The 43,442-nt window shown below is 39.7% G+C and carries 51 protein-coding genes and 1 pseudogene; 38 read left to right on the forward strand and 14 right to left on the reverse strand.

Going from position 1 to position 43,442, the window contains the following annotated elements; all coding sequences use genetic code 11:
• The first annotated feature begins 160 nt into the window (after positions 1–160).
• The 17 genes from Ga0466249_RS22335 to Ga0466249_RS22415 all read left to right on the forward strand — a co-directional run bounded on the left by Ga0466249_RS22335 (position 161) and on the right by Ga0466249_RS22415 (position 17,900).
• Positions 161–940, forward strand: a complete 780-nt coding sequence (locus tag Ga0466249_RS22335; RefSeq protein WP_215831713.1) for an ABC transporter ATP-binding protein — start codon at positions 161–163, stop codon at positions 938–940.
• Positions 937–3,342, forward strand: coding sequence for an ABC transporter permease (locus Ga0466249_RS22340; RefSeq protein ID WP_215831714.1), 2,406 nt, complete (start codon positions 937–939; stop codon positions 3,340–3,342). Before Ga0466249_RS22335 ends, Ga0466249_RS22340 begins: the two co-directional genes overlap by 4 nt.
• On the forward strand, positions 3,335–4,420 hold the full coding sequence (locus Ga0466249_RS22345) for an HlyD family secretion protein (RefSeq protein WP_215831715.1): 1,086 nt from the start codon (positions 3,335–3,337) through the stop codon (positions 4,418–4,420). The genes Ga0466249_RS22340 and Ga0466249_RS22345 overlap by 8 nt, the downstream gene beginning before the upstream one ends.
• 886 nt (positions 4,421–5,306) lie before the next feature.
• Positions 5,307–6,413 carry an ABC transporter substrate-binding protein gene (locus Ga0466249_RS22350; protein WP_215831716.1) on the forward strand — a complete coding sequence of 369 codons (1,107 nt, stop codon included), beginning with the start codon at positions 5,307–5,309 and terminating at the stop codon, positions 6,411–6,413.
• Positions 6,414–6,489: 76 nt separating this feature from the next.
• Entirely contained in the window at positions 6,490–7,494 is a 1,005-nt protein-coding gene (locus Ga0466249_RS27595; protein WP_215831717.1) for a methyltransferase, read from the forward strand.
• A 35-nt stretch (positions 7,495–7,529) separates the two neighbouring features.
• Positions 7,530–8,546: a FecCD family ABC transporter permease gene (locus Ga0466249_RS22360; protein WP_215831718.1), complete on the forward strand. Its 1,017-nt coding sequence runs from the start codon at positions 7,530–7,532 to the stop codon at positions 8,544–8,546.
• A 28-nt stretch (positions 8,547–8,574) separates the two neighbouring features.
• Positions 8,575–9,414, forward strand: coding sequence for an ABC transporter ATP-binding protein (locus tag Ga0466249_RS22365; RefSeq protein ID WP_215831719.1), 840 nt, complete (start codon positions 8,575–8,577; stop codon positions 9,412–9,414).
• Positions 9,415–9,454: 40 nt separating this feature from the next.
• Entirely contained in the window at positions 9,455–10,057 is a 603-nt protein-coding gene (locus tag Ga0466249_RS22370; protein ID WP_215831720.1) for a TonB-dependent receptor plug domain-containing protein, read from the forward strand.
• Between the two features lie 222 nt (positions 10,058–10,279).
• A complete protein-coding gene (locus tag Ga0466249_RS22375; protein WP_215831721.1) occupies positions 10,280–10,915 on the forward strand; it encodes a MotA/TolQ/ExbB proton channel family protein in 636 nt (211 codons plus the stop codon).
• The gene (locus tag Ga0466249_RS22380; RefSeq protein WP_215831722.1) at positions 10,902–11,312 is read left to right on the forward strand and encodes an ExbD/TolR family protein; all 411 of its coding nucleotides are present in this window, start codon (positions 10,902–10,904) and stop codon (positions 11,310–11,312) included. The genes Ga0466249_RS22375 and Ga0466249_RS22380 overlap by 14 nt, the downstream gene beginning before the upstream one ends.
• Positions 11,313–11,317: 5 nt before the next feature.
• The gene (locus Ga0466249_RS22385) at positions 11,318–12,040 is read left to right on the forward strand and encodes an energy transducer TonB (protein ID WP_215831723.1); all 723 of its coding nucleotides are present in this window, start codon (positions 11,318–11,320) and stop codon (positions 12,038–12,040) included.
• A 106-nt stretch (positions 12,041–12,146) separates the two neighbouring features.
• Complete coding sequence (locus Ga0466249_RS22390; RefSeq protein ID WP_215831724.1) at positions 12,147–12,656, forward strand: substrate-binding domain-containing protein; 510 nt, start codon at positions 12,147–12,149, stop codon at positions 12,654–12,656.
• 3 nt (positions 12,657–12,659) lie between these two features.
• Positions 12,660–14,672: a TonB-dependent receptor plug domain-containing protein gene (locus tag Ga0466249_RS22395; protein ID WP_215831725.1), complete on the forward strand. Its 2,013-nt coding sequence runs from the start codon at positions 12,660–12,662 to the stop codon at positions 14,670–14,672.
• A gap of 120 nt (positions 14,673–14,792) precedes the next feature.
• Positions 14,793–15,485, forward strand: a complete 693-nt coding sequence (locus Ga0466249_RS22400) for a GTP-binding protein (protein ID WP_215831726.1) — start codon at positions 14,793–14,795, stop codon at positions 15,483–15,485.
• Complete coding sequence (locus Ga0466249_RS22405) at positions 15,482–16,504, forward strand: ATP-binding cassette domain-containing protein (protein ID WP_246588969.1); 1,023 nt, start codon at positions 15,482–15,484, stop codon at positions 16,502–16,504. The genes Ga0466249_RS22400 and Ga0466249_RS22405 overlap by 4 nt, the downstream gene beginning before the upstream one ends.
• Before the next feature lie 15 nt (positions 16,505–16,519).
• Complete coding sequence (locus Ga0466249_RS22410; RefSeq protein WP_215831727.1) at positions 16,520–17,275, forward strand: DUF364 domain-containing protein; 756 nt, start codon at positions 16,520–16,522, stop codon at positions 17,273–17,275.
• A 58-nt stretch (positions 17,276–17,333) separates the two neighbouring features.
• Positions 17,334–17,900, forward strand: a complete 567-nt coding sequence (locus Ga0466249_RS22415) for a nucleoside-triphosphatase (RefSeq protein WP_215831728.1) — start codon at positions 17,334–17,336, stop codon at positions 17,898–17,900.
• Positions 17,901–18,164: 264 nt separating this feature from the next.
• Here the strand turns inward: Ga0466249_RS22415 and Ga0466249_RS22420 are convergent, their stop codons facing one another.
• Together Ga0466249_RS22420 and Ga0466249_RS22425 are read right to left on the reverse strand one after the other, a co-directional pair.
• The gene (locus Ga0466249_RS22420; protein WP_215831729.1) at positions 18,165–19,457 is read right to left on the reverse strand and encodes an MFS transporter; all 1,293 of its coding nucleotides are present in this window, start codon (positions 19,455–19,457) and stop codon (positions 18,165–18,167) included.
• A gap of 352 nt (positions 19,458–19,809) precedes the next feature.
• Positions 19,810–20,703, reverse strand: a complete 894-nt coding sequence (locus Ga0466249_RS22425) for a LysR family transcriptional regulator (protein ID WP_215831730.1) — start codon at positions 20,701–20,703, stop codon at positions 19,810–19,812.
• Positions 20,704–20,953: 250 nt separating this feature from the next.
• Here Ga0466249_RS22425 and Ga0466249_RS22430 point away from each other — a divergent pair, with 250 nt between their 5' ends.
• Together Ga0466249_RS22430 and Ga0466249_RS22435 are read left to right on the forward strand one after the other, a co-directional pair.
• Positions 20,954–21,532: a DJ-1/PfpI family protein gene (locus tag Ga0466249_RS22430; RefSeq protein ID WP_246588970.1), complete on the forward strand. Its 579-nt coding sequence runs from the start codon at positions 20,954–20,956 to the stop codon at positions 21,530–21,532.
• A 309-nt stretch (positions 21,533–21,841) separates the two neighbouring features.
• Positions 21,842–22,672, forward strand: a complete 831-nt coding sequence (locus tag Ga0466249_RS22435) for a helix-turn-helix domain-containing protein (protein ID WP_215831732.1) — start codon at positions 21,842–21,844, stop codon at positions 22,670–22,672.
• Between the two features lie 428 nt (positions 22,673–23,100).
• On the opposite strand, the gene Ga0466249_RS22440 is transcribed toward Ga0466249_RS22435, so the two are convergent.
• A complete protein-coding gene (locus Ga0466249_RS22440) occupies positions 23,101–24,618 on the reverse strand; it encodes a tetratricopeptide repeat protein (RefSeq protein WP_215831733.1) in 1,518 nt (505 codons plus the stop codon).
• A gap of 461 nt (positions 24,619–25,079) precedes the next feature.
• Between Ga0466249_RS22440 and Ga0466249_RS22445 the strand changes: the two genes are divergently transcribed.
• The 3 genes from Ga0466249_RS22445 to Ga0466249_RS26780 are packed head-to-tail and all read left to right on the forward strand — an operon-like array spanning position 25,080 to position 26,643.
• On the forward strand, positions 25,080–26,081 hold the full coding sequence (locus Ga0466249_RS22445) for an N-acyl homoserine lactonase family protein (RefSeq protein ID WP_215831734.1): 1,002 nt from the start codon (positions 25,080–25,082) through the stop codon (positions 26,079–26,081).
• 50 nt (positions 26,082–26,131) lie between these two features.
• Positions 26,132–26,395, forward strand: coding sequence for a class I SAM-dependent methyltransferase (locus Ga0466249_RS26775; protein WP_246588971.1), 264 nt, complete (start codon positions 26,132–26,134; stop codon positions 26,393–26,395).
• A gap of 47 nt (positions 26,396–26,442) precedes the next feature.
• Positions 26,443–26,643, forward strand: coding sequence for a hypothetical protein (locus tag Ga0466249_RS26780; protein WP_246588972.1), 201 nt, complete (start codon positions 26,443–26,445; stop codon positions 26,641–26,643).
• Positions 26,644–26,706: 63 nt separating this feature from the next.
• Here the strand turns inward: Ga0466249_RS26780 and Ga0466249_RS22455 are convergent, their stop codons facing one another.
• On the reverse strand, positions 26,707–27,294 hold the full coding sequence (locus tag Ga0466249_RS22455; RefSeq protein WP_215831735.1) for a hydrolase: 588 nt from the start codon (positions 27,292–27,294) through the stop codon (positions 26,707–26,709).
• Between the two features lie 407 nt (positions 27,295–27,701).
• Between Ga0466249_RS22455 and Ga0466249_RS27875 the strand changes: the two genes are divergently transcribed.
• The 3 genes from Ga0466249_RS27875 to Ga0466249_RS22470 all read left to right on the forward strand — a co-directional run bounded on the left by Ga0466249_RS27875 (position 27,702) and on the right by Ga0466249_RS22470 (position 29,265).
• On the forward strand, positions 27,702–28,001 hold the full coding sequence (locus Ga0466249_RS27875; RefSeq protein ID WP_215831736.1) for a GNAT family N-acetyltransferase: 300 nt from the start codon (positions 27,702–27,704) through the stop codon (positions 27,999–28,001).
• An 89-nt stretch (positions 28,002–28,090) separates the two neighbouring features.
• Positions 28,091–28,576: a GNAT family N-acetyltransferase gene (locus tag Ga0466249_RS22465; RefSeq protein ID WP_215831737.1), complete on the forward strand. Its 486-nt coding sequence runs from the start codon at positions 28,091–28,093 to the stop codon at positions 28,574–28,576.
• Positions 28,577–28,698: 122 nt separating this feature from the next.
• Positions 28,699–29,265 carry a GNAT family N-acetyltransferase gene (locus tag Ga0466249_RS22470; protein WP_215831738.1) on the forward strand — a complete coding sequence of 189 codons (567 nt, stop codon included), beginning with the start codon at positions 28,699–28,701 and terminating at the stop codon, positions 29,263–29,265.
• A 303-nt stretch (positions 29,266–29,568) separates the two neighbouring features.
• Here the strand turns inward: Ga0466249_RS22470 and Ga0466249_RS27880 are convergent, their stop codons facing one another.
• Positions 29,569–29,775, reverse strand: coding sequence for a PaaX family transcriptional regulator C-terminal domain-containing protein (locus Ga0466249_RS27880; protein WP_215831739.1), 207 nt, complete (start codon positions 29,773–29,775; stop codon positions 29,569–29,571).
• A 37-nt stretch (positions 29,776–29,812) separates the two neighbouring features.
• On the opposite strand from Ga0466249_RS27880, the gene Ga0466249_RS22480 reads away from it, so the two are divergent.
• The 6 genes from Ga0466249_RS22480 to Ga0466249_RS22505 all read left to right on the forward strand — a co-directional run bounded on the left by Ga0466249_RS22480 (position 29,813) and on the right by Ga0466249_RS22505 (position 33,840).
• Entirely contained in the window at positions 29,813–29,962 is a 150-nt protein-coding gene (locus Ga0466249_RS22480; protein WP_215831740.1) for a hypothetical protein, read from the forward strand.
• Between the two features lie 144 nt (positions 29,963–30,106).
• On the forward strand, positions 30,107–30,781 hold the full coding sequence (locus tag Ga0466249_RS27600; protein ID WP_312889821.1) for a helix-turn-helix transcriptional regulator: 675 nt from the start codon (positions 30,107–30,109) through the stop codon (positions 30,779–30,781).
• Positions 30,756–31,139, forward strand: a complete 384-nt coding sequence (locus tag Ga0466249_RS22490; RefSeq protein WP_215831741.1) for a RidA family protein — start codon at positions 30,756–30,758, stop codon at positions 31,137–31,139. The genes Ga0466249_RS27600 and Ga0466249_RS22490 overlap by 26 nt, the downstream gene beginning before the upstream one ends.
• On the forward strand, positions 31,136–32,230 hold the full coding sequence (locus tag Ga0466249_RS22495; protein ID WP_215831742.1) for a threonine synthase: 1,095 nt from the start codon (positions 31,136–31,138) through the stop codon (positions 32,228–32,230). The genes Ga0466249_RS22490 and Ga0466249_RS22495 overlap by 4 nt, the downstream gene beginning before the upstream one ends.
• A 45-nt stretch (positions 32,231–32,275) precedes the next feature.
• Positions 32,276–32,698 carry a GNAT family N-acetyltransferase gene (locus tag Ga0466249_RS22500; RefSeq protein ID WP_215831743.1) on the forward strand — a complete coding sequence of 141 codons (423 nt, stop codon included), beginning with the start codon at positions 32,276–32,278 and terminating at the stop codon, positions 32,696–32,698.
• Positions 32,699–33,261: 563 nt separating this feature from the next.
• The gene (locus tag Ga0466249_RS22505) at positions 33,262–33,840 is read left to right on the forward strand and encodes a flavodoxin family protein (RefSeq protein ID WP_215831744.1); all 579 of its coding nucleotides are present in this window, start codon (positions 33,262–33,264) and stop codon (positions 33,838–33,840) included.
• Between the two features lie 238 nt (positions 33,841–34,078).
• On the opposite strand, the pseudogene ribH reads toward Ga0466249_RS22505, so the two are convergent.
• From ribH to Ga0466249_RS22535, 6 genes and pseudogenes are all read right to left on the reverse strand, one after another.
• Positions 34,079–34,380 (reverse strand): annotated as a pseudogene (gene ribH, locus Ga0466249_RS27890) (6,7-dimethyl-8-ribityllumazine synthase).
• A gap of 168 nt (positions 34,381–34,548) precedes the next feature.
• On the reverse strand, positions 34,549–35,040 hold the full coding sequence (locus Ga0466249_RS27605) for a DUF362 domain-containing protein (RefSeq protein ID WP_312889822.1): 492 nt from the start codon (positions 35,038–35,040) through the stop codon (positions 34,549–34,551).
• Positions 34,943–35,491, reverse strand: a complete 549-nt coding sequence (locus Ga0466249_RS22520) for a MarR family winged helix-turn-helix transcriptional regulator (RefSeq protein ID WP_215831746.1) — start codon at positions 35,489–35,491, stop codon at positions 34,943–34,945. Before Ga0466249_RS22520 ends, Ga0466249_RS27605 begins: the two co-directional genes overlap by 98 nt.
• Positions 35,492–35,967: 476 nt before the next feature.
• Positions 35,968–36,849, reverse strand: a complete 882-nt coding sequence (locus Ga0466249_RS22525) for a cation diffusion facilitator family transporter (protein WP_215831747.1) — start codon at positions 36,847–36,849, stop codon at positions 35,968–35,970.
• Between the two features lie 37 nt (positions 36,850–36,886).
• Positions 36,887–37,324 (reverse strand): Fur family transcriptional regulator, encoded by a 438-nt coding sequence (locus Ga0466249_RS22530; protein ID WP_246588975.1) that lies wholly within the window; start codon positions 37,322–37,324, stop codon positions 36,887–36,889.
• A gap of 492 nt (positions 37,325–37,816) precedes the next feature.
• On the reverse strand, positions 37,817–38,368 hold the full coding sequence (locus tag Ga0466249_RS22535) for an IS30 family transposase (RefSeq protein WP_215831749.1): 552 nt from the start codon (positions 38,366–38,368) through the stop codon (positions 37,817–37,819).
• Between the two features lie 173 nt (positions 38,369–38,541).
• Here Ga0466249_RS22535 and Ga0466249_RS22540 point away from each other — a divergent pair, with 173 nt between their 5' ends.
• Positions 38,542–38,784, forward strand: a complete 243-nt coding sequence (locus tag Ga0466249_RS22540; protein ID WP_215831750.1) for a hypothetical protein — start codon at positions 38,542–38,544, stop codon at positions 38,782–38,784.
• Between the two features lie 383 nt (positions 38,785–39,167).
• Here the strand turns inward: Ga0466249_RS22540 and Ga0466249_RS22545 are convergent, their stop codons facing one another.
• A complete protein-coding gene (locus Ga0466249_RS22545) occupies positions 39,168–39,533 on the reverse strand; it encodes a winged helix-turn-helix transcriptional regulator (protein WP_215831751.1) in 366 nt (121 codons plus the stop codon).
• Positions 39,534–39,650: 117 nt separating this feature from the next.
• Positions 39,651–39,845, reverse strand: a complete 195-nt coding sequence (dmpI, locus tag Ga0466249_RS22550) for a 4-oxalocrotonate tautomerase DmpI (RefSeq protein WP_215831752.1) — start codon at positions 39,843–39,845, stop codon at positions 39,651–39,653.
• Between the two features lie 204 nt (positions 39,846–40,049).
• Between dmpI and Ga0466249_RS22555 the strand changes: the two genes are divergently transcribed.
• The 5 genes from Ga0466249_RS22555 (at position 40,050) to Ga0466249_RS26800 (ending at position 42,423) form a co-directional block, all read left to right on the forward strand.
• Positions 40,050–40,208, forward strand: a complete 159-nt coding sequence (locus tag Ga0466249_RS22555; RefSeq protein ID WP_215831753.1) for a hypothetical protein — start codon at positions 40,050–40,052, stop codon at positions 40,206–40,208.
• 239 nt (positions 40,209–40,447) lie between these two features.
• Positions 40,448–40,879, forward strand: coding sequence for an Lrp/AsnC family transcriptional regulator (locus Ga0466249_RS22560; protein WP_215831754.1), 432 nt, complete (start codon positions 40,448–40,450; stop codon positions 40,877–40,879).
• A 42-nt stretch (positions 40,880–40,921) separates the two neighbouring features.
• Positions 40,922–41,227, forward strand: a complete 306-nt coding sequence (locus Ga0466249_RS22565) for an NIPSNAP family protein (protein ID WP_215831755.1) — start codon at positions 40,922–40,924, stop codon at positions 41,225–41,227.
• A gap of 23 nt (positions 41,228–41,250) precedes the next feature.
• Positions 41,251–41,676, forward strand: coding sequence for a C-GCAxxG-C-C family protein (locus tag Ga0466249_RS22570; RefSeq protein ID WP_215831756.1), 426 nt, complete (start codon positions 41,251–41,253; stop codon positions 41,674–41,676).
• A 615-nt stretch (positions 41,677–42,291) separates the two neighbouring features.
• Positions 42,292–42,423 (forward strand): DUF255 domain-containing protein, encoded by a 132-nt coding sequence (locus Ga0466249_RS26800; protein WP_246588976.1) that lies wholly within the window; start codon positions 42,292–42,294, stop codon positions 42,421–42,423.
• Positions 42,424–42,528: 105 nt separating this feature from the next.
• On the opposite strand, the gene Ga0466249_RS26805 is transcribed toward Ga0466249_RS26800, so the two are convergent.
• Positions 42,529–43,086, reverse strand: coding sequence for a hypothetical protein (locus Ga0466249_RS26805; RefSeq protein ID WP_312889824.1), 558 nt, complete (start codon positions 43,084–43,086; stop codon positions 42,529–42,531).
• A 92-nt stretch (positions 43,087–43,178) separates the two neighbouring features.
• On the opposite strand from Ga0466249_RS26805, the gene Ga0466249_RS27895 reads away from it, so the two are divergent.
• Complete coding sequence (locus Ga0466249_RS27895; protein ID WP_376769320.1) at positions 43,179–43,283, forward strand: DUF255 domain-containing protein; 105 nt, start codon at positions 43,179–43,181, stop codon at positions 43,281–43,283.
• Positions 43,284–43,442 lie beyond the last annotated feature (159 nt).

The raw sequence follows: 43,442 nt of genomic DNA on the forward strand, positions 1-43,442 counted from the left end.
GAAAATGCACCTCGTTGTTCATAGTGACATTTTCTCACGATAGTCTACATAGTGACATTATCACAAGTTAAACACATTAGAAATGGATATGTTTTCAATTTGAAAAACTTTTGTGTTATAATATGGAATAAAATATAATTTTCAGGAAAATGAGGTTTTTATGTATAAAAAGTTTCTTAGCTTTTTTTATAAAACTAATAAAACGGCAAAGGAGAGCAAACTTCTAAGTCATGACAGGCAGAATAAACATCTAATTGAATTGTGTCAGATAGAGAAGATTTATCATACAGATGCAGGGGATTTTACGGCGCTGCGGGGTGTGGATTTACAGGTGAATGCAGGAGAATTTTTGGCTATTATTGGTAAGTCGGGCAGCGGAAAATCCACAATCTTAAATATGATTACAGGCGTTGATCGTCCCACATCTGGTGAAGTAATGATAAATGGTACGGCGGTACATGCCATGAAAGAAAACCAGCTGGCAGTGTGGCGTGGGCGCAATATTGGTATTGTATTTCAATTCTTTCAATTACTCCCCACTTTGTCTGTATTAGAGAATATCATGTTGCCGATGGATTTTTGCAATATGTATAGACCTATTGAACGTCAGGAACGGGCGATGTCGTTATTAGAAATGGTCGAAATGACTGCAAAGGCAAATAAACTGCCGACAGAGCTTTCTGGCGGTCAGCAGCAAAGGGTGGCGATTGTACGTGCGCTGGCTAATGATCCGCCGATTATTGTAGCCGATGAGCCAACGGGAAATCTCGACTCTAAAACGGCGGATGCCATTTTTAATTTGTTTGATGAGTTGGTTAGCCGTGGCAAGACTATTTTAATGGTTACACATGATAGTGATATACAGAGACGTGTCAGGCGGACGATTACAGTGGCAGATGGTGAAATCGTGCATCAAACTGCAGGCGGAAGCCCATTATGATGATTGGCGTGCGGTGGCGCAAAGTTCTGAGGGACCTGTCAACGAATAAGATTCGCACGATGTTGGTAGTGCTATCCATAGCAGTCGGTGTTTTTGCCATAGGAATGGTGGCAGGTACCTATGAGATTATATCGCGGGATTTGAGCAGTAGTTACAAAGCCGTGAATCCGGCTATGGCAACCATTTATTCCAGTACATTTAAGGAAGAATTTGTAGAAACCATACGTAAAATCAAAGGTGTGACAGGGGCTGAAGGACGGCGCACTCTATCCATGCGCGTAAAGGTGGCGCCTGATAAATGGCAAAAGCTAGAATTGTCTGTAATTCCCGATTATAAGGATATTCATATCAATAAACTCAAATTGATTAGCGGTTCGTGGCCACCGCCAGAACGACAAATGCTGATTGAACGCAGCGGATTGGATGATCTAAAGGTAGGTGTGGGTGAAAACGTAGAAGTTGAAAGTCCGGATGGCAAAAAACGCAGTCTGCGTATTGCGGGAGTTGTTCATGATATTAATCAGAGCCCTACTGCTTTTTCGGGCAGAATCTATGGATATATCACTCTTGATACATTAGATGCATTAGGGCTGACAAGGGATTTAGATACGGTTAACATTACGGTTGAAGGGAATCCGCCTTCGGAAGAATATATCGCTCAAGTTGGGCAGACGGTATGGGATAAGATTGAAAAAAGTGGACGTAAAGTTTTCTGGATGTACAAAAATAAACCGGGTGAGCATCCGGCCCAATCCACGATAGATGCTTTATTGATGACTCTCGGTGGTATGGGGATATTGTCTTTGGTATTAAGCGGATTTTTGCTTGTGAATACCATTTCTTCTCTCTTGACTCAGCAGGTCAGGCAAATTGGTGTGATGAAGGCGATTGGTGCTTCGACCAATCAGATTATCAGAATGTATATTATGTATGTAATTATTTATAGCCTGTTAGCATTGGTGATAGCCGTGCCCCTCGGTATTTTGGCAGCCGGAACAGTATCGAAATTTATCGCTAGTTATATAAATTTTGATGTTACAGGCCTAGCCATTTCGTATCCGGTATTACTTGCCGAAGTAACCGCAGGTGTGCTGATTCCAGTACTGGCAGCATTATACCCGGTCATCAGTGGGGCGAGGATTACGGTACGGGAAGCAATCAATTCTTATGGAGTAGGCAGTGCAGGCGGTATAGGTAGCGGGATGATTGATCATATTACAAGACGGATCAAGGGCGTGTCTCGTCCAACTCTTTTATCCTTTAGAAATACGTTTCGTCGTAAAGGGCGTTTGGCACTCACTTTGATTACTCTAACTGCCAGTGGGGTTATTTTTATCTCTATATTCAGCGTAAGGGAATCCATGATGCTAACATTAGATGATGCGCTGGATTACTTCAAATATGATATAGAAATGGATGTTAAGAATTGGTCTAGAGTAGAACAGCTTGAACAAGTAGCTATGGATGTACCAGGGGTCTCAAAAGCGGAAAGTTGGAGTTTTGATGGTGCAAGATTGCTGAAAAGCGATGAGAGGGAAAGCGAAAGTACAAATATCTTGATCATGGCACCGCCAAGCGGGACACAGATGCTTAAGCCCATTGTTCTGCAAGGACGGTGGCTTGTACCTGAAGATGAAAATGGGATTGTGATTAATACGGATGTTTTGAAAGATCATCCAAATGTAAAGGTAGGCGACCGATTGTCAATTAAACTAAGTAAGTCTGAGAAGCAGAAGACCTACTGGACGGTTGTGGGAATTGTTAGAGGAGTTATGGCAGGACCCTTCGTGTATGCTAACTACTCTTATTTTTCAAAGGTAATAGGCAAACCAGGGCAGGGTATTAATGTCTTTGCTGTCACAGAAAACCGTGATTCTGCTGCTCAAATGCAGGTCGCTAAAACACTGGAAAAGCATTTCAAAGATGTGGGAATACCGTTAAGTCGCGTACAGACTATGTCTGATACAAAATCACAAATCCAGTCTCAATTTAATGTAATTATTATATTTCTATTAGTGATGGCATTGATGCTCGCCATTGTCGGTGGCTTGGGGTTGATGGGAACTATGAGTATTAATGTGCTTGAGCGTACCCGTGAGATCGGCATCATGAGATCAATTGGTGCGTCCAATTGGGCGGTACGAAGAATATTTATTGTTGAAGGTGTGATGATTGGAATTCTGAGTTGGATGTTGGCGATGATCATTGCCATTCCCATCAGTAAACTATTTAGTAATCTGCTGGGAAATGCATTTATGCATGCTCCATTTAGTTTTGCTTTTTCTATTGGCGGCGCGATATTATGGCTCATAATCGTAATTGTTCTAGCTGCGGTAGCCAGCTTTTTGCCGGCCTGGAATGCTTCTCGGTTAAGCATCCGGGAGGTGTTGGCTTATGAATAACAATTTACAAAGGGGATCTTTGATGAAAGCAAATTTTAAAGTTAAAAAATGGATGGTCGTGGTATTAACGGTAGTTATCTTGGTGGCTGGCGGTGGATATTATGCTTTTCACCAAAGAACTACGCCAACTGAGCAACCGGTATTGCCACCAGTGAAGGCCAGTACTAAGGTAGTAGCCGAGGGGAAAGTGGTTCCGGCAAAATATTCGGTGCTCAGTTTTTCAGTAAGCGGTATCATATCGGAAGTGCTTGTAGCTGAGGGGGACAAGGTAGAGGCAGGGCAAGTTTTGGTTCGGCTGGATAGTCGGGAACTTAAAGCTAAATCGCAGAGTGACCTAGCGGACTTGGCTAAGGCTCGGGCGAGCTATAGTAAGACTAGCGCAGGACTTAGGCCACAGGAAATAATGATGAAGCAGGCAGTAATGGCACAGAATCGTGCTTCGAGTGAAGAAGCCAGAGCAAATTTTGAGCGTTCACAGCAACTTTTTGAACAGGGTGCTGTATCAAAGCAACAGTTGGATAAGGACAAGACCGCCTATCTAAAAGCGCAGGCCGAATTGCGGCAGGCGGAAGCTGATCTGGAAATGGCGAAAGACGGCTCAAGATTTGAAGATATTGCAATGACAGCGGCGGATGTGGATGTTGCCCAAGCAAAGCTGCACGGGACGCAGGAAAGTATTTTTCTTACAGAACTCCGCGCTCCTTTTAGCGGTACTATAGCGTCTATTGATCTTAAAGTAGGTGAGTTTGTTTCTATTGATCCGGCTAAACGTGATGAAAATGTAGAAATAACAGATAATGATAATATTCAATTAGCCGATTTATCGAAATGGCAGATTAAAACTACGGATTTGACCGAGATTAATATTGCCCGCATAAAAGAAGGTGCAGAGGTGAAGATTACCTTTGATGCTATTCCGGGACTTGAAATTCCAGGCAAGGTAACGCGTATCAGGCCCTTTGGTGAGAAAAAACGCGGCGATATGACCTATGCTGTATTTATTGAACCTCTTCGTATGGATGATCGGATGCGGTGGAATATGACTGCCTCGGTGTCTATTGAAGCAAGTGATGAATAATATTGGTTGGACAGAAGCGATTTCGCTATAGAAAAGATAAGTCGCCGCCCTTGAGGCAGCGGCTTATGTAAATATTATATTTTTATTAGGCAAAAGTAGAATCTGTTGTGATATTGCTTTTTTAGTAGCAGGTGTTGTCATCTTCTATTAGGCAGAATAACAAGATAATTATTACTATGATAATCCACAGCCTAGTGTTTCCGAGGCCAAAAAAACTACAATAGGAACCCAATTGGAACCCTCCTCTTTTTATAACGGTTGCTTAAGAATTATCTGCTAATATAGTTTATGCCGCAGTTCATGATTTGTTAAATTCGGCTTGGTAAAATTTTAAAAAATCGGCTCAAATAGAGCAGATGTAATTTAGACATAACTAATAGCCCCGCAAAAATATGCGAGGCTATTAGTTATGTAAATTACATTCTTAAGTTGACGACATTGCCTGCTATGCAGGTGGCTAACAACAGTTATATAAAAACTCACCAAAACTTTTATAATAGATCATGTTTAGGCCATTATTAAAAAGAAAGAATGAATTTATTAAGTCGCAAGATTCACGTTTTTTTAATTGTTTGAAAATAAAAAAATGTAAAAGAAGGTTTTTTTGTTTTGAAGTAGAAAAAACAAACATAACAAAACATGGCTGAACTAATTTGATATAACAATTATGTTTTAGTTTGTTTATGTTTGTTTATGCTGATGCAGCAAATATTTAATCTGAATATTAGAATACAAGGTATCCAAAAAATAAATGAATTACCTTACAATGACTAGCGAGGTGAAGTTGGTGGCCCCAAGAATTATTTTACACCGATGTCTGGCCTACGTTCCCAACGGGATATTCCTTTTGCAGAAGTTTCAATAGATTGTGCGAGGCGAGAGAAAGATGCAGATGAAAAATATCATTCAGGCAATTATTTGTATGGCCTTAATTTTCTCAATTGTTGGCTGTGCCGGCCAACACGACTTAGTTCAGCAGCTAGCGGCCGAAAGTTCCGTTAAACGGGCTATTACCGATATGGCTGGACGAACTGTGATGTTGCCGCAAAAGATTCATAAAATATATCCGGCATCACCGATTGGATCAGTTTTTGTATATACGATTGATCCGGAACTTTTAATCGGTTGGAGTTATCACATGGCTTCCGATGAGTCGAAATTTATTTTGCCAAATTACCGTAAATTACCTGTAGTAGGGGGCTGGTCAGCTCAAAATGCGACCGGAAATATTGAAGAAATTATGAGGCTCAAGCCGGATGTTATTTTAATAATGAAAACTCTTAACAACTCTGATGTTGCTGCTGCCGATGAGCTGCAAGATTTGACTCATATTCCAGTTGTGATCATTGATGGGGCTATTGAAAAAATGGACCAAGCGTATTTAATGGCTGGGACAGTGCTGGGGCAGGAAGAACGAACTAAAGAACTGGCGGCTTATTGCCGGGAAACGCTGGATACGATTGCCGCAGGGAAAAACGTGCTGGCCCAGCGCAGACCGGTAACTGTTTATTATGCTGAAGGGCATGACGGGCTCGAAAGTGAGCCAATGAATTCGGAGCATTCGCAAATCATTGAATTGGTTGGTGGTGTGAATGTAGTTGGGCAGGATATACCGGGTGGGATAAATTTTGGACGTACGCGTGTTTTGTTGGAACAAGTATTAATTTGGAATCCGGAAGTGATTTTAATTGGTTATTTCCGCGACGGAGAGAGCAGTAGTTTTCCGCAAATCATGGTATCAAAAGAATGGAAAGATATCCAGGCGGTCCGCAATCATCGAGTGTATGAAATACCAAATCATCCATTCAATTGGTTTGATCGCCCCCCAGCTATTAATCGGTTAATTGGAATAAAATGGGTTGCTAACTTGCTTTATCCTGATGTCTATCCTTTAGATCTGCGTGCGGAAGTTCAATATTTTTACACTCTTTTTTATCATTATCAACTTTCAGAAGAAGAAACGAAGGAATTGCTGGAGCGAACCCAGAATTAAGGTGACTCTTTTTGATCAGACATCAAAGTCTGGCAGGCAATGATTGCAGTTTGATGATTTTAAAGGGGGGAAGATAGTGACTGCACTTCAAAAAAGCCCGGATAAACTTTATTTACCCTTGCCGGTTAACTTTTCATCCCTCATGAATTTGACAATTCAGCGCCAAATTCATGACACTATTGCGGTTGCTCTTGAACTGGGGATATTTGAGCAGCTTAATACGTCTCAGTCGGCGCCGGAACTGGCGGCAGAGCTTAATCTCGATGCTGGATGCACTTTTTATGTGCTAAAGGTACTGGTTCAAGCCGGTTACGTAGCAGAAGAAGCAAATCAATTCGTGAATTTGCCTGTAGCCAATAATTTTTTGCGAAAAGAAAGCTATCTTTATTTAGGACATGAATTTATATTTTTGCCTTCAGAGCGTTCTTTTAGCGGCAGGCTGGCGATTCGGCTTCGAAATATTTCACCGGAACCGACGCTGCAAGCGAGGCCGGAACCTGACTGGAATCAGGAGCGGCTTAGGCAGCTTGGCGTATTTGGTTTGATGGGGTCCATTCAGAGTACAGTGAATGCCGTTGACTTGACTGATGCGCGAACCTTTCTTGATATTGGCGGTGGTCATGGTTTTTACAGTATTGCTTTTGCCCAAAAATACCCCCAGCTGCAGACGACCGTATTTGACTTGCCGCATATCGTATCGTTAGCCGAGCGATTCGCTCAGCAATTTGGTGTTGATGAGCAGGCTTTTTTTCGCGGCGGCAATTTCTTAAGTGATGATCTTGGTCAAGACTATGACGTAGTTTTATGTGCCAATGTTCTTCATGGTCATAAACGAAATATTCTTTTGTCGAAAGTCTGGCAAGCGCTGCGACCGGGAGGGAAGATTATTGTCAAGTGCCGTGTTGACGATTCGCCGGATAATCTTGAAAATGCGGTAACAAGATTAGTATGGCAAATTATTGGTGGGCGGGATTTATACAGTATTGGTCAATGGAAAGCTGATTTAATTCAACAGGGGTTTCACGATGTTACCCTGGTAAATCAATTTGGCATTTATGCGACAATTACCGGCTACCGTTAGGTTAGGTGTAAAAGATGGCCTCGGGAGGGAATTCTTTGAAAATTTCAATTCAATCGGTAAAATTGTTAGTGCTGTTACTTTTGTTACTGGTTGTCTTTTTCCTTTCATTTATGATTGGCCGCTATCCGCTCCCTTTGGATACGGTATTATCCATCTTGTTGTCAAAATTTTTTGTGCTGCCCGGTCATTGGATTGACAACATGGAAACGATAGTAATGAAAGTCCGCTTACCGCGGATTGCGGCGGCTGTACTGGTTGGTGGCGCCTTATCCGTTGCCGGCGCCACCTATCAAAATTTATTTCGTAATCCTTTGGTTTCTCCCGCCATTTTAGGTGTATCAGCCGGAGCCGGTTTTGGAGCAGCGTTGGGAATGGTTTTGCATTTTTCGTGGGCCTTTGTCCAAATGGGTGCATTTGCCATGGGGTTGGTTGCTGTAATATGTTCGGTAGGTATCAGTTACTTTTTCGGCAATAAGTTGATTGTCACTTTAGTGCTCGGTGGCATGGTTATGGCGGCGCTATTTCATGCTTTAATTTCTATTTTGATGTATTTAGCGGATCCGCTTGACACGTTGCCTTCCATAACTTTTTGGTTGATGGGGGGGATATCGAAGGTAACTTTGCATGATGTTTACTGGTCTTTGCCGCCGATTTTGATTTCTATTGCTGTTTTATATGCTATTCGCTGGCAAATTAATGTGATGAGTATGGGAGAAGAGGAAGCCTATACTCTGGGCGTTAATGTCAAATTTATTCGCATCTTAGTTTTATTTTGCGCAACGTTGATGACGGCGGCGGCCGTTAGTATTAGCGGTGTGATCGGTTGGGTGGGGCTTTTGATTCCTCATATGGCGCGGATGCTAGTTGGAGCAAACTTTCAGGTGTTGCTTCCGGCTTCCCTGTTGTTGGGCAGTACTTATCTTTTGTTAATGGATGATTTAGCTCGCAGCGTGGCATCAGTGGAAATACCGGTAGGAATACTCACTGCTCTGCTGGGTGCCCCATTTTTTATCTTTTTATTGGCCAGATCAAAGAAACAGTGGATAAATTGATGTGAAATCGTATTGAACTAAGGATGGTTTGAGCCAGAAAGAAGGGGTAGCTACGAATTTTCAAATCCAGAATATTTCTTGTGGCTATGGGGACAAAACCGTGATCGGCGGCATATCCTTTCATTTCAATTCCGGCGATTTATTGTGTTTGCTGGGGCCAAATGGTGTGGGTAAAACTACTTTTTTTAAGACTGTTTTGGGATTTCTTAGACCGCAAAAAGGCGAAATTTTGCTAGATGGTCAGACTATTGAACAATGGTCACATAAAAAATTTGCCATGCAGGTAGCTTATGTACCGCAGGCACATGTTGCCCCTTTTCCCTTTGATGTCATTGATGTAGTGATGATGGGGCGAACCGCTCATTTGGGGGCGCTGTCCTGCCCTGGGGACAACGATAGGAAAATAGCGGAGGAGGCCCTGGCTACCCTGGCAATATCACATCTTAAGAATCAGCCATATACCGAGATTAGTGGCGGAGAAAGGCAATTGGTATTGATTGCCCGGGCATTGACCCAAAAACCTAAATTTTTGATTATGGATGAACCGACAGCAAATCTTGACTTTGGTAATCAAATTAAAGTGATAAATCATATTAAAAGATTGGTTCAACAGCAGAATATGGGAGTAATGATGACAACGCACTTTCCAAATCAGGCATTTTATTGTGCAACGAAAGTAGTGGTGATGGGGAAAAAAAACAAAATTTCAGTTGGAACTCCGAATGAGGTAATTACGGAGAAATATTTGAAAGAAGTTTATGGTGTTGACGTGAAATTTGTTTATTCTGAGGAAGGGGGTTGTCAAACAAAATTTTGTATTCCCGTTGATCATTCAGGGCAATGGGATGTTGAGAAAACAATTGGATAATTTGAATTTCACTTGATAAACAACAATTATCATTTCTTATTTGGCAGTAGGTAGCTGTTTTTTCCTGGCACTACCGAGTTGTGTTTCTGCGGAGGAAGCACCGTCTGATACTACCCTTGAACCGCTGGTAGTTACTTCAACTCCATTAGAAAAATATCTGGTTACTACTAGTGTGATAACGGACAAGGATATTGAGGCTAAAGGAGCCCATAATCTGGCTGAAGCTTTAGAGGATGTTCCCGGTTTGAATTTACATCAGGGCGCTAAAGGCTATACAACTTTGGATATTCGTGGGAGTAGCATATCTTATACTAAAATATACATAGATGGTGTTTTCGTTGATCCGTTTGCCAAAATAAGTAGTTCAACAGGTGTAGATTTAAAAATGTTCCCAGTAGATAATATTGCCAAAATTGAAGTAATCAAAGGTCCTGCGCCTGTAACATATGGCACAGACGCTATTGGAGGAATTATTTTAATTACCACTATCTTTATAACGATAGGCTTTAACATCAAGCTACTAAGCCTGCTTCTGATAATCGGTCAGTCACGAAAACTGAAAATTATCTTCCTGGTTACCAAACCTTTGATTTTCAGATTAAATATAAAGCAAATGCTCAAACAGATTGGTATGTCCAAGTAAACAATATCTTTGATAAACAGTATGACGATGAATTATTCTGTCCGGCCGAGGGTCGAACAGTGATGGTCGGTATGAATTACACTTTTTAGATCGATGAGAGCCTCGGGGTGAAATTCCACGGGGCGACCTTTACAGTCTGAGAGATTTGTCCGATAAAAAATATTCATATTGTTAAGGATTTGCAAACAGCTTATTAAGGCTAATTGGTTATTGGAGGGAAAAATGGAATTCATTACACAAGGCTTTACCTTTTATCAAAAAGGCGGTTTTGCGATGTACTTGATTTTATTTTGTTCATTGGCTGTGGTTGTCATTGCTGTGGAACGGTTTGGCTATTATCGGGAAATGAAAGCCAAACAAGAAGGATTTATTGATAAAGTGACACCGATGATTGAAGGCCACAAATGGGAAGCAGCGTTAACTGTATGTGGCGAGACAGGAGGAGTTGTAGCGAATGTAACTGCTAAAGGAATCAAGTATTTTGCACAAGAATTGGCGGCCTATCAAACAGTGCTTGAAGGTGAAGTAGCGCTTGCTGTCGCGAAATTGAGTGAAAATTTAAATCATTTAGAATCCATTGTTACGGTTGCCCCTTTGTTGGGATTATTAGGAACGGTTATTGGGATGATCAATTCATTTAGTGTACTGAATATTAAAAGCGGACAGCCACTGGCGATCACCGGCGGTGTGGGCGAAGCGCTTGTTGCGACGGCTTCAGGACTTTGCGTAGCCATTTTATCCATGGCTGTGTACAGTTATTTTGCACATAAATTGGACCGGATTATTACCGATATGGAACAAATTTGTGTTTTGCTGGTTGCGCAATTGAAACGGGAGAAAAATTATGAGCATAAGTAATCTTCGCCGGAAACGGCAGCTGAAACTCATGATCATTCCAATGATTGACATTATATTTTTTCTGTTGATCTTTTTTATGATGAGCACGTTGTATATGGTGGATCAGCAGCTGATTCCGGTGACTCTACCACAGGCGCAATCAGCACAAAATGAAAAACCACGCAGTATTGCAATTACGGTGACGTCGGAAGGGAAAATTTTATTTGATAAAGAGGAAATTCCGTTGGCATTGTTGCAAAAATGGGTAAAAACTGAGTTGCATAAGCAAAACGATAGTGTATTTATTCTGCGCTCAGACAAGCAAGTAGAATACGGTAAAGTGATAGCGGTTTTAGATGAAATAAAACTGGCCGGTGCGCAGCGAATTTCAATCGCAACGGAGAGAAAGGGGAAATAGAGACGATGGCAAAGAGCAAACGCTGGCGCAAGGCAATGATTGCATCATTAGTGATTCATGCTTTGATATTAACCGGTGTCGGCTGGGTTGCATCTCGTTCCCTGGCTTTGCATGAGGTGACTGAGCAATATGTTGAATTAGATTTGTCGCAGGAGGCAGAAGATTTACCGCTGGCAGATAGTGTAGATTCCAGTACATCGGGTGGTGGATCGGCGTCGGCTGCTATGCCTCGGGCGATATCAACGGCTGTAGCTCCCTCTGTTTCTGCAGTTCCCAACGTTGTGGCGGCAACGAACAACTTATCGGTACTCTCGGCCGAAGTACCGAAAGCTGTCGGTGAGTCCGGCAGGGGAAACGCAGAGCAAAGTAGCGGCGGTTCTGGTCATGGGCAAGGGGGCGGTGGTTCTGGTCATGGACAAGGGGGCGGTGGGGTCGGCAGAGGGTCCGGGGGATATACGCATCCGGAGATTTTGTCACAAGTTACTCCGAAGTATCCGGAAAGTGCCCGGCGACAAGGAATAGAAGGCACAGTTGTGCTTAAAATACAAATACTGTCGAACGGACGTCCTGGATTTGTCTCAGCATACCATTCCAGTGGCAGTGATATGCTGGATGACGCTGCTGTGGAAGCGGTCCAGCAATGGCGATTCATTCCGGCGGAAGATAAAAGTACCGGTAAAGCGATTATCTGCGTTACAACGATGCCAGTGGTGTTTCGGTTGAATTAGAAAAAAACAAGACCAGCTAATTAAGTCTGTAGTCTCTGGAAACTTGCTTCTGGCGCGAAATTAATAAATTGACAAAAATAAAATATGTTTACGAGGGAGTATTATTATGAAAAAACGAGTATTATCCTTATTTTTGATTCTCAGCTTAATCCTGCTTGCCGGCTGCGGAGTCAATCAACAAAAAGCCCAAGATCAAAAGGTTACGCTAACTGTCTTGGGCGCAGGAAGTTTGACTGGGCCGTTTAAACAGGTAAATGATGCCTTTCAAAAAAAATATCCCAATGTAACCGTGCAGGATCAATATGGCGGTAGCGTCAAAGTTGTCAAACAAGTCACGGAATTAAACCAACCAGCCGATCTTGTCGCCGTAGCCGATTATACGGTAATTCCTAAACTTATGTTTGGCAATGACGGCAAAAAGGCGTATACCAATTGGTATATTGGTTTTGTCAGTAATGAGATGACTTTCGCCTATACTGATAAGAGCAAGGGGGCTGACAAAATAAACGAGGCCAACTGGTACAAAGTTCTTGCCGAAAACGGTATGCAAATCGGTCGCTCTAATCCCGATACCGATCCGTCGGGTTATAAATTTATTAGATTGAAAGGTGTGTAGAAAATGAAAAAAGATGGAAAGAAGAAAAAAAGGCAAACCGCTATATTATTAACTTGTCTGGCTTTAAGTTTTCCTGCAGCTAAAGGTGAGCTGGCTGCCGCCAATGATGACGAAAATTATGAGATGGATAAAATGGTCGTTACGGCCACTCCATTGGAGAAATATCTGGTTACCACCACTGTGATTACTGATAAAGATATTGAGGCCAAGGGGGCACGAAATTTAGCTGAAGTTTTGGAGGATGTGCCTGGACTGAACTTGCACAAGGGCAAAAAAGGCAATACTGCTGTCGACATCCGGGGTGTTACTTCATCTGATGTAAAAATATATATTGATGGTGTGTTAGTGGATCCGCTCGCTAAAATGACCAACAGCTCCGCGGTGGATATTTCCATGATTCCTGTGAATAATATCGCCAAAATTGAAGTGATTAAGGGGCCGGCCCCAGTTATTTATGGCACAGACGCCAAAGGGGGGATCATATTAATTACTACTAAAAGCGGCAACGCTTATCAGGGGGGGAACGTATCTCTTGCCGCCGGAACTTGGGGTACACGGAATGGCTCGTTTTCTTATGGCGGTGGTGACAAAAAATTTAATTATTATTTTGACGCAGGCTCTGAGCGTACTGACGGCTATCGGAGTTACGCCAAGGATACCCAATACTTTAATACGAAATTAAAATGGCAATTTGATAGGGATGCATCATTGATTTTTGTGGGAGGGTATTCGACAACAGATAAAGACTGCATGAACGCTGTTGATCCGGTTACCGGCAAGATGATAAGTTATAAAAGCGGTTTTTGGCCCGCGCTCAACAATTGGCAGTATCGCAACTGGGATAAAAGCAACTTGTCTTTGGATTATGCCAAGAAGGTCAATAAGAAACTGGATTATGATATCAAAGTTTACCGTTTTACCGAAAGCAATGACCTATGGGCCAATGGGGCAAATTATGATTCAACTGTAACTTATAAAAGTAGTTTTGGTTATAGTACATCCAGGTGGAATGCTAGCTACTGGGATAGCACATTAAACGGAGTGGAATTGGCAAGTAATTGGAAGCCAAACGGGATGCATACGATAACTTTTGGCATGCTGTATAATAATATTGACTGGAAAAAATCCGATTCGGTGCTTTCGAATCCTGATAATTATACTTGGGATGATTATAAAAACAAGCGTTATGGTTATTACGTACAGGACAATATTCTTGCCAATGACCGAACTACCGTTACACTTGGTATTCGCCATGACAGCAATGAAGTAACTTATGCTAACGGCAGTATCGATGGTTCAGCTACTAATCCGACCGTCAACACGACCTACAGGCTGGATGCCCGTAATACATTACGAATGTCTTATGGTCAGACCTACAGTTTTCCTAGTGCCGAGGCGCTTTTTGGTACGTCGGGTAATCCAAGTCTAAAACCGGAAAAAGCAAAAAACTATGAATTTGGACTAAAACATGAATTCAACCCAACCCTGGAGGGAGACATTGCTGTTTTTAAAAATGATATTACCGATAAAATTAACCGAATCAATAAAGCTTCTCTATACCAAAATCTTGAATCGGCCAAAATTAGGGGAATAGAACTTGAATTGGACAAAAAGTTCTCTGAAAGAGTGAAGGGATTTGTCAATTATACTTATTTAGATACCGCTTCTACAGATATGAATGGAGTTGTAACAGATCTTACGTATACTCCTAGAAACCACATAAACTATGGGGTGAACTACCAGGCTGATAAGGGGTATCGATTTAATCTTACTGGCCATTGGGTTGGAAGGCGATATACTGCTGACAGTACTGGCAGCGATACTCGATCAGGTAAGACCGTTTATTCCAATCTTTCCAGTTACAATGTAATGGACTTAAAAATAAGCCGCCAGGTAAATAAACAACAAGACTGGTATATCACCATATATAATATTTTCAACAAACAATACGAGGAAGAACTGTTTTATTCTGACCCAGGCAGATGGATGATGATAGGCACTAACTACAAATTCTAAGGTATTGGAATGGCCGGGACTTACTGACTAATGGCGACTAATTGGTCCAATGGGAGCATCCGTGTCATCTAACTAGTGTAAATAAGAATCAAAACAACTAAATTAGGAAGGAAGTTTGATATGAAACTTATAACCGTTGCCGGGCCGCCTTCTTCGGGAAAGACATCTGTTATTTTAAGGTTAATTGAATGTATGAATATGCCGAATGGCAGTATTGGCGTTGTAAAATTTGATTGTCTCACTTCCTTTGACAATCTGTGCTATGAGGAAGCAGGCATTCCTGTTCAGACAGGGTTTTCTGGGAAAATATGTCCCGACCACTATTTTGTTAGCAATATTGAAGATGCTGTCCAATGGGGTGAGCAGTCCGGTTTTAAACTGCTTATAACCGAAAGTGCCGGCCTCTGCAACCGCTGTTCTCCATACATTAACGGAATCCTTGCCATCTGTGTAATTGATAATTTGTCCGGAGTAAACACGCCACGCAAAATAGGTCCTATGATGAAATTCGCTGATATTGTGGTTGTAACAAAGAGCGATATCATTTCCCAAGCGGAGCGGGAAGTTTTTGCATTTAATATCAAGCAAGTGAATTCAATGGCAAAGATCGTATTTGTCAATGGCATCACGGGGCAGGGTGCATTTTTGCTGTCAAAATATTTGCAACAAGCTCGGGATATTCATACCCTCAGAGATATGAAACTGCGGTTCACAATTCCTACAGCGGTTTGCTCCTATTGCACAGGAGAAACAAAAATAGGAGAAGCCTATCAGATGGGAATGATGAAGAAAATGGAGTTTGAGAAAATATGATGGTGCAAGATTTTATGACTCTTATAAATAGCAGGTGCATTAAAGATTTATTACAGGATTATCCTATTGTTACAGACTTCCTTGCCAATTTCCGTTTGGACACCATTTCAAAGGAACTACCGATGTCTCAGGCTCTGGAGGAAGCGGATGATGAAGTCCTCGAAGAATTCGGCTTGGACAGAAATGAATTACTACAGAAATTTTGTATGTTTCTTGAAGCTTTTACTCAGACGGAAACTTCCTTCGATGCTGTCTCCTCCATAACGATTAATGGCGGTATGAACAAATCAAAAGAACTGGAAAATGTAAGCCTTACCATTTTTCCTGGAGAGATTATCAGTATTGTGGGTCCGACGGGATCAGGAAAGAGCAGATTGCTAAACGATATTGAATGCCTGGCTCAGAGAGATACTCCTACAGGCAGGCAAATACTGGTGAACGGAGCTGAGCTTGATGACCTTCGGCGTTTTGAGATGGATGGCAATCTGGTAGCACAACTCTCCCAAAATATGAATTTTGTCATGGATCTGACTGTCTATGAATTTTTGGAAATTCATGCCAAAAGCAGACTGACACCCAACGCCAATGAGACAGTGACAAAATGTTTTTTATGTGCAAATAACTTGGCAGGCGAAAAATTTTCTGAGAAGACAAAAGTGACCCAACTCAGCGGGGGACAATCCAGGGCCCTGATGATTGCGGACACCGTCTATATGAGTAGTTCCCCAATCGTCCTGATTGATGAAATCGAAAATGCCGGTATCGATAGGCGGCAGGCCATGGCTCTTTTAGCAAAAAACGAAAAGATTATCTTTGTTTCCACCCACGATCCTCTGCTGGCACTCATTGCCGATAAACGTATTATTATTAAAAATGGTGGGATAGATAAGGTCATCGAGACTTCTGACGAAGAAAGGGAAAGCCTTGTGGCCATTGAAAAGCTTGACAATACATTGCAGATACTCCGCAACTGTTTGCGTTCCGGTGAACTGATAACCGCTGAATTACTTAAGTTGTGAAAAGGAGAGTTTCACATGTGGGAAATCTATGATGCTTTGATCGAAGGAATCCCGAAAAATTTTATTACGGATGAGCTTATTTGCGGAAAACATGATTCCTATATCCGCAGCGGGAGCGGTTCTGGCATTGCCTCCTCTCGCCCTTACGAAACTAGAATGCCCATGTTTACCAAAAATCTTATTGGATTACCATTGAGGGACGTTGCAACTTGTGTGAAGTCATGGAACTTTATGGAAGCCTCGATTGGCGCAGCTGCAATTAATGCCTATTACAACAATCCCCAGGTGGCAAGAGATAATGGCGTGATGTTTTCTGATAGCAAGCGAGTAGAGGATAGAAAGTTTGATCCATTTATTATGTCTCAAAATGAAGTAAAGGGTAAAAAAGTGGCAGTTGTTGGACATTTCCCACACATTGAAAGCCTCTTCGAGCCGATTTGTGACTTTTCAATCATTGAATGGGACCCGGAGGATAGTGATTATCCTATGTCTGCCTGTGAATTTCTGCTTCCTGAATGTGACTATGTGTATCTAACTTGTACCTCCATTGTGGACAAGACCCTGCCAAGGCTCCTCGAACTGTCAAAAAACGCCAAATTGATTACCGTGGTCGGTCCCGGAACTCCCCTTGCTCCCGTGCTTTTCAATTATGGGATTGGAGATCTCTCTGGATTTATAATTAAAGACAATCTCCGCGCCTTAAGAATTGCAGCCGGTGCCGAAAAATTGAAAATAGCTACTGCTGGGCAAAAGGTTGCCTTTAAAAAGTGATGAGAGTAGATAATGAAATCAATGGGCATATTCAAAATCAAAGGGGATCTGTAAATAAATGCATATATTTCTGACAGGTGAAATACAAGTTGGGAAAAGCACGGTAATCGCCAAAACCCTTTCCCTATTGAAAATCCCTCCGGGGGGCTTTAAAACCTACTTCGGTCCTGACCGGGAATTACCTGACAAACTGTTATATATGAATTCTGCCACTGAACCAAAGATTTTCAGGAAAGAAAATGCTGTTGCACGTTTTTTTGAAGATAAGCCACCCCAGGTTTTAACGAGGAAATTTAACACTTACGGAGTTGAACTGATCAGGTCTGCCAGAGCCAGTTCAAACTTGATTTTGATGGATGAATGTGGCAGCCTAGAACAGGACGCTCTTGTTTTTCAAAAGGAAGTAATTGATACTCTGGATGGCAATATACCGGTTTTTGGTGTTATAAAACTGGCAAGCAAAGGTTGGACTGATCGAATCCGAAATCATCTAAATGTGAAGCTCATCATTGTTACTAAGGAAAATCGTGATGCTCTGCCCAAAATACTAGCCCATCAACTTGCTGTTGAAGCAGGTGATAAGAAGATTTTTGATGATTTAAACGACACTATAGATAAATTATAGAACGCGTTATCTTAAAATTTTCCTCAACCTGTGATTATTTTCAACAGCTCCGCTTGTGTAGTTAGCAGCAGTTTGGCATCAACAAGTCCAGAGATCACTTTGATCCGAATTTGTGGTAATTACCATTGAACCCACGGACATTTTCAAAGTGCAATCTGGACTGGCGGACAAAATTCGCAGGTGAATTTGTGCAAAAAAAGGCAGCCTCGCAAAAATATGCGAGGCTACTAGTGGTGTCTAAATTACATCTATTTCTCCGGTACTTTATCTGGATTCAGCAGCAGCTTCACTTATCATCGGAGAGTTGCTTGGGGCAATTTCTGTGTCTGGTTTTACAGCAAACCAGGCGGCAATGCCGATGACTGCAGTAAAAGCGGTGAAGACGATTGCTGACTGCCAGCCATAATTCGTAGCAATCCAAGCAGTAAAGATAGGTGCTAGTACGCCGCCGACATTTCCACAAAAGTTCATCCAGCCTGAAACAGAACCGGCAAATTTGCCACCAATATCGGTACAGGCAGCCCAGGAAGCGCTAAAAGTTAATCCAAGTGAACCGAGGGAAATAGTTAGCCAAAAGACATTGAGCCAGGGCGTGGAAGCCATGGCGCCAAGATAAAGCGCGATAAAGCAACTGGCTAAACCGGAGGCTCCCATCCAAGTGCGGGCTTTGTGTTTGGGTAATCCTGTTGCTACGAGTTTGTCACTAATAAAGGCAGCGGCAAATGTTACAATACAGATGGCGGCCCAGGGAAAGGCGGCTGCCATGCCCATCTTTTGCAAGGAGAATTGTTGGGCTTCCATCAGATAGAGCGGCAGCCAAGCCAGGAAAACGTACATGATATAGTCAGTAATGAAGTATTGAATTCCTATGGCCCAAAATTGAGGAGAGGTCATAAAATTCCGCCAAGGAGCCAGTTCCTTTTTTTTCTCCCTTGTATTATCCGCCCCTTCAATGTGAGCTAGTTCAGTTGCATTGACAAAACGACTGTCGCACGGGGAGGAGGCAGCGAGAAAATACCACGCAAAAGCGATTAAAGCTCCAACTGCACCGAAAATAACAAAAACTGATCGCCAGCCAAAAGCTAGCATCAGGAATACAGTGATAGCGGGACCGAAAACGGGACCAATAAAAGCACCACTTAGCATAAACGAGGATGCAAAGCCTTTTTCAGCGCGGTGAAACCAACGAGAGATACAGTTGGCCATAGCTGGGTAAACTGGTCCTTCTCCAAGACCGAATAAGCAACGGACAACAGCGAAGCTGGTAAAGGAAGTGGTCGTGGCAGTTAAAACGGTAAAGAGTGACCACCAGGCCACAGAGGCAGTGACTACGATGCGGTGACCGAGAAGTTCAGCCATAATTCCGCCCGGGATTTGCATGGCAGAATATCCAACAAAAAAGGCGGTTTGCATAAAGCCCATATCGATTTTAGTAAAGGCGAATTCGCCCATAATAGCGGGGGTAGCTACCGAAAGATTTACCCGATCCATATAAGAAATAAATCCAATCAGAAACATTAAGACTGCCAAGCACCATCGGAAATTTGTTTGTTTCATTTTTACATATCCTCCTTAAAATATCGGTGTTAAATAGAAATGATGAATGATGTCGGAATAATGAGATGAATTTACATTATTTATAGTGAATCGTAATCTGCTATCTATTATGACAAAACATGTGTATTTGGTCAATACCTTTCTGTGTAAAGTTGTAAACTTAATTCATGGCAAAATAAAAGGGCAGCCTTCGTCAATGAATTGACAGAGGTTGTCCTTGAATGAGGGGGGGATAAAATTTACATCCGGTTGATATTATTAAAATGGCACTACTATCAGAATATAATATAATAAACCCAATTAATTACGACAGTTTATAAGGCGGGTTGAGGCTTATTTTATGAATTTTTTGCTAGAAATAGGAGTTAATAAAAGTTTGGTCAACTGTCTTAATAAAGGCACGTAGTGCAGGCGAAAGCCACTTGTTTTTATGGTAGATTAGTTGCGTCATGTATAGTGGAAGAGGTAGATGGGGTTCTGCCACAGCCAGTTGGTTATTTTGAAGTTCTTTTTCAACAGTAAAACGAGGGAGCATTGAAATACCTAAGCCCAGCATAACTAACTGTTTAATAGACTCTATACTATTTACTTCCATGCTGGTGCGAGGTCGGACATTGGCTTTATCAAGCAGGGTTTCAATTGTTGCCCGATAGCTGCAACCTGGTTCGGTTAAAATTAGACATGTTTCACTCAGGTTCTGTGGTGAAATTATTTTTTTAGCAAAGGGATGATTTGGGGCGGTAATAAAAAGCATTGGTTCAAGCGACAAACATTTTACTATAAAATCTGGCTCTTCAATCTTGCGGTTAATGATTAGGGCAATATCTAACTCATTATTTCGAATACAATCGCGGATTTTACTGCAATTCTCAAATTTTAGAACAAGTTCTACTTTATCGTACTCATGACGATAAGTTTGTAATAGTGTTGGAATTCTATAAGTACTGAGTGATTCGGCTGTCCCAAGTATTATAGTTCCATGAGGAGTGCTTGAGGGTGTGACCGCTTCCTTCGCTTCATCAGCAAGTTTAATGATTTTTTCTGCATAGGTTTTAAAGGTTCTGCCTTCAGAAGTTAGATTGATTTTATGACCTAAGCGGTCGAAGAGTTTAATACCTAGGTGACTTTCCAGGTTTTTTATATGTGTGGTTACTGTAGATGGCGTATACCCAAGATGAGTGGCAGCTTGTATAAAGCTGCCCATTTTTGCAATGCAGAGGAAGGTTCTTAGTTGGCGTAAATCCATGCTTTATTCTCCTTGCGAATTCGAAATAATAGAACGTTTTATTTAAAATATTCAATTTTACGCTAGTTTAACTATATGATACTATGAAAGCATACATATTTCCATAACAGAAAGAAGGTGGTAGAACCGTAAAATGAGTATTACTCTTTTACAGATGTTGTAGGCAGGAAGTTGTTATTGTTTGAAATAGTTGTATTTAATTATAGTAATTGTAACTTAAGATTTATCCTTTATGAACAGAGGAGGTTCAATGAAAATATTATTGTTTGTGGCGAAAGGATTTGAAACCATGGAATTCAGCGCTTTTGTTGATATCATGGGATGGGCACGAACCGACTATGGCTATGGTGTGCCGGTTATCACCTGCGGTTTTCAAAAAGAGGTAACAAGCACTTTTAGCATTACAGTCATCGTTGATAAAATAATTGATGAAATAAATGTTGACGATTATGATGCGTTGGCAATTCCGGGAGGTTTTGAGGAATTTGGATTTTACGAAGAAGCCTACGATGAACGATTTTTGAATCTTATCCGTGAGTTTGATAAACAAGGCAAAATAATTGCTGCAATTTGCGTAGCGGCGCTGCCCTTGGGTAAAAGCGGGGTGTTAACAGGACGAAAAGCCACGACCTATCATTTGCGGGACGCATACCGTCAAAAGCAGTTGAAAGAATTTGATGTTGATGTGGTAAATGAGCCTATCGTCGTGGATAAAAACATTATTACCTCCTATTGTCCTGAAACCGCTCCAGAAGTAGCATTTAAACTTCTGGAGAAGCTGACCTCCACAGAAAAAATGATAATTGTAAAACATGCAATGGGATTTTAGATAAATAGGCAGTATTGAATTCTTGTTAGCTGATAATGAGTTCTTGCAGGTCATTGGTGCTATGTACATTAAAGAAATACTTTCCGCTTAAGATTAGTCGGGACAGAACTGCAATATTGTAACAATGAAAAGGGATCATCCGCCTTGTAAAATGAGGGGGGATTCCTTTTTTTACGGTTTATGGTAATAATTCAACTCCTAGTTGAATTCTCTAGATGTGTTTGCAACTACTGTTTGGTGGACTTTAACAATAGACAAAGATACAATGACATTGTCAGTGCTGATATTATTGGAAAGGGAAGAGAAATTATGCTTAACGATAACGAGATTGGGCAACGTATTGCCTTATTGCGAAAAGAAAGAGGATATACGCAAGAACAAATTAGCTTCATTTTGAATGTCACTCCGCAAGCAGTTTCTAAATGGGAAAAAGGTAATGCTTTGCCAGATACCTCATTGCTGCCGCTCTTAGCAAAGACGCTCGGGGTATCAATTGATCGTTTACTGACAGGGGGGAGCATAATGGAAAAAACAAGCCCGTATGATGGGGAATATAAAAAGCAGGAATATTATTGGGGACTACAGCATTCTTTGCTTGCTGAGCAAATTGTAGAGATCATGCAAGATGTAGCCAACAAACGTTTATTAGATATTGGTAGCGGAGAAGGGCGTGATGCCATTTATTTTGCCAAATGCGGTTTTCAGGTAGATGCGTTGGAAATCTCAACTCCTGGTATAGAAAAAATCAGGCAATATAGTCAGTTATCAGGCTATGAGGTTAATATTCTTCATACCGATATGATCGGATATGAACTCAAGGCTTCTTATGACGTAATTTATTCTCATGGTTCACTTCAATTTCTGCCATTGGATCAACGGCAAAATCATTTTGAAAAATATAAGCGACATACACGAGTTGGTGGACTTAACGCACATTTGATCTTTGTTGAAAAGCCGTTTGTTAAGGTTGCTCCTGACTGGGAAAAGGGTGAGCTTTTCTATCTATCTGGTGATTTAGCTAGGTATTACCACGACTGGGAGATACTTCGGTGTGAAGAGCAAATTATAGACTGCAACTCGGCCGGTATACCCCACCAACATGCGGTATATAGCATAATCGCTAGAAAAATAGAAGCATAATTATATTATTGATGTTTCAATGGATTCAGACTGATTCTGACTTATGCTTTAAATGACATTGGTCAAATTATTGACTAATGCCATTTTTCAATTCGATTATACCGCGTGGCATGTTATGGAAGTAGATAAGAAGAGAAGCAAAGACATATAACGTATGGGATCAGAGCCTAAAAACTGCGTTTTTTAATGGCATGTAATTGTAGGTGAAGCTGCAGTTATTGTATGGAAGTAAATATATCAAGAAAGTTAGGGATGCAAGGATTCTGTGCTTTTGAGTGTCGGCTATAGTACGTGCAAATGAACGCGTCTTGCAGGGCAAGGGCGAGTTCGTTCCTCCGGGCGCACCATCTAAATAGAAAAGGCAAGGCTTCAGGAATTCTGAGCTTTGCCTTCTTACTTTTTGGTGTCAACACAATTTATAATAAAGATCAAGGCTCAACTCCAAGTTTGTTGAGCTGGGTTTTAGCATCGGCAATCCATGCTGGTTTAGTTCCATGCTGGAGGTATTGGTGAAAGGCATCGATAGCTTCCTGTGGGCGTTTAAGGTTCTCCATTAATGTTTTGGCTTTATAGTAATAAACATCTTCTTGTTGAGGATCGAGCGCAATGATTTTATCAAAGTCAGTCACCGCTTCTTCATATTGTTTTAAAAAAAGGTGAGCAAAAGCAGCGTTTATATAATACGTTACCGCGCGACTGGGATCTAAGGTTGCTGCTTGGTAGAAGTCATTTATGGCCTCACTATATTGTTTTAACTCCATATAGGTTTTGGCACGAAAGTTGTAAGTCATGGCATCATTATTTTTAGCGGCAATCGCCTTATCAAAATCAGTGAGAGCTTGTTCATATCTTTTTAACTGGTAGTAAACATAGCCGCGGCCAAAATAACTTATTGCTGTAGTCGTGTCATTGGTACTAGTGGTAATAGCCTTATTATAGTTTTCGATAGCTTGCTCATATTGCCCGGATTTCATATTATCCATGCCGTTTTTGAGATACTCTTCCGCTGACATTGGTGCGCGATTTGTTATTGTCGATGTCTCCGCTGTGAAGCCAAGTTCGATAAGTGCTTTTTTGGCAATGGCGACAACTACGGGATTGTCTCCAATCCGAAGGCATTGCCTGAACGCATCAATTGCCTCTTGTTTATGGCCGAGTAGTTGCAAAGTACCTCCTTTAAGTCCGTAGGCTCTTATATGATTAGGATTAATGGCAATGGTTTTATTGCAGTCATCAATAGCTTTTTCATATTGTTTTATGCCTGAATAGGATAGACTGCGTTCGAAATACGCTTCTGCATTTTGAGGACTAAGAGCAATTGACTGGTCAAAATCGGCAATGGCTTGCTGATATTGCTTTAATTCATTATAGGTTTGACCACGCCTAAAATAGGTAATAGCTTGGGTTGGATTTATGGCAATGGCTTTATCAAAATCGTTGAGGGCTTGTTCAAATTGTTTTAAGCATTGGTTGATGATGCCTCGTAAAAAGTAAGCTTCGTCCATATGAGGATTAATAGAGATGGCATTGGAAAGATCAGCAATGGCTAATCCGTCTTGATTAGATAAAAAATAAGCTCTACCGCGTAGATAATATCTTCCGGCTTGCTTGGGAGCAAAGTTTATTGTTTTGCTGAAGTCAGAAATAGCCTGTGCATACTGTCTTAAGCGCTCATGAGCCAAACCGCGTAAACCATATGCCTCATCGTAATCTGGATTAAGTGCAATGGCTTTGTCTAAAGATAAAATAGCCTGTTCGTATTGTTTTAATTTGAAATTGGCGGATCCATTATTGTAATACTCGATGGCTTTTTCTTTGTTTTCTGTTGTCATCGGTTCAGCTTTAGTTGTCGTCGGTATAGATACAAGCAGTAAAACTGTGATAGACAATATGATACTGAAATTTCTGAGAACGGATTTCCTTTTATAATCCCATAAAATATTCAATTGGAACCCCTCCATAGAAGAATCTAATTAATTTATTCCTCATAATGTAATTTTTTTCCTGCAAGATAAATTTATGGTAAATATATATATTTTGCTTGCCTTTAAAATTGTACATAATTTTAACATTAAGAGGAGTAAATAACAGGTTGCTTTGCACTCTGAGCTATGAAATCTCAAACAATAATAGGAAGGCAATTATCTATAAAACACAGTATAATTTATGTAAAAAATTATAAATTAGCTTATTTTATTGCTTAACTGCTCCGGCGAGATCGAATCCATTAGAGCTAACGGGTGTATAAAGATTGATTATTACGCATGGATATGTCACATTCATTAAAAGCATGAAAACTTCAATACTGTGATAACCTAATCTGAGTTATTGGATTGCGAATAGTCTGAAGTACTTATATTTCTAGCTCATTTAAACTACATTCCAATTCAGAAGGGTGATAGGCGATATGAAATTACATATATTACAAACTGGCTACACGAAAGTACCTTTTGGTCAATTCTTTGGAGGTCTTGAAGGCTGGGCAGGTTTAAAGGGGCTCATAAAATTTGCTACGGACAAAAAACATTATATATTGGTACCTATTAACTGCTTTTTAATAGAACATCCTATTCGGGGACCAATATTAGTAGATACAGGTATAAGTTGGGAACAAGCTCGCGAGCATAGTCGGTACTATACTGGAGTTGCCAAAATTGTTTTAGATGAGGACGAGTATATATTAGAACCTGAAGAACAGATACCTGCACAACTTAGGGCGTTAGGATATGAATGTAATGACATAAGTACGATTATATTGACCCACCTCCATGAAGATCACATCGGGGGGCTAAAATATTTTTCTCATGCGAAAGTCATAGTAAGTAAGATCGAATGGGAAAATCGTAATAAAAAATTTTTAGGGCTAGTGCCGCAAATATATTCAAAATCAATTTTACCTATTAGAAATTGGCAGTTAGTTACGTATTCTTCTGGTGCCTTTTACAATTTTTCTAAATGTGAAGATATTTTTGGAGATAATAGTTTGGTAATGATTCCTACTCCCGGTCATACTACTGGACATTCGAGTGTGTTCATACAATGTGGTTCTTATCAGGTATTACTTTGTGGTGATATACTCTATACTCTTCGACATTTAGCGGTAGAACAAGTTAGATCAATAATCCTTCAACCGGAATTAGTTCAGGATTATATCGAATCGGTGCAGAATATAGTGGGACTGCATCAATTAATTCCTAATTTAATTGTCATTCCAGGTCATGACCCTACAGAGTATCAATCAAAGTACTTAAGATTATTTTTTAAGGATGGTGCATTATCAGAGAAAGAACTGCTGCAGATTAAATCATATGAAAAGCGTATTTTTAATGACAGTTATACATTGATTCAAGGGTTTATACCTAAATTTGTACCAAGTTCAGATAGTAGTAGAATAGGAAAGGTCTATTAAAAACATAACTTAGATTCTAGAGTCTAAGAGTAGAAAGGATAGTGTGTGCTGTGGCAAATAAAAAAAGCGGGCAAACCGCCTTTAACGTAGCGGCAGGACGGTTGGTTGAACAGTATCAACCCCAAGAAATCAGGCTTTTTACCAATCCTGTAATCAAAAATCTGTTTAATTGGCCTATCCGGTTCCTGGCGGAGTTCAAAATAATTAGAGATTGGCTGATTAGAATGAGTGATAACAAAACCAAGGGCATTTATGGTTCACAAGTTTGTCGCACCAAGTATATTGACGATTCGCTTCAATCGGCTATCGTCTAAAAAGTGTGGTAGAAAAAAACTCCGACATTGAAGGGGCAAGAGATCTGGTGAGATATCTCGAGAAGTATGGCATCATTTGGCATTTTGGACTTGACCCGTTAGAGGTAGCGGATTTTCTAAGACATTTTAAACTAAAGCTAATCGAAGATGTCGGGCCTTCTTATTATCAGGAGAAATTTTTAAAACCGCTCGGGCGGCGGTTAGACGTGTCAGAAATTGAACGGACAGCTTATGCAACGGTTATTTAATAGAATAAACGGCAAGACCGCAGAATTTCTGTGTCTTGCCATTTTTATATATAATAAAATGCTTTACTCGAATTTTTCCATTTCTTTATTTACTGATTCCTCGCAGGAACGCATGGCAAGCAGTGTTTTTTCAAGCAGTGTATCTAGTTCCCAGCCAAGCATTTCTGCACCTTTTTTTATGACATCGCGCGAACAGCCTGCGGCAAATTTTTTATCTTTAAATTTTTTCTTTAGACTGGACAGCTCCATATCCATTGTGCTTTTGGAGGGGCGCATTTTAGCAGCGGCACCGATTAAGCCAGTTAGTTCATCAGTGGCAAATAAAATTTTTTCCATCTGGTGTTTCGGCTCAATGTCGACACAGAGACCGTAACCATGGCTGCAGATGGAATAGATCATTTCTTCGCTTACGTTTTCCGCTTTTAAGAGTTCTGAAGCTTTTTTGCAATGCTCTTCAGGATAAAGTTCAAAATCAATGTCATGAAGCAAGCCGACTGTTCCCCAGTAGTCCGATTCATTATTATAACCTAGTTCCTTTGCATACCATTTCATAACGCCTTCTACGGTCAGACCATGATGGATATGAAAAGATTCTTTGTTATACATTGTCAACAAATTCAGCGCTTCTGTTCTTGTAAGTGAACTAACCATGTTTATCGTCTCCAGTCTTTTGAAAGAGTCTATATTGTATACTCAAATTAGTCAGTGCTCAAATGATTGAGACAACTGTCATTCATTGTTAATACTATATTTTTTCTTTTTTCCCTGCTTCTAGTCAATTTATACTATTTTTTACGTTGGCGCTATATGCGATTGTGCTGGCCATGAAAACTGAAATTCGCCCGGCTTTTTTCCAGTGATGTCGATGCTTCAATAATTGTCGTTCAAAAAGGAATACCTTTTAATTTAGGCACCTTCAAAGTCACTTCTTGTGCATTGTTGGAGGGACATCATAAGGCTGTGGCAGCGATGTTGGAAGGCTGCAAGCTTCGTTGCCTAACAATTTTGCCTGTACATAGTATTTCTAGTTCAAAGGACGACAAAAATTTTAAGATGTCATGTATAATATTATTGCAGATGAACATGTAGTGGGGAATTTTTCATTTTATAGTAAGGGAAACGGGAATTTTTGGACGGTGATACCTGAATATCAAAATAGGGGTATTGGTTCTAAAACAATAAAGTACTTAGAAACGAAATATCCAGATGTGAAAATGTGGGAATTGGAGACACCAGTTCAAAACTATCGTAATTGCCACTTTTATGAAAAATGTGGTTTTGTTAAGGTCGATGAGAAAGTTCATTCTGAAAAAATAACATTGCGGATATACAAAAAGATCATCGAGAATATCCTTTAAATAAAGCTAGCTTGCGAGTTGCTATATGCAAAAAGTAGCAGCGGTTAAAGTAGACAGCTTTGATTATACTTGGAAAGAAGGGCGCTGTAATGAAATTAACTTTTCATAAAGCTACTTTTGCAGATATTGATATTTTAACCAAAACAAGAATAGAAGTTTTGCGATCAGCTAATAATCTATCGGATGATGTAGATATGTCATTAGTAGAGCTAGAATCTTATAAATATTATCAAAATTGTTTTGAAAAAGACGCTCACGTAGCATATTTAGTATGTGATGGTGATAATTTTGCAGGTTGCGGAGGCATAAGTTTTTACGGAGTTATGCCAACATATAGCAATCCAAGTGGAAAAAATGCGTATATCATGAATATGTATACAAGACTTGAGTATAGAAGAAGTGGTATTGCTAGTAAGACATTAGATTTATTAATCCAAGAAGCAATAAATCGTGGTATCAAGAAAATATCGCTAGAAGCCACAGAGATGGGGCGACTAGTATATCAGAAATACGGATTTGTTCGTATGAAAGATGAAATGGAATATCCGTTATTTAAAATACAGTATTTACTATAACTATTGACAAGGTGGTATATGGAGAGCGTAGCAGCTTTTCCCATGGTAGAACAGATCGACGATAACAGTGTTCACAATGAAATTGATGGGATGAAGTGCCGATTTTTTGGAAGGGAGATATTATGATCAATAATTTATACATCGTGAGGCCTACGCGAGATGATGTAATATTAGCATATCAGGTTTTTGAAACAGCAATTGCCGATGCCTTTGAAAAAGAGGGACTAGGCTCTGAACAAAAATTTATTAATAGTGAAATTATGCAGAAGAAGCGTTTGTTGGATGCAGCTATTGCTCAGCCAAACTTAGATATAGATTTCCTAGTTGCTAAACTAGAAGAGATTGTTGTTGGCACAATCTCGTTTGGACCATGTGGTGAGCATATCAGAGAATGCACGGAGAAAAGGTGTCATAGTGTAGGTGAACTGGGCAGCCTTTACATCCTGCCGCGTTATCAGGGCCAAGGTGTTGGCTCAGCTTTAATCGCTGCTATGGCAGAGAAGCTTTCTAAACAAGGGATTGATCAATTTTGTTTAGATAGCGGTTACAGGCGTGCCCAAGAGAAATGGTTAAGAAAATTTGGTGCCCCCTATAAAGCGATAAAAGACTACTGGGGGCCAGGTTCTGAGCATATGATTTGGTTTTGTAATGTAGCCGATTTTGTAAACGCTGTACTTGCTGCCAATTAAACATCAAGTAGGTCGGAAGCTTGATAATGATTTTTATAAGGTTTTGTACCAGAAAAAATTATGATTGATAAGCAGACGCTAGAAATGGTAGAGGAAACGAATGAGCAATGTCAAGAGCTTCTGAATTTTGTATTAGTTTGGCAGGAGCTTTTTGTTTTTATAGGAAAGTAATTACCATATTATTAGATATACCCGATATTGGGGGAGAGCCTGACCCCATCGTCCCTGGTAGTTTGCTACTCCGATTGGAGATGCAGCGTAGCTGGCCTCAAATCCCTTTCTAGGAAAACGGTGGAGTATATTCTATTTTTTTATGAACTTGTAATATCGACTGTTTTGACGGAGCTTATTACCAATTAAATCATGCAGATTGGTCAATAGCTTGAGAATCTGATTGCCATTCCAATCTTTCGGTAATAATGGTATGGGGAGAAACGGATCTTGTAGTAATATATTGTCAATATGTTCATCTAAATCAAGATAGTTGATACTTCCTTGTATAAAAGTCATCTTATGCTTTTTTCACGTTTAAATGATATAATAAAACGTGAAAAAAGTTGAAGGTGTTGAAATGGTTACAATAATTTGGGACACGTTACTTAAAGAAGAAGCGGTGCAAGAATACCTCAATCCTTATGTTATCGGGATTGAGGTATTCTTTGTTTCTAAACTTTACGGCAAACTGATTATTATATAAAAAATTATACATAAACAACAACAAAATATAAAGCAAAGATGCAAATGCTTGACGAGACGCTCTGAAAACAGTATGATTTATATAAATAATTATATAAAATGTTAATACATATAAAAAAATATAAAATGGTTAGGAGATATAAAAGTGCATCCAATCTTAAAGGCATATATTCCAGTAGTAAATATGCTTATACAGACATTTGGAAAAAATTGTGAAATAGTCATCCATGACTTGACACAGCCGAAAAGTTCGGTAGTATATGTGGCAAATGGCACTGTAACCGGTCGAAAAGAGGGCCAGTCATTTGATCATCTCATCCGTCAAGTCTTGCTCAACAAGAAATTTAAAGATGATTGTACCGCGAACTATGTCTTCGAAGCGGAGAATGGAAAAAAAGTCAAGTCTTCTTCCGCGCTTATTCGTAATCCAGAAGGCGAAGTAGTAGGAATGCTCTGTATCAATTATGACTTGACTGTATCTTATCTAATACAGGAAAGACTCAATGATTTTCTGCCCGCATCCACCCCCGAGACAACCTCTACCGAAGATAGTGTTCCTAATCAAGATGTACTGACGATCATAGATGAACTAATTGACAATATCATCAAGAATACAGATGTCGGTAACTTAAAAAGAAAAGATAACATAGAAATCATACGCTTCATGGATGAAAAGGGGGTGTTTTTGGTAAAAGGTGCAATTGATAAAGTAGCTGCAAGTATGGGCTTATCTAAAGTAACTATTTACAGTTACTTAGACGAGGTAAGGGAAAAAAATAGGAAAGGCGTGGCATATGGAGAAGATAACATCCCAATATGATGGCGAAAACAAAGGGCATTACATGCCCGGGATTATTTCAAATGGAATGTTGTATATATCTGGACAGCTATCTATCGATCCTGATACTCGGAAAGTGCCGGAGGGCGGGATAAAAGCACACGCTAGACTTGCTTTGGCCAATGTGGAGCGCGTTCTGAAAGCAACTGGACTTTCTCGTACTGATATTGTCCAGTGTAGAGTATATGTATCAGATATTGACCAATGGGATAGTGTTGACAAGGTTTATACAGAATTCTTCGGCGAACACAAACCGGCACGCATTGTTGTACCTGTAGGTGAGCTTCACTTTGGATGCCTTGTAGAAATTGAAGCGATTGCGGAGGTTAATAAACAATGAAATATAGTTGTTCAAAATGCGGGGAATCAGTAGATGTAACGACCCGAAAGGCAAAGTGTGATTGTGGAGGTCTTTGGAAACTGGATTATAAGCCCCAAAAGTTTGATCTGTCTTTAGTCGATCAAGATACTTGGAGCATCTTTCGCTATCGTGCTTTCATGCCTTTGGAAGGTGAGCAGTGGCGGGAAATAAGCCTAGGTGAAGGTATGACACCTGTGATTCGATTTAATGAAGATGTACTGCTTAAAATGGATTATTTCATGCCGACGTTATCCTTCAAGGATAGAGGCGCTGCCGTACTGATAGCACACTGTAAGGCAATTGGTGTAAATTCTGTCGTGCAAGACAGTAGTGGGAATGCCGGAAATAGCGTAGCGGCCTACTGCGCAAAAACCGGTATTGAATGTGAGATTTTTGTGCCTGAAGGTACTTCATCAAAGAAGATCGATATGATCAAGTCCCATAATGCCCGCGTCAATATTGTTCCCGGCACGAGAGATAACTGTGCAGATGCCTGTAGAGCAAAAGTAGATACAGAGGGAAAGTATTACGCAAATCATGTGTATAATCCGTTCTTCTATGAAGGCACCAAAACTTACATTTACGAAGTTTACGAACAGCTGCACAGAATTCCTGCGAACATCTTTGTCCCGCTGGGAAACGGCACGCTATTTATCGGTGTTGTAAAGGCTTTAGAAGAACTTCTTGAAAGTGCCGTAATTGATAAAATGCCGCATATCGTAGCGGTTCAAAGCGAAAACTGTGATCCATTTATAAAAGCAGTGCTTGCTGGAGAAAAGCATCCAGCTTCTGTAACCCCTACCTCGACAATGGCAGAGGGAATTGCCATCGGTGTACCCATGCGTGGTGAAGAAATTTTGGAATATACCTACAAGTACAATATCGAAATGATTGCAGCCCCAGAAAATCGTATTATGGAAGCGAGAATGGCGCTTGCTGCAAAGGGGGTTTACTGTGAACATACAACCGCAGCCACTTATGCAGCCTATTTAAAGTATTGTGAATTAAATGGCAAGACATCTGATTGTTTGATTCCTATGTGTGGCGCTGGTCTTAAATCTGATCACTAATTAGCTGGCAAATATCATTTGCAGATGCACTAAGAGGAGGTAAGAATGCAATATCGAATTCAAAGAAACATTGAACATATTGATTGGCAGGTGGTTTGTAGAGTATCACAGGAGGCAGGGTTGGCAACACATCCTGTAGAGTTAACGAGAAAAGCTTTTGAAAACAGTTACTGTGTGGTATTTGTATTTGATAATGACTTATTGATTGGGGTAGGCCGGGCGATTTCCGATGGTGCATATCAGGCGGCAATCTACGACATTGCTGTTTTGCCTACATATCAGGGGAAAAAAGTTGGTAGACTGATTATCGATGAAATTCACAAAGATTTGCAGAAGATTAACATTATCTTGTATGCAAGTCCAGGGAAGGAACCATTTTATAGTAAAATCGGGTACTATAGAATGCTTACGGGAATGGCGAAATTTGATAATGAAAGCATAATGCGTGAAAAAGGATTTATTGAGTAAATTTTTTTGTAACAAAGGATAAAATGATAGGAGAGATTCGATGAGTGCAATAGCTAAAACCCCTCAGCCGCCTTACTATGCAGTAATATTTACTTCGCTGGAATAGGCATAACGGTGTCGTATTGGGAATCACTAGAAGCTATTGGAAATTGGAAGAATTATGTCCGTCACAGAGAAGCTCAAAAATTAGGACAAAATTTATGGTATGCAAGTTTCGCAAATAGTGGAAAGGTCAAGAAAAACTGGACATAAAGTTAAGGCTTTTGAGAATTTTGTGATTCAAACTCTTCTGGACTTAGCCATCCTAATGCAGAGTGTATGCGTTTAGTATTATAATAAGGCTCAATACTCTTTGTTTTAAAGGAAAATAAAGATGCAGACAACTTATCCGTAAGCAGTTAGACAGAGGCGTCAGTCTTTCGATAACGAGATAAAATTTCAAGAAGATAAACGACAGATTTTACCTATAAACAAATTATACAATTAGTTTGTATAATTTGTCAGTTAATAAAGGATTATAGGTTGCCTTTACTAACCTAAATTTATTATATAAGGAGGAAAAAATGAAAGTCATGGGATTTATTGCAAGTCCGCGGAAAGAAGGTAATACCGCGTGGATAGTAAACAAAATACTCGAAGGTGCGAAAGAAGAAGGCGCCGAAACCCAATCATGGTATTTCAACGATCTTGATATCAAACCGTGCCAGAGTTGTTATGGCTGCCAACATGGGGAGCTGCGATGTGTTATCAACGACGATATGCAGAAACTCTATGACGCGCTTGAGCATGCCGATGCTCTTGTTCTCGGCTCACCAACTTACATGGGGCAGATGAGTGCCCAGGCGAAAATATTCACCGACAGGTTGTTCGCACAATACCATCCACGATTCTCTCCGCAATTCAAGGAAACAAGTGTTGCTAAAAAGTTGGTTCTTGTTTTTAATCAGGGTAATCCTGACTCCAGCCTGTTTCAGTCGTATTATGATTACACGAAAAACATGTTTCAATTGCTGGAATTTGATGTTAAAGATTTAGTTGCCATTGCCGGTATGCGAAACGAATCGGCGCATGAAAGAAAAGATCTGCACACTGCCATGAAGAATATCGGTTCGTCACTGGTTTCGGAACAATTCCGAGAATAATGAGGATGTTGTAAATGAGAAACTGATTGACGACATGTGCCGTATGCTCTCTACCTCGGCGATCTCGCCCGGATCAGGCTCCTGTTGATTGGCAGGAGCTTTTTGTTTTTATAGGGAAAGTAATTACCATATTATTAGATATACCCGATATTGGGGGAGAGATATATGGCAAAAATATATTTTTTGGGGGGAACTTTGGGGGCAGGCTTGAGATATCGGGAATTTGACTTATAAAAATCTAATTGTTGAAATAGGGAAAAATGATGGGAATACCGCTATCCAGACTTATCTGACCAACTCCTTTTGTAACTTCAGCGCAAATAGAGTCGAAATTCGGGGTGCCATCACGGATTACAGCGCCAAGGCAAATGACGGCATCATAATTAGTTTTTGTCACCATTTTTTTGTCACCACGGATATCTCAAAAGCTCCTGGAATCCAGGCCAATTCTATGTTGGCTTTAGGAACACCATGACGCTCTAGAGCATCAATAGCTCCGGCCAGAAGTTTGCTAGTAATAAATTCATTGAATCTAGCCACGACTATGCTGAATTTCAATCCTTCTGCAAGTAGGATTCCTTTATAAGTTTTCAACGTTACCAAGCCTCCTTCTAGTGATGTAAATATGATTTAAATTCTCATCAGCGAACCGATGGAGGTGCGTTGATAAGTATCTGAGTGAAAAAATAAGAAGCGCTTAATCAGCATTTAGAAAAGGCTCTTATATGTGCAGGCTGATCTGTCTGCATTGAAGCTAACTAGTTTAAGAGGAAGCACATAAGTCGGGTTACATTTAACGGTGTCGATGTGTATGCGGGAGTGTTGCTGTGTATGACCGGCACGATGTAAATGCTTTTTGCCGAATATCTTTTCGATTAGATTGTTGAACGCATTTATTCCAGAACGTTTTATTGCACTTACGGGGCATGCCGAGGCGCAAGCACCGCAAGATTTGCATCTTTCTGGAATAATCTCATACTGGCCGTTGTTTATTACAATCGCGCCAACTGGGCAAACGCTTTGACATTTTCCGCATTGCTTACACATGGCGCTGATTTGGTAACCCATATCGGAGTTTCTCAGTAGTATAAGCCAAGAAATATCAGAAATGGCTATGCGGATCGCGATTTTTTGAATGGAATGAGAGATGATGATGTCCCTGTTGTCCATGGTGCCCGTGGTGATGAGTATCATGCGCATCAGATCCGACTAGGGTTTCTATGCTGGCGCTAATTTTTTCCACGAAAGCGAGCATTTGGGTTTGTTCTTCTGGTAGCAAACAATTGAACATTGTTGTTGTTAGATCATGAGTGGTAACACTGGATTGCACGGCTGCCTTTTTCCCGGTTTCCGTTAGAAAAATCCGCATGACACGCTGATCATTTTCATCTTGTTTGCGTGTAATCAAACCAGTTTGTTCCATTCTAAGTAACATCTCTGTCATAGAAGACGGACGAACATCCATTTCTTCGGCCAAATCTTTCTGACTTGCTCCGTCGTTTTGCGAAATGAGCGATAATAAACGAATTTGCCCACTATGCAGTTTTTGTCCTTCTGATACATCACCAGCCATCCAGTGCTCCATTCGATGGATGTGTCGGCTTAAGCGGGACAGGGCGTTATATAATTGATTAGCAGTTGCGGTTTGCATTTTGGAGTCCTCCCATTCACTAATATAATTAGGAACCTAAATAAAATATAGTGCTAAATATTCTCCTTGTCAACAAAAATATGTAGGAGCCTAAATATAAATGCAACTATAAGGAAGACTATTAATTGATGCATAATACCCCTCATACATTCCAGAAATAAAGTTCATTTTGCTGTTTGTGTCACCCCGTTGAACATTTCATTTGCAAAGTAGCCCTCTGCAAGACAGTTCAGTGAAATGTTTTCTGTTATAATGAATCCGAATTAAAACAAAATAAGGAGGAGTGAAATTAAGTGGCCGGTTTATATGATAGGAGCCAGTTAATCTGTTTCAACTGCGCCTTCCCGTAAGGCTTGGGAATAAAGGATAACGGAATAGGCGGTGCTAACTGACTGCCTTGTTTTGAACCTTTCCCAAATTAACGGAGAAGAAAGATTTTGATGACAGCTCTCAAGGCTTTAGGGTAAGTTGAGTTGTTACGATGGGTCTACATGTATGTTAATGTAGGCATTCTTTATTACTAATTCCAATTCGGATTCGATAAAATCTTCTAAAGCATGGGATTCTTTTACGGTTAAATTCTTATCTACTGTTATGTGCAGATTAATGAACGTGTTATTTCCTGCTTTTCTTGTTTTAATTTCATGATAATTAATGATCTTATCTTGGCATCTTTCCAGAACTTCTTTAATTTTTAAACATTGTTCTGGCGGTATTCTGGCATCAAGGAGTTGCACCAATGCATTTCGACTCAAATTGTAAGCCGCTTTGGTAATCAGCATAGCGACGATGACCGCGATAATTGGATCAATAATATGAAGTCCGGTTATTCGCATTAATATGATGCCGACTGCAACGCCAAGAGAAGAATAGGTGTCAGTTCTTAGATGCGCGGCATCCGCTGCCAGGGCCATTGAATCTTCGCTTTTTGCCACTTTATATAAATGGGATGAAATTAAAAAATTAATTACAGTGGAGATAGACATTACGCCTATAGCAAGATAAGTTTCTGCAGTTTCCACTGGGTATATAATTTTGGGGATGGCTTCTGCAATAATTATCAAGGCGGCTGCAAACAGGAGTATTCCCTCTAAAAGAGCAGATATATTTTCGATTTTCCCATAACCGAAAGGGAAGGATTCGTTAGCTGGTTCTGCAGATAAGCGGATTGAAAAAAATACAATAAGAGAAGCCAGTAAATCCATTCCGGAATGGATTGCTTCGGAGAGGATACTCACAGAGCCGCTGATTCCGGCAATTAAAAATTTCACGGAAATTAATATACAATTCGATAGGATTGCCAGCAATGATGCAGTTGTTTTGTTGTTTAATTTTGTTATAAGATTAGTTCTAACCATACTGGAACCACACTCCATATTGGTATGACAAGTACCGTTACTTACGGTACTTGGATTGACACTCTTTACAGTAACCATAAAAATATAATTGGTAGTCTAAAATTGAAAAATCATTCATGTGACTTATGTCAGGTTCAAATTTATCTGGTAAATAACCTGCCATTTCAATTACCTTACCGCAAACTATGCAGATCATATGATGATGTTGGCGAGAATGGTGGTCACATAATTCGTAGCGATGACATCCATCACCAAAATCAAGTTTTTGCACAATACCTAAATTGTTAAATAATTCCATGGCACGATATATGGTTGCCAACCCGATTTCTGGATATTGTTGACGGACAGTATTATAAATATCTTCGGCGCTAAGGTGACGACCCGCATGGTCGGTAAGGGTGTGGAAAATGATCTCACGTTGCCGTGTCAGTTTATATTGACCGTTAAATTTTTGTTGCAGTTCAGGAATGTTCATTAGCATTTTTCCCTCCAGCCTTGAAGTGCATTGCGATCGAGATGTATTCACTTTCAAGAAAAACAATTAGGTACCTAAATAAAATATACTGCTAATAAGAGACTATGTCAATAAAAAAATATTTAGGAACCTAATTAATTTAACAAGCAAGGCAGTTAAAGCCATTTTCATTCCGTATTCTTAAAAAAGACTATATATTGAACGTTAGAGTTTCATAAAAAGGGAAGCAGTTAAGCCGAAAAAAGGCAAAACGCTAACGTTAAAAAAATTCACATTGTTCTTCGGGTCGTGGGACGGTTAAGCTGTTTAAGGCAAAGGCTTTTGATGAGGTTATTATAAAAGATAATATTAAACCTGATTTAAAGTTTTTTAAAAGCGAATTGTCAAGTCAAGTGCGACACTTCGTGTAAAAAGACTTCAATAGCAGATTTCCAGCTTAAACATTTTCGTGGTCTTGAATTAATCAGAAACAGATTGTGCATAAGTTCCGTTTCATTTACCAGCGAAAGGTCGGTTTTCTTGGGATAAACTCTCTGAGCAATCCATTGGAATTTTCATTGCTGCCCCGCTGCCAAGAACAGTAAGGGCTGCGAAATACATGTCAATTCCTAGCTTTTCTTTTACCGATTCGTGGCAGGAAAACTTTTTACCCCGGTCTGTCGTTGCAGTTTTAAAAGCTTTCAATGGTAAGACGCTACAGAGATATTCGATTGCTTTTTGCATACTATGGGAAGAGCGATCACTCATTTTTAGAACGGTATACAAACGGCTTTTTCGTTCTACAAATGTAGCAAAGCAACCTTTATTTTTTCCACGGCTTGAAACCATAGAATCAAGCTCCCAATGCCCAAATGTCTGTCGGTCCTTCACCTCTTCAGGCCGTTCAGAAATCGATAGGCCTACTGCAAACTTGCCACGCTTTTCTGGCGGACGACGGCGACTTCCTTTGTGTCGGAGTACCTTTTCGTTTAGAAAAAACTTACCTTGATATATCCAGTTATAAATGGTTTTAAAACTGACTTTTCCAAGGGTAACCGTATTCATAGGGTAACCTCCGTTGAATGGTGTGTGGTAACTTCATTCTACACGAAGGTTAGCTCTGTGAGCTTTGTTTTTATTAGTTGTCGCACTTCATTTTACAATCCAAGTCTATAATTCCATTTGATATTGCGCATCTAGCCCCGCACGATATAAGCATTACTTTTGGTCCTGTTATTTTGGCGGAAGAACTGCAAACCTGGAATGAACTCTTTAGTATTGAAGAACGTTATAAGGATAAGTGTTGCAGCGATGATGCTAAATATTGGATTGAACAGATACTCGATGAATGTGGTGATAAGTCTCCAAGTGAATTTTTAGCGATCAAATTAGCGAGTGCCCAAAGATATCCCTATTCAGATACTAATTTTTTACGAAAGCCCTTTTTAGAAGCTTGTGAGAAACAACATATTTTTGACTAGACCGCCTACAATAGTCTAGCTAAGCGGATAAGGTGGATTTAAAACTGAGTCATAATAAACAGATAAAGAAAAAACCTGCTATTTCTTTTTAGCAGATTTTTTTGCGTATTTAAGGCGGATAAATTCTTTGAATTCTTCAAGTCGTTCTAATGCTTTAGGTGGTAAATCCTGTAGCGATTGGTAGGATGGTCGACAAGCTTTTCAATAGGAGTTCGAATATTAGTTCCTCCCAAACGCCAAGCCGTACTGACTACTGATTGTTTTGCAACGATTTTCACATGGCAAGGGGATGGTGGAAGTGTCGTGAGTTTAAGACGCTTCCACCGCCCCCTTGTCTTTTGTTGAACGCTTTAGATAACTGTGCTTACGACAAGGGTAAAGCATCATTTAACTTCTTTCTTAAACATAGCGTGTTTGGTAAAGTTGAAGACTTCTTCTGACCAGACTAGTGACCAGTCCTTAAACGGGAGAAGTAACTCAATGAGCATCTTACCTCGTTGAGTCAACTGGTAACCTTCAAGCGTACGCTCTACAATGTCAGCTTCCCTCAGATCCTTAATACGGCCGTTCAGTATAGAAGGTGAGATCGACTCGCACCGTTCCTGGAGCTCTCTGAAGGTTGAGGGGCCATTTTGCAAATTCCAGATGACACCCATAGCCCAACTCCTACCCAAAAGATCAAAAAGAGCCATAATTGGAGACCCCGATTGTGATCCTCTAACCGGTTTACCTGGACGTGGAATTGACATATTGACTCCTCCTTAATGTATAATATACAGTAATATATATTATATAGCTTTTCTCAATATAAGGTAAGATACTTAAAACCCTCCCTCGTGATAGAAGAGGGGGGGGTTTTAGATATCTTACTTAGTCGCGAATTTTTCAGCTAACGTCTGACCGCCGACACCAATACTGTCATACTCAAACTCATCAATAAAGACAGTATAAGAGCTTGCAGGAATATTGGTAACCTCAGTTGCTGCAGAAGTTAATTTCTCAATCAACTCCTTTTTCTTTTCAACCGAAGCTTTTCCCATTTTCACTGTAATTACTGGCATAATCGCACCTCCCATATATTTATTGTAGCATGCTACTATAAATATAGCATGCTTCTTTTTTAGTAGCAATACTTTTTCAAAAATTTTTTTGAGTTGCCCGAAGAGGTTTTTGAATGGTGTAATTTTCGGAGGAGTCTATAATATGGTTTCGGTAAAAGAGAATTGCTACCAAAGAACAAGTGGTCCGGAACAGTTGGTAGGGAAATGTCGAATACGACAGATCGTAGCGGCCAGAAACGACTGATTTATGAAGCGATAGAGAGAAATCTAATGACAAGGGCACAGTTAGCAAAAGTACTCCAAATTGATCCAGCTAATATAACAAGAATTTGGCAGCAGTCGATTAATGTTGAAGGGGAGTAAATAAGTCAATTTTATATAACTCAAGCCTGACCCCGTCGTACTAAGAACATAATAGTAGTTTTATGTGATTTTTTACGAATCGTAATGAAGATTAATTATTTTGTTATAACTTTATCACTTTTACTAAAGGATAAAGCAATAATATAAAGAATTAGTTACCATTAGTAGAAATAACATTGATAAATATTACTTATAGTTAAATTACTAGCTAAATATGATACAATTTGAAGGGGATGCTTATGGATTGTGTTGATATGGAGATCGTTAAAATATTAGAACGTAATGGAAGGATAAGTCACGAGGAAATTGCTGAAATATTACATTTGTCTAGGCCGGCCATACATAAAAGAATTGCGAAGTTAGAAATGGAGGGGATAATAACTGGGTATAGGGCATTAATTGATTGGCGTAAAGTTAAACCATGCATTCGCTGCTTAATATTTTTAAAAATAAACGGAGGCTATTTCGCTCAAATTGCAAACGAGATTGCCAATGTGGAAATAGCTGGAGTCGTTATAGAAGAGTGTCACCGTCTGGCTGGCGAATGGTGTGTGTTAGTAAAAACGAGAATTTCAGCGCCGGAGGATACTACAAAAATACTTGATCGTGTATGGCAATTAGATGGAATAATTGAAACGTCAACAACATTTATTATTGATACTGTTATATGAATACCCCAAAGCATTCTCAATATATAAAAAGGGGGATTACGTATGGTTACTTCTTATTTAAGATATATTATTGATCCTCACAAAGTGGCGGAATTTGAGGAATACGGAAAGATGTGGATAGAACTTGTGAATAAACTAGGCGGAGTTCATCATGGATACTTTTTGCCACATGAAGGAGCGAATAATGTTGCCTATGCATTATTTAGCTTTCCGAGTCTTGCTGAATATGAGAGTTACAGAGAAATAATTAAAACAGATGAAGAATGTAAGGTTGCTTTTGATTTTGCAGAAAAAGCTCGTTGTATTTTCAGTTTTGAACGTAGTTTTTTAAGACCTGTATTTAAATGAATTTTTTCAGTGGGAGGTGAGGAATGATTATAGAAGCGTACATTCGGGAGAAAGTGCATAGCTACTATTGGGAAGAAGATATTAATTGCGCAACAGTTATGCTTAAGATATTATCAGAGTTACATGACTTAAATTTAGACCAGCGAGTAGTCAATTCCGCCATTGGTATGCATGGCGCTGGTGGATTTGGTGCACAGTGTGGTTTGGTAGAAGGTTCCTTGATGTTTATAGGCATTTTTGGAAAGGAAAATAAATTAGAAACAGAAAAAATAGTTGATTTATGTTATTGTTTTGCAAAAGAATTCGAACAAAAATTTAGTAGCTTGTTATGCAAGCAGTTACGTCCACAGGGATTTAAGTCGGATAATCCGCCTCATTTATGTGAGGGACTAACAAATCAAGCTATAAAATTTACTGCTGAATATTTAGAGAACAATGTTAAATATTAAACAAGGCACCTACTCTTATAAATGGAGTGGGTGTTTTAACATAATACAGTGTTAATGAAAACGCAAATAACCTAGTCAAAATTTTGACTAGGCTTATTTTTTGTATAAAAATGCATTAGACCTGTTTACGCAGGGTGAGCAAGAGGATACGATTAATATAGAAATTAGTTTACATAACTTTAGAAGGTGAGAGCATGAACGAAAATGTAAAACCAGTAACGCCTAGATGTGGGATATGCAAAAGTTTCTATTCTTCTAGGGATGACGGTGGCAGTGGCTTATGCCTCAAATGTAGGCCAACAGATAGCCAACCTATTTTAAACATGAAACATCAATTAAAACAAACAATTATATAAATCAATTTTTTATATAACTCAAGCCTGACCCCAACGTCCCCAAATAAGGCACAAGTACAATAATAAGTTAATGTGGGCATCGAAAAATGGTTGAAAGAAGTGGAGCAAACTATTTGTCATTATGTTTGACATTGTTATAATTCCAATAAACTTACAGTACGCAAGCAAAAAAGCTAAAAATTTCATAATATTTACGATTACTGATTACTGCGTAAATCGAGTAGGTATAAAAATTTAATTTTTGAAATAGTCGCCATATTTGGCATATGCTTATAACCCAATAGATTGGTATACTTGGGAGCCAGAAGCATCCGATAAAGCTGAAAAAGAAGACGAGCCGATTTTTCTTAGCATAGGCTATAGCACCTGCTATTGGTGCCATGTACACTAAGGTAACATTTTGAGATCAATATTATTGAGCTGTATCAACATTAATAGGTGAAAGCTGGGCTATGTTTTCTTTAAGAGAAATGGCACGGCTTTTTTTGTTGCTTTTTTAATGTTCATCATCCTCTTGTTTTTCATGGTCTAATGGTTTGGCGGCTTCTGGCTGTAAGATTCGCGAATTTTTTGTTCTCTCTGTTTTCTTAGTTCTTTCAGAACAAACAAAAATACCTTCTTGCCACACTTGATAACCATATACTAAAGCACCATCAATAGTAGTAATTAATACATTTATTAAAGGAGTTATACCTACTTCATGAAAAAGTCCCCTATTGCCAAGGAAATAGACATGAAATAAATATATAAATCCAAAGTTTAGTACTATATCAATTACCATATATTTCAAAAATTGGCCATAAATAAAGTAAAAAAGCCACATAGTAGTGACGAAATTTAATCCGAAGATAATATAAAAAGATGTCCTTAGTGGATAAGTTGTTTCTCCATAAATAAACCATCCTAGATTTTCCCCCATTTCTACAGCTAATACACTAGTAAGCGCAGAGAACAGAGCGACAGGAATAAAACGCTTTGTGCTTTCTTTATTCATAAAAAACAAAGTAAACCATGGCAGAACCAATATAGACCACATTAACATCTGATTATTCACAGTCATACCCCCTGTAGTTTATCTAATATAGTTTTACCTGATATGATCCAATATAAACTACCAAAATCTCTTATAAGCTTTTAGTAGGATCTATTAATCGGAACGCCAAACGCGAAGACAAGCCTGTGTTTTTGAGTATCGGCTATAGTACGTGCCATTGGTGTCATGTGATGGAAAAATCCTCTATCTCGGTTTAGGCCGGGGTAGAGGATTGCTTATGTTTGTTCAAAGATTTTACAAAGAGAAACCTGCTATTTATCAGTAGCAGGTTTTTTGGCATATTTAAGGCGGATAAATTCTTTGAATTCTTCAAGTCGTTCTAATGCTTCAGGTGGTAAATTCTGTAGCGAGTTATC

It is taken from the genome of Pelorhabdus rhamnosifermentans (genome assembly GCF_018835585.1).
GTDB classification, from domain to species: Bacteria; Bacillota; Negativicutes; order UMGS1260; family UMGS1260; genus Pelorhabdus; species Pelorhabdus rhamnosifermentans.

Coding starts and splice junctions, on each gene's coding strand:
- Ga0466249_RS22335 (WP_215831713.1), top strand. CDS start 161: ATGTATAAAAAGTTTCTTAGCTTTTTTTATAAAACTAATAAAACGGCA.
- Ga0466249_RS22340 (WP_215831714.1), top strand. CDS start 937: ATGATGATTGGCGTGCGGTGGCGCAAAGTTCTGAGGGACCTGTCAACG.
- Ga0466249_RS22345 (WP_215831715.1), top strand. CDS start 3,335: ATGAATAACAATTTACAAAGGGGATCTTTGATGAAAGCAAATTTTAAA.
- Ga0466249_RS22350 (WP_215831716.1), top strand. CDS start 5,307: ATGCAGATGAAAAATATCATTCAGGCAATTATTTGTATGGCCTTAATT.
- Ga0466249_RS22375 (WP_215831721.1), top strand. CDS start 10,280: ATGGAATTCATTACACAAGGCTTTACCTTTTATCAAAAAGGCGGTTTT.
- Ga0466249_RS22380 (WP_215831722.1), top strand. CDS start 10,902: ATGAGCATAAGTAATCTTCGCCGGAAACGGCAGCTGAAACTCATGATC.
- Ga0466249_RS22385 (WP_215831723.1), top strand. CDS start 11,318: ATGGCAAAGAGCAAACGCTGGCGCAAGGCAATGATTGCATCATTAGTG.
- Ga0466249_RS22390 (WP_215831724.1), top strand. CDS start 12,147: ATGAAAAAACGAGTATTATCCTTATTTTTGATTCTCAGCTTAATCCTG.
- Ga0466249_RS22395 (WP_215831725.1), top strand. CDS start 12,660: ATGAAAAAAGATGGAAAGAAGAAAAAAAGGCAAACCGCTATATTATTA.
- Ga0466249_RS22400 (WP_215831726.1), top strand. CDS start 14,793: ATGAAACTTATAACCGTTGCCGGGCCGCCTTCTTCGGGAAAGACATCT.
- Ga0466249_RS22405 (WP_246588969.1), top strand. CDS start 15,482: ATGATGGTGCAAGATTTTATGACTCTTATAAATAGCAGGTGCATTAAA.
- Ga0466249_RS22410 (WP_215831727.1), top strand. CDS start 16,520: ATGTGGGAAATCTATGATGCTTTGATCGAAGGAATCCCGAAAAATTTT.
- Ga0466249_RS22415 (WP_215831728.1), top strand. CDS start 17,334: ATGCATATATTTCTGACAGGTGAAATACAAGTTGGGAAAAGCACGGTA.
- Ga0466249_RS22420 (WP_215831729.1), bottom strand. CDS start 19,457: ATGAAACAAACAAATTTCCGATGGTGCTTGGCAGTCTTAATGTTTCTG.
- Ga0466249_RS22425 (WP_215831730.1), bottom strand. CDS start 20,703: ATGGATTTACGCCAACTAAGAACCTTCCTCTGCATTGCAAAAATGGGC.
- Ga0466249_RS22430 (WP_246588970.1), top strand. CDS start 20,954: ATGAAAATATTATTGTTTGTGGCGAAAGGATTTGAAACCATGGAATTC.
- Ga0466249_RS22435 (WP_215831732.1), top strand. CDS start 21,842: ATGCTTAACGATAACGAGATTGGGCAACGTATTGCCTTATTGCGAAAA.
- Ga0466249_RS22445 (WP_215831734.1), top strand. CDS start 25,080: ATGAAATTACATATATTACAAACTGGCTACACGAAAGTACCTTTTGGT.
- Ga0466249_RS22455 (WP_215831735.1), bottom strand. CDS start 27,294: ATGGTTAGTTCACTTACAAGAACAGAAGCGCTGAATTTGTTGACAATG.
- Ga0466249_RS27875 (WP_215831736.1), top strand. CDS start 27,702: ATGTATAATATTATTGCAGATGAACATGTAGTGGGGAATTTTTCATTT.
- Ga0466249_RS22465 (WP_215831737.1), top strand. CDS start 28,091: ATGAAATTAACTTTTCATAAAGCTACTTTTGCAGATATTGATATTTTA.
- Ga0466249_RS22470 (WP_215831738.1), top strand. CDS start 28,699: ATGATCAATAATTTATACATCGTGAGGCCTACGCGAGATGATGTAATA.
- Ga0466249_RS27880 (WP_215831739.1), bottom strand. CDS start 29,775: ATGACTTTTATACAAGGAAGTATCAACTATCTTGATTTAGATGAACAT.
- Ga0466249_RS22490 (WP_215831741.1), top strand. CDS start 30,756: ATGGAGAAGATAACATCCCAATATGATGGCGAAAACAAAGGGCATTAC.
- Ga0466249_RS22495 (WP_215831742.1), top strand. CDS start 31,136: ATGAAATATAGTTGTTCAAAATGCGGGGAATCAGTAGATGTAACGACC.
- Ga0466249_RS22500 (WP_215831743.1), top strand. CDS start 32,276: ATGCAATATCGAATTCAAAGAAACATTGAACATATTGATTGGCAGGTG.
- Ga0466249_RS22505 (WP_215831744.1), top strand. CDS start 33,262: ATGAAAGTCATGGGATTTATTGCAAGTCCGCGGAAAGAAGGTAATACC.
- Ga0466249_RS27605 (WP_312889822.1), bottom strand. CDS start 35,040: ATGCGCATGATACTCATCACCACGGGCACCATGGACAACAGGGACATC.
- Ga0466249_RS22520 (WP_215831746.1), bottom strand. CDS start 35,491: ATGCAAACCGCAACTGCTAATCAATTATATAACGCCCTGTCCCGCTTA.
- Ga0466249_RS22525 (WP_215831747.1), bottom strand. CDS start 36,849: ATGGTTAGAACTAATCTTATAACAAAATTAAACAACAAAACAACTGCA.
- Ga0466249_RS22530 (WP_246588975.1), bottom strand. CDS start 37,324: ATGAACATTCCTGAACTGCAACAAAAATTTAACGGTCAATATAAACTG.
- Ga0466249_RS22535 (WP_215831749.1), bottom strand. CDS start 38,368: ATGAATACGGTTACCCTTGGAAAAGTCAGTTTTAAAACCATTTATAAC.
- Ga0466249_RS22545 (WP_215831751.1), bottom strand. CDS start 39,533: ATGTCAATTCCACGTCCAGGTAAACCGGTTAGAGGATCACAATCGGGG.
- dmpI (WP_215831752.1), bottom strand. CDS start 39,845: ATGCCAGTAATTACAGTGAAAATGGGAAAAGCTTCGGTTGAAAAGAAA.
- Ga0466249_RS22555 (WP_215831753.1), top strand. CDS start 40,050: ATGTCGAATACGACAGATCGTAGCGGCCAGAAACGACTGATTTATGAA.
- Ga0466249_RS22560 (WP_215831754.1), top strand. CDS start 40,448: ATGGATTGTGTTGATATGGAGATCGTTAAAATATTAGAACGTAATGGA.
- Ga0466249_RS22565 (WP_215831755.1), top strand. CDS start 40,922: ATGGTTACTTCTTATTTAAGATATATTATTGATCCTCACAAAGTGGCG.
- Ga0466249_RS22570 (WP_215831756.1), top strand. CDS start 41,251: ATGATTATAGAAGCGTACATTCGGGAGAAAGTGCATAGCTACTATTGG.